The 56,079-nt window shown below is 64.5% G+C and carries 54 protein-coding genes and 2 pseudogenes (1 of these 56 only partly in view); 25 read left to right on the forward strand and 31 right to left on the reverse strand.

Annotated elements, in window-relative coordinates:
- From IVA82_RS34045 to ndk, 4 genes and pseudogenes are all read right to left on the reverse strand, one after another.
- A pseudogene (locus tag IVA82_RS34045) lies at positions 1–229 on the reverse strand (IS110 family transposase); the annotation flags it as partial.
- Positions 230–307: 78 nt separating this feature from the next.
- A pseudogene (locus IVA82_RS34050) lies at positions 308–469 on the reverse strand (Plug domain-containing protein); the annotation flags it as partial.
- Positions 470–938: 469 nt separating this feature from the next.
- Positions 939–1,799: a TerC family protein gene (locus tag IVA82_RS34055; protein WP_247383865.1), complete on the reverse strand. Its 861-nt coding sequence runs from the start codon at positions 1,797–1,799 to the stop codon at positions 939–941.
- Positions 1,800–1,843: 44 nt separating this feature from the next.
- Positions 1,844–2,266, reverse strand: a complete 423-nt coding sequence (ndk, locus tag IVA82_RS34060; RefSeq protein ID WP_148743022.1) for a nucleoside-diphosphate kinase — start codon at positions 2,264–2,266, stop codon at positions 1,844–1,846.
- A gap of 310 nt (positions 2,267–2,576) precedes the next feature.
- Here ndk and IVA82_RS34065 point away from each other — a divergent pair, with 310 nt between their 5' ends.
- The 3 genes from IVA82_RS34065 (at position 2,577) to IVA82_RS34075 (ending at position 5,150) form a co-directional block, all read left to right on the forward strand.
- On the forward strand, positions 2,577–2,831 hold the full coding sequence (locus IVA82_RS34065) for a sulfur globule protein precursor (protein ID WP_247383866.1): 255 nt from the start codon (positions 2,577–2,579) through the stop codon (positions 2,829–2,831).
- A 222-nt stretch (positions 2,832–3,053) separates the two neighbouring features.
- Positions 3,054–3,233 (forward strand): hypothetical protein, encoded by a 180-nt coding sequence (locus IVA82_RS34070; RefSeq protein ID WP_247383867.1) that lies wholly within the window; start codon positions 3,054–3,056, stop codon positions 3,231–3,233.
- A gap of 54 nt (positions 3,234–3,287) precedes the next feature.
- Positions 3,288–5,150: an ABC-F family ATP-binding cassette domain-containing protein gene (locus IVA82_RS34075; RefSeq protein ID WP_247383868.1), complete on the forward strand. Its 1,863-nt coding sequence runs from the start codon at positions 3,288–3,290 to the stop codon at positions 5,148–5,150.
- A 202-nt stretch (positions 5,151–5,352) separates the two neighbouring features.
- Here IVA82_RS34075 and IVA82_RS34080 read toward each other — a convergent pair whose 3' ends face one another.
- From IVA82_RS34080 to IVA82_RS34090, 3 genes are all read right to left on the reverse strand, one after another.
- Positions 5,353–5,844: a hypothetical protein gene (locus tag IVA82_RS34080; protein WP_187436235.1), complete on the reverse strand. Its 492-nt coding sequence runs from the start codon at positions 5,842–5,844 to the stop codon at positions 5,353–5,355.
- 166 nt (positions 5,845–6,010) lie between these two features.
- The gene (locus tag IVA82_RS34085) at positions 6,011–6,463 is read right to left on the reverse strand and encodes a DNA polymerase III subunit chi (RefSeq protein WP_247383869.1); all 453 of its coding nucleotides are present in this window, start codon (positions 6,461–6,463) and stop codon (positions 6,011–6,013) included.
- A 6-nt stretch (positions 6,464–6,469) separates the two neighbouring features.
- Positions 6,470–7,969, reverse strand: coding sequence for a leucyl aminopeptidase (locus IVA82_RS34090; RefSeq protein WP_247493728.1), 1,500 nt, complete (start codon positions 7,967–7,969; stop codon positions 6,470–6,472).
- Between the two features lie 344 nt (positions 7,970–8,313).
- Here IVA82_RS34090 and lptF point away from each other — a divergent pair, with 344 nt between their 5' ends.
- The 7 genes from lptF (at position 8,314) to IVA82_RS34125 (ending at position 17,109) form a co-directional block, all read left to right on the forward strand.
- Positions 8,314–9,483 (forward strand): LPS export ABC transporter permease LptF, encoded by a 1,170-nt coding sequence (lptF, locus tag IVA82_RS34095; protein ID WP_247383871.1) that lies wholly within the window; start codon positions 8,314–8,316, stop codon positions 9,481–9,483.
- Positions 9,480–10,577, forward strand: a complete 1,098-nt coding sequence (lptG, locus tag IVA82_RS34100) for an LPS export ABC transporter permease LptG (protein WP_247383872.1) — start codon at positions 9,480–9,482, stop codon at positions 10,575–10,577. Before lptF ends, lptG begins: the two co-directional genes overlap by 4 nt.
- A complete protein-coding gene (locus IVA82_RS34105) occupies positions 10,577–13,066 on the forward strand; it encodes an LPS-assembly protein LptD (protein WP_247383874.1) in 2,490 nt (829 codons plus the stop codon). Before lptG ends, IVA82_RS34105 begins: the two co-directional genes overlap by 1 nt.
- Before the next feature lie 68 nt (positions 13,067–13,134).
- Positions 13,135–14,061, forward strand: a complete 927-nt coding sequence (locus IVA82_RS34110) for a SurA N-terminal domain-containing protein (RefSeq protein ID WP_247383875.1) — start codon at positions 13,135–13,137, stop codon at positions 14,059–14,061.
- Positions 14,061–15,098, forward strand: coding sequence for a 4-hydroxythreonine-4-phosphate dehydrogenase PdxA (pdxA, locus tag IVA82_RS34115; protein WP_247383876.1), 1,038 nt, complete (start codon positions 14,061–14,063; stop codon positions 15,096–15,098). The genes IVA82_RS34110 and pdxA overlap by 1 nt, the downstream gene beginning before the upstream one ends.
- Positions 15,098–15,955 carry a 16S rRNA (adenine(1518)-N(6)/adenine(1519)-N(6))-dimethyltransferase RsmA gene (gene rsmA, locus IVA82_RS34120; RefSeq protein ID WP_247383877.1) on the forward strand — a complete coding sequence of 286 codons (858 nt, stop codon included), beginning with the start codon at positions 15,098–15,100 and terminating at the stop codon, positions 15,953–15,955. Before pdxA ends, rsmA begins: the two co-directional genes overlap by 1 nt.
- 95 nt (positions 15,956–16,050) lie before the next feature.
- Positions 16,051–17,109 carry an alcohol dehydrogenase gene (locus IVA82_RS34125; RefSeq protein ID WP_247383878.1) on the forward strand — a complete coding sequence of 353 codons (1,059 nt, stop codon included), beginning with the start codon at positions 16,051–16,053 and terminating at the stop codon, positions 17,107–17,109.
- A 201-nt stretch (positions 17,110–17,310) separates the two neighbouring features.
- Here the strand turns inward: IVA82_RS34125 and IVA82_RS34130 are convergent, their stop codons facing one another.
- From IVA82_RS34130 to IVA82_RS34145, 4 genes are read right to left on the reverse strand one after another with little or no spacing between them, the layout of a single operon-like run.
- Positions 17,311–18,270 (reverse strand): alpha/beta hydrolase, encoded by a 960-nt coding sequence (locus tag IVA82_RS34130; protein ID WP_247383879.1) that lies wholly within the window; start codon positions 18,268–18,270, stop codon positions 17,311–17,313.
- Positions 18,271–18,291: 21 nt separating this feature from the next.
- Positions 18,292–18,741, reverse strand: a complete 450-nt coding sequence (locus tag IVA82_RS34135; RefSeq protein ID WP_247383880.1) for a nuclear transport factor 2 family protein — start codon at positions 18,739–18,741, stop codon at positions 18,292–18,294.
- Between the two features lie 54 nt (positions 18,742–18,795).
- Positions 18,796–20,244: an MFS transporter gene (locus IVA82_RS34140; protein ID WP_247383881.1), complete on the reverse strand. Its 1,449-nt coding sequence runs from the start codon at positions 20,242–20,244 to the stop codon at positions 18,796–18,798.
- 51 nt (positions 20,245–20,295) lie between these two features.
- Positions 20,296–20,832 carry a TetR/AcrR family transcriptional regulator gene (locus IVA82_RS34145; RefSeq protein WP_247493729.1) on the reverse strand — a complete coding sequence of 179 codons (537 nt, stop codon included), beginning with the start codon at positions 20,830–20,832 and terminating at the stop codon, positions 20,296–20,298.
- Positions 20,833–21,232: 400 nt separating this feature from the next.
- Between IVA82_RS34145 and IVA82_RS34150 the strand changes: the two genes are divergently transcribed.
- A complete protein-coding gene (locus IVA82_RS34150; RefSeq protein ID WP_247383883.1) occupies positions 21,233–22,444 on the forward strand; it encodes a hypothetical protein in 1,212 nt (403 codons plus the stop codon).
- On the opposite strand, the gene gmk is transcribed toward IVA82_RS34150, so the two are convergent.
- The 9 genes from gmk to IVA82_RS34195 form a co-directional block, all read right to left on the reverse strand.
- A complete protein-coding gene (gene gmk / locus IVA82_RS34155; RefSeq protein ID WP_247383884.1) occupies positions 22,377–23,033 on the reverse strand; it encodes a guanylate kinase in 657 nt (218 codons plus the stop codon). The genes IVA82_RS34150 and gmk overlap by 68 nt on opposite strands.
- A gap of 3 nt (positions 23,034–23,036) precedes the next feature.
- Positions 23,037–23,924, reverse strand: a complete 888-nt coding sequence (locus tag IVA82_RS34160; protein WP_247383885.1) for a YicC/YloC family endoribonuclease — start codon at positions 23,922–23,924, stop codon at positions 23,037–23,039.
- 112 nt (positions 23,925–24,036) lie between these two features.
- On the reverse strand, positions 24,037–25,311 hold the full coding sequence (mltG, locus tag IVA82_RS34165; protein WP_247383886.1) for an endolytic transglycosylase MltG: 1,275 nt from the start codon (positions 25,309–25,311) through the stop codon (positions 24,037–24,039).
- Between the two features lie 125 nt (positions 25,312–25,436).
- Complete coding sequence (fabF, locus tag IVA82_RS34170; protein ID WP_247383887.1) at positions 25,437–26,702, reverse strand: beta-ketoacyl-ACP synthase II; 1,266 nt, start codon at positions 26,700–26,702, stop codon at positions 25,437–25,439.
- Between the two features lie 107 nt (positions 26,703–26,809).
- Entirely contained in the window at positions 26,810–27,049 is a 240-nt protein-coding gene (locus IVA82_RS34175) for an acyl carrier protein (protein ID WP_008130699.1), read from the reverse strand.
- A 312-nt stretch (positions 27,050–27,361) separates the two neighbouring features.
- Entirely contained in the window at positions 27,362–28,099 is a 738-nt protein-coding gene (gene fabG, locus IVA82_RS34180) for a 3-oxoacyl-[acyl-carrier-protein] reductase (RefSeq protein WP_247383888.1), read from the reverse strand.
- A 69-nt stretch (positions 28,100–28,168) separates the two neighbouring features.
- On the reverse strand, positions 28,169–29,128 hold the full coding sequence (gene fabD / locus IVA82_RS34185) for an ACP S-malonyltransferase (RefSeq protein ID WP_247383889.1): 960 nt from the start codon (positions 29,126–29,128) through the stop codon (positions 28,169–28,171).
- A gap of 172 nt (positions 29,129–29,300) precedes the next feature.
- Complete coding sequence (locus tag IVA82_RS34190) at positions 29,301–30,326, reverse strand: fatty acid desaturase family protein (protein WP_247383890.1); 1,026 nt, start codon at positions 30,324–30,326, stop codon at positions 29,301–29,303.
- A gap of 3 nt (positions 30,327–30,329) precedes the next feature.
- A complete protein-coding gene (locus IVA82_RS34195; RefSeq protein WP_247383891.1) occupies positions 30,330–31,037 on the reverse strand; it encodes a TetR/AcrR family transcriptional regulator C-terminal domain-containing protein in 708 nt (235 codons plus the stop codon).
- A 332-nt stretch (positions 31,038–31,369) separates the two neighbouring features.
- Between IVA82_RS34195 and rpsF the strand changes: the two genes are divergently transcribed.
- The 4 genes from rpsF to rplI all read left to right on the forward strand — a co-directional run bounded on the left by rpsF (position 31,370) and on the right by rplI (position 33,841).
- Complete coding sequence (gene rpsF / locus IVA82_RS34200; RefSeq protein WP_148743051.1) at positions 31,370–31,840, forward strand: 30S ribosomal protein S6; 471 nt, start codon at positions 31,370–31,372, stop codon at positions 31,838–31,840.
- 5 nt (positions 31,841–31,845) lie between these two features.
- On the forward strand, positions 31,846–32,085 hold the full coding sequence (rpsR, locus tag IVA82_RS34205; RefSeq protein WP_007592020.1) for a 30S ribosomal protein S18: 240 nt from the start codon (positions 31,846–31,848) through the stop codon (positions 32,083–32,085).
- Between the two features lie 127 nt (positions 32,086–32,212).
- Entirely contained in the window at positions 32,213–33,187 is a 975-nt protein-coding gene (locus IVA82_RS34210; RefSeq protein WP_247383893.1) for a hypothetical protein, read from the forward strand.
- Positions 33,188–33,235: 48 nt separating this feature from the next.
- Positions 33,236–33,841 (forward strand): 50S ribosomal protein L9, encoded by a 606-nt coding sequence (gene rplI / locus IVA82_RS34215; protein ID WP_247383895.1) that lies wholly within the window; start codon positions 33,236–33,238, stop codon positions 33,839–33,841.
- A gap of 36 nt (positions 33,842–33,877) precedes the next feature.
- Here rplI and IVA82_RS34220 read toward each other — a convergent pair whose 3' ends face one another.
- The 3 genes from IVA82_RS34220 to IVA82_RS34230 form a co-directional block, all read right to left on the reverse strand.
- A complete protein-coding gene (locus IVA82_RS34220) occupies positions 33,878–34,345 on the reverse strand; it encodes a PaaI family thioesterase (RefSeq protein ID WP_247383896.1) in 468 nt (155 codons plus the stop codon).
- An 11-nt stretch (positions 34,346–34,356) separates the two neighbouring features.
- A complete protein-coding gene (locus IVA82_RS34225; protein WP_247383898.1) occupies positions 34,357–34,950 on the reverse strand; it encodes a TetR/AcrR family transcriptional regulator in 594 nt (197 codons plus the stop codon).
- Positions 34,951–35,050: 100 nt separating this feature from the next.
- A complete protein-coding gene (locus IVA82_RS34230) occupies positions 35,051–36,055 on the reverse strand; it encodes a hypothetical protein (protein ID WP_247383899.1) in 1,005 nt (334 codons plus the stop codon).
- A 273-nt stretch (positions 36,056–36,328) separates the two neighbouring features.
- Here IVA82_RS34230 and IVA82_RS34235 point away from each other — a divergent pair, with 273 nt between their 5' ends.
- The gene (locus IVA82_RS34235) at positions 36,329–37,579 is read left to right on the forward strand and encodes a cyclopropane-fatty-acyl-phospholipid synthase family protein (RefSeq protein WP_247383901.1); all 1,251 of its coding nucleotides are present in this window, start codon (positions 36,329–36,331) and stop codon (positions 37,577–37,579) included.
- 12 nt (positions 37,580–37,591) lie between these two features.
- Here IVA82_RS34235 and IVA82_RS34240 read toward each other — a convergent pair whose 3' ends face one another.
- Complete coding sequence (locus IVA82_RS34240) at positions 37,592–37,798, reverse strand: transcriptional regulator (RefSeq protein WP_247383902.1); 207 nt, start codon at positions 37,796–37,798, stop codon at positions 37,592–37,594.
- 554 nt (positions 37,799–38,352) lie between these two features.
- Here IVA82_RS34240 and IVA82_RS34245 point away from each other — a divergent pair.
- Both IVA82_RS34245 and alr read left to right on the forward strand, forming a co-directional pair.
- Complete coding sequence (locus IVA82_RS34245) at positions 38,353–39,855, forward strand: replicative DNA helicase (RefSeq protein WP_247383903.1); 1,503 nt, start codon at positions 38,353–38,355, stop codon at positions 39,853–39,855.
- 51 nt (positions 39,856–39,906) lie between these two features.
- Positions 39,907–41,181, forward strand: coding sequence for an alanine racemase (alr, locus tag IVA82_RS34250; RefSeq protein ID WP_247383904.1), 1,275 nt, complete (start codon positions 39,907–39,909; stop codon positions 41,179–41,181).
- 11 nt (positions 41,182–41,192) lie between these two features.
- Here the strand turns inward: alr and IVA82_RS34255 are convergent, their stop codons facing one another.
- The gene (locus IVA82_RS34255) at positions 41,193–41,411 is read right to left on the reverse strand and encodes a hypothetical protein (RefSeq protein ID WP_247383905.1); all 219 of its coding nucleotides are present in this window, start codon (positions 41,409–41,411) and stop codon (positions 41,193–41,195) included.
- 41 nt (positions 41,412–41,452) lie between these two features.
- Between IVA82_RS34255 and IVA82_RS34260 the strand changes: the two genes are divergently transcribed.
- The gene (locus IVA82_RS34260) at positions 41,453–42,223 is read left to right on the forward strand and encodes an exodeoxyribonuclease III (RefSeq protein ID WP_247383907.1); all 771 of its coding nucleotides are present in this window, start codon (positions 41,453–41,455) and stop codon (positions 42,221–42,223) included.
- A 6-nt stretch (positions 42,224–42,229) separates the two neighbouring features.
- Here IVA82_RS34260 and IVA82_RS34265 read toward each other — a convergent pair whose 3' ends face one another.
- On the reverse strand, positions 42,230–42,598 hold the full coding sequence (locus tag IVA82_RS34265) for a GFA family protein (RefSeq protein WP_247383909.1): 369 nt from the start codon (positions 42,596–42,598) through the stop codon (positions 42,230–42,232).
- Between the two features lie 264 nt (positions 42,599–42,862).
- On the opposite strand from IVA82_RS34265, the gene IVA82_RS34270 reads away from it, so the two are divergent.
- Positions 42,863–43,588 carry a sulfite exporter TauE/SafE family protein gene (locus tag IVA82_RS34270; protein ID WP_247383911.1) on the forward strand — a complete coding sequence of 242 codons (726 nt, stop codon included), beginning with the start codon at positions 42,863–42,865 and terminating at the stop codon, positions 43,586–43,588.
- A 6-nt stretch (positions 43,589–43,594) separates the two neighbouring features.
- On the opposite strand, the gene IVA82_RS34275 is transcribed toward IVA82_RS34270, so the two are convergent.
- Together IVA82_RS34275 and IVA82_RS34280 are read right to left on the reverse strand one after the other, a co-directional pair.
- Positions 43,595–45,667, reverse strand: a complete 2,073-nt coding sequence (locus IVA82_RS34275) for a bifunctional diguanylate cyclase/phosphodiesterase (protein WP_247383912.1) — start codon at positions 45,665–45,667, stop codon at positions 43,595–43,597.
- 16 nt (positions 45,668–45,683) lie between these two features.
- Positions 45,684–46,841 (reverse strand): ABC transporter substrate-binding protein, encoded by a 1,158-nt coding sequence (locus IVA82_RS34280; protein ID WP_247383913.1) that lies wholly within the window; start codon positions 46,839–46,841, stop codon positions 45,684–45,686.
- Between the two features lie 200 nt (positions 46,842–47,041).
- On the opposite strand from IVA82_RS34280, the gene radA reads away from it, so the two are divergent.
- The 5 genes from radA to IVA82_RS34305 all read left to right on the forward strand — a co-directional run bounded on the left by radA (position 47,042) and on the right by IVA82_RS34305 (position 53,302).
- The gene (gene radA / locus IVA82_RS34285) at positions 47,042–48,487 is read left to right on the forward strand and encodes a DNA repair protein RadA (protein WP_247383914.1); all 1,446 of its coding nucleotides are present in this window, start codon (positions 47,042–47,044) and stop codon (positions 48,485–48,487) included.
- Positions 48,488–48,654: 167 nt separating this feature from the next.
- Positions 48,655–49,284: a CvpA family protein gene (locus tag IVA82_RS34290; protein WP_247383973.1), complete on the forward strand. Its 630-nt coding sequence runs from the start codon at positions 48,655–48,657 to the stop codon at positions 49,282–49,284.
- A 29-nt stretch (positions 49,285–49,313) separates the two neighbouring features.
- Positions 49,314–50,837, forward strand: coding sequence for an amidophosphoribosyltransferase (gene purF / locus IVA82_RS34295; protein WP_247383915.1), 1,524 nt, complete (start codon positions 49,314–49,316; stop codon positions 50,835–50,837).
- A 159-nt stretch (positions 50,838–50,996) separates the two neighbouring features.
- Positions 50,997–51,737: an SDR family NAD(P)-dependent oxidoreductase gene (locus tag IVA82_RS34300; protein WP_247383916.1), complete on the forward strand. Its 741-nt coding sequence runs from the start codon at positions 50,997–50,999 to the stop codon at positions 51,735–51,737.
- 338 nt (positions 51,738–52,075) lie between these two features.
- Positions 52,076–53,302, forward strand: coding sequence for an ABC transporter substrate-binding protein (locus IVA82_RS34305; RefSeq protein ID WP_247383917.1), 1,227 nt, complete (start codon positions 52,076–52,078; stop codon positions 53,300–53,302).
- A 58-nt stretch (positions 53,303–53,360) separates the two neighbouring features.
- Here the strand turns inward: IVA82_RS34305 and IVA82_RS34310 are convergent, their stop codons facing one another.
- The 3 genes in view from IVA82_RS34310 to IVA82_RS34320 are tightly spaced (at most 51 nt apart) and all read right to left on the reverse strand, a layout consistent with a single transcriptional unit that may run on beyond the window.
- A complete protein-coding gene (locus IVA82_RS34310) occupies positions 53,361–54,617 on the reverse strand; it encodes a TCR/Tet family MFS transporter (protein WP_247383918.1) in 1,257 nt (418 codons plus the stop codon).
- Positions 54,614–55,996, reverse strand: a complete 1,383-nt coding sequence (der, locus tag IVA82_RS34315) for a ribosome biogenesis GTPase Der (protein WP_247383920.1) — start codon at positions 55,994–55,996, stop codon at positions 54,614–54,616. Before der ends, IVA82_RS34310 begins: the two co-directional genes overlap by 4 nt.
- A gap of 51 nt (positions 55,997–56,047) precedes the next feature.
- On the reverse strand, positions 56,048–56,079 hold the 3' end of the coding sequence (locus tag IVA82_RS34320) for a hypothetical protein (protein ID WP_247383921.1). The gene runs 508 nt beyond the window's last position; the window shows 32 of its 540 coding nt (coding positions 509–540); its start codon lies off the right edge, out of view; its stop codon occupies positions 56,048–56,050.

The raw sequence follows: 56,079 nt of genomic DNA on the forward strand, positions 1-56,079 counted from the left end.
CATCGTGACCAAGCGATGCGAGTTTGCGGCTCAGGTGATGTGCGCCGACGCAGGCTTCCATGCCGATCAGGCAAGGCGGTATATTGGCGAGCCGCGCTTCCACTTGGCCACGCGACCACTTTTGCCGCAGCACGATGGCGCCGCGCGCATCGTGGCCCACGACGTGGAACGAGTTCTTGCCGATATCGATGCCGATCACGGCCATCGCGGTATTGGGTGTCTGAGACATGGCGTGCTCCTTGTCTGTGGCGCCCCTTGCCAGCTTCGCTTGCTGGCGGGGCAGGAGCACGGCCGGACCATCCCATTAACGGACCGAAGGGTCGTTGCTGACAACGTCGGCTACCGTGGTGGCCTGTTGATCTTCAATCTTCTTCGCCGTGTAACTGGTCATGTTGAACGGCGTATCCATGAAATCCTTGTTGCCCAGCAGGCCGATCTGGCCTCCACGGGCGACCTGCCCGCCTGCGTAGGACGGCGGCAGGGCACCCGGCTTCGGAGCAGCAGGGACCGCCTCCGCCTGCAACTTGGCCCGCTCGCTTGCGGGCAAACTTTCACGGCCCGCCCTTCGGCCTGGATTGGAACGCAGGCTTGCACGCTGCTTCGGCACGTCTGCGGTGACGGTCACCGCCGGCAACGTTGTTCCCCGCTCGGTCGCAGGCACAGCACTTTGCGCGCTGGCGCGGTAAACATGGCCGTCGCTGAACAAGGCAATGGACGCCACGGAGGCCGCGAAAGCTGTAGGTCTGGCGAACCTCGGGCGCGATTTGACGGCGGCGGCAGCAACAGCAATAGGACGGCAATTGGCTCGCGATGGCATCTCTGAGCAGCTTCCGGTTTGCAGCAATAAGTACAGACACGGCCGCTACCGCAACCTTGTGGGAATGACGCTGGACCTTCCCGCCGGGAAGAGGCCGGCGAAACTGGTCATGCCCCGGAGATTACTCCGCCGAGACCTTGGCGTGCCGCTCGGAGGAATCGAGCGCCGCCTGGCCCAGGCTCCGGCGGCGCCAGATGGTGCCGACCACGAGCACGACGACCACACCGAGTGCCGCGCAGAGATATTCGCCGCCTCCGCCGCCATGGGTGAATTGCGGCGGAATGCGCAAGGCGGCGAGTATCGAATCCAGCGATGCGCCGAGCGGGCCGTCGAACAGCGTGTGCAGCTTCGGCGCGATGCCGGGATCGGTCGCGATCACTTCGCCCGAGATCCAGCCGAGCAGCGCCGCGCCGGCCCATACCAGAACCGGCAATTTCGAGAGCAACGCCATGATCAGCGCCGCGCCGGCGACGATCAGCGGAACGCTGATGGCAAGTCCGAGGATCAGCAGCGGCACGCTGCCATTGGCGGCGGCGGCCACGGCAATGACGTTGTCGAGGCTCATGATGATGTCGGCGATGACGACGATCTGCACGGCGTGCCACAGATGCGAGGCCGACTCGACGTCGTCCTCGCCCTCCTCTTCGGGCACGAGCAGCTTTGCCGCGATCACGATCAGCGCGAGGCCGCCGACCAGCTTGAGGTACGGCAGCCCCATCAGGCTGGCGACGATGCCGGTGAAGATGATCCGCAGCAGCACCGCGGCGCCGGCGCCGAGCACCATGCCCCACAGCCGGTGTCGCGGCTTCAGGCCGCGACAGGCGAGCGCGATCACCAGCGCATTATCGCCGGAGAGCAGGACGTTGATCCAGATGATCTTGCCGACCGCGATCCAGAAGGTCGGTTCGGCCATCTCATTGCGAAACTGGGTGAAGAATGCCCCGATCGTAGCGGGATCGAAGATCTGCCAAAGCCAGTTCACAATGCGTCCTTTCGCCCCGCCGCCTTAGCTTATCGGCTGTTGTATCAGCCGACGATCTCGTTGCCCGAGAAGAATTGCGCGATCTCGATCGCAGCCGTCTCCGGCGCGTCCGAGCCATGCGCGGAGTTCTCGCCGATCGACTTTGCGTAGAGCTTGCGGATGGTGCCGTCGGCCGCCTTGGACGGATCGGTCGCACCCATTGCTTCGCGATACCGGGCAACGGCGTTCTCGCCTTCCAGCACCTGGACGACGACCGGACCCGAGGTCATGAATTCGACGAGCTCGCCGAAGAACGGGCGTTCCTTGTGGACGGCATAGAAGGTCTCGGCCTGCTCCTTGGTCATGCGGATGCGCTTCTGCGCGACGATGCGCAGGCCCGCTTTTTCGATCACGGCGTTCACCGCGCCGGTCAGGTTACGCGCGGTCGCATCGGGCTTGATAATCGAGAAAGTGCGTTCGATGGCCATGATCTTGTCCCTTGAGGAGAAAGCGGTGGTTCGGAGTTGCCGGGCTTATATCGGCGCCGTTGCCGAACGGCAAGCGACCGCCGGAACGCCCTCACGGGCGCTTCGCCGCAGGGCCAAGGTCCAAGATTTCACCCGGGATTACACCAATTTCACCCAGATGAACCCAATCTGAACCCATCATCAGGGTTTGGTTCAGCCGCGCCGGCATAAGGTGTCGCCTATCGAAACGAAAGCTGATCACGAGGCAAACCGTTTCGGCGGCCTTTCCATCGACGCGCAGGCCCGCGCCGACAGTTCTGAGGAGATCACCATGTTGAGGAAACTTTCGCTTGCCGCAGTTGCCGCGGTCGCGCTGGGTGCCGCGCTGGCACCGACCTCTGCCTCCGCTCACTGGCATGGCGGCTGGGGCTGGCACGGCGGCGGCTGGCATCACGGCCACGGCTGGGGTGGACCGCGCTTCTATGCCGGTGGCCCCGTCTCCTACGGCTATGGCGGCTGCTACGTGCGCCGGCTGATCCCGACCCCCTGGGGACCCCGCTGGCGGCTGATCAACCGCTGCTACTGAGAGCGACAGCACCTTCCAAAGGGTACCTACCGTCCCCCAGGTACCTTCCAAGAGAAGCCCCGGCGTGCCCCCGCCGGGGCTTTGCGTTGGGGCGGCCCTTGGCCTTCACGACGAAATTAATACAATTTTTACTAGAATGTCCGGCAGCCCGCTGCGGGCGAAACAATTTTACGGTCAGAGACTTGGTACTGTGTCGTTATTGTGAAGCATGGAACCCCGCTGATGACTAGCCTCTTCGCCGATGACATCGAACAGATCGACCGGCGCACCAGCCGCTGGATTCGCGATGCCGTGGGCGAGCGGCTCCAGCAATGCCTTCGCCCCGAGTCCCGGCTCCCGACGCATCTCGAACAGCTGATGAGCGAACTGAAGAAGCGCGACCCCGAGGACGACTCGCACTAACGGGCAGACGCAAAAACGGGTTGCGTTCGCGGCGCCTTGCGGTGACAAGGCCGCATGCTTTCCGTCACCGACCTTTCGGTCCGCCTCGCCGGACGCCTCCTGATCGACCAGAGTTCCGTGCAGATCACGCCCGGTTCACGGGTCGGCATGGTCGGACGCAACGGCACCGGCAAGTCGACGCTGTTCAAGATCATCCGCGGCGAGCTGGCGGCCGAACACGGCTCCGTCACGCTGCCGCCGCGCTGGCGTGTCGGCAGCCTCGCCCAGGAAGCGCCGAACGGCCCCGACAGCCTGATCTCGGTCGTGCTCAAGGCCGATCTCGAACGCGACGCGTTGCTGCGTGAAGCCGAAAGCGCGATCGATCCGCACCGGATCGCCGAGATCCAGACCCGGCTCGTCGACATCGACGCTCATTCGGCACCAAGCCGGGCCGCCGCGATTCTCTCAGGCCTCGGTTTTTCCGCGGCCGATCAGGTTCGCCCCTGTGCCGAATTTTCCGGCGGCTGGCGGATGCGCGTGGCACTCGCTGCGACTCTGTTTGCTGCACCCGATCTGCTGCTGCTCGACGAGCCCACCAACTATCTCGACCTCGAAGGCACGCTGTGGCTCGAGGATCATCTGGCGCATTACCCGCGCACGGTGATCGTGATCAGCCACGACCGCGACCTGCTGGAGAGCTCGGTCGACCAGATCCTACACCTCGAGCGTGGCAAGCTCACGCTCTACCGCGGCTCTTACTCCTCCTTCGAGGAGCAGCGCGCCGCGCGCGAGCTGCTCGATGCCAAGCAGGTCAAGCGCCAGGAGGCGGAACGCGCGCGGCTGCAAGCCTTCGTCGATCGGTTCAAGGCCAAGGCGTCGAAGGCGCGCCAGGCGCAGTCTCGCGTGAAGATGCTGGAGCGGCTGAAGCCGATCACGGCGCTGGTCACCGAGGATGTGCGCGAGATCAGCTTTCCCGCTCCCGAGAAGATCCTGTCGCCGCCGATCATCGCCGTCGACAACGCCTCGGTCGGCTACGATCCCAATACGCCAGTGCTGGGCCGCGTCACCTTGCGCATCGACAATGATGACCGCATCGCGCTCCTCGGCGCCAACGGCAACGGCAAGTCGACGCTGGTCAAGCTGCTTGCCGGGCGCCTTGCGCCGTTCTCCGGCAGAGTGACGCGCGCCGACAAGCTGTCGATCGCCTATTTCGCGCAGCACCAGCTCGACGAGTTGAACGAGGACGGCTCGGCCTATGACCATGTGCGCAAGCTGATGGGCGATGCGCCCGAGGCCAAGGTGCGCGCCCGCGCCGGCGCGATCGGTTTTTCCGGCAAGGCGGCCGACACCAAGGTGGGCAAACTGTCGGGCGGCGAGAAGGCGCGGCTCCTGCTGGGACTTGCGACCTTCTTCGGCCCCAACATGATCATCCTTGACGAGCCGACCAACCATCTCGACATCGACAGCCGTGCCGCGCTCGCCGAGGCCATCAACGAATTTCCCGGCGCGGTCATCATGGTCTCGCACGACCGCTATCTGATCGAGGCCTGCGCCGACCGGCTCTGGATAGTCGCCGATCGCACCGTGACGAACTACGACGGCGACCTCGACGAATATCGCCGCCTGGTGCTGTCGTCGCGCAACGCGGAAGCCTCCCCGCGCGAGCGCAGCACCGCGAGCGAAAAGCCGCAGCGTCAAAGATCAGACAACCGCGGGTCATTGAAGAAGCGCATCGCGGAAGCCGAGGCCGAGATCGCCCGCGTCAGCGAGATCATCGCCAAAATCGACACTGCGCTGACCCTCCCCGACATGTTCACCCGCGACCCCAAGCAAGCCGCGCAATTGTCGAAAGCACGTGTGAATGCGTCGGACGCGCTGGCGCGCGCCGAGGAGCAATGGCTCGAGGCGAGTGCGCAGTTTGACGAAGCGGCTGGTTAACAAACGGGCAGGCATTTGCCTCGCCTCACCTTCGCTTCGGCGGGAGTGGGCACCTCCACCCATTTGGCGGGCGAGTTTTTTCAAACCATGGCGGGCATCGAGATTCAGCATGTGCCGTACCGCGACAGCACGGCGCTGTTGAGCGATCTCATTGCCGGCCGCATCAATCGCGCCGATCCAGTGACCGGCGCCGCTCGGAGCCTTAAGTTGCAGCTTTCTTCTTCGCCTTCGGCTTGGCCGCCTTCGGCATCACGGGCGGCTCCGGCGTGCCCTCGATCGATGACAGACGGCCGGCGGTGAACGTGTAAATGCCGGCACGCGGGCCGGTCGTCCAGGTCACCACGGCGACACGCCGGCCTGCAGCATCGTTGGAGAGGTTGACGTTCGAGGGCGCACCAATGCCGCGCACCACGTCGCATTCGGTATGGCCGAGTGCGACGGTGCCGCCGGACGGAGCCGGCGGAGTCGTCGACGCGTTGGCATCAGCCGGCCCGGGAGGCGCCATACCGGGACAGGCGCCGTCGGCGCTGACCAGATCGTCGGCCTTAACCGGCGTGTCGGGGGTCAGCGGCGGCGATTCGATCGAGATGTTCTTGATGAACAGGCGGCCGGGCTTCTGAAACCATTCGGCATCCTTGGACAACAGGTCGGGGGCGCTCGAGCAGCCCGCGATCAGCGGTGCTACGGCAGCCAACGCAAATATGAGCGACCTGGGAAGCTTTTGATGTCGCACGATAAACCAAATTCCCCGCGTGAAGGACCAGCCCTAAGCAATTGTCCCAACATCACTTTGCGGCATCAAGGTGACCGAAGCCAACCTGACCCGAAAAGTGCAAATTATCATTAATTGCGAACGGCGGCTAATTCCGCCGCTGCCACCGGCCGCGCTCGTCGGCCTGCCAATAGGTGACATCAAATCCTCGCGCCTTGCAATCCGTCCAGGCGCTTCGGGCCAGAGCCAGCGCGTCCGGATCGTCGCCATTGAACAGCAGCACCATGCGCGCGTAGCTCTGACAGTCCTGCGGCATTGCGGCGTTGTCGATCAGGAAGCGGACCTGGGCGCCGTTTGGATTGTGCTCCTCGAACGCCAGCACGATCGGCTGCTCGGCGGCATCGTTCACGCGCCATGTCGCGTGCGGCAGGAAGGAATCGTCGCGGTAGGTCCATAGATGCGCATCGAGCGCATCGGCGCGCTCGGGCGAGGTCGACTGCACCACGACGCGCCAGCCGCGCTCCAGCGATTTCTCCAGGAGCGGCGGCAAGACGTTCTCCGCCGTCATGTTTTGCAGATGATAGAACAGCACTTCAGTCATTTTGGGTCATTTGCGCTCGTAATGATCTGCCACCAGACGGTCCAAAAGCCGCACGCCATAGCCGCTTCCCCAGCTCTGGTTGATGTCGGTCTTCGGCGCGCCCATCGCGGTGCCGGCGATGTCGAGATGCGCCCAGGGCGTGCCGTCGACGAAACGCTGGAGGAACTGTGCCGCGGTGATCGAGCCGCCATGGCGGCCGCCGGTGTTCTTCATGTCGGCGAATTGTGAATCGATCAGCTTGTCGTATTCGGGGCCGAGCGGCATGCGCCAGACCTTCTCGCCGCTCTCGAGTCCGGCCGTCAGCAGACGTTCGGCAAGCTCGTCATTGTTGGAGAACATGCCGGCATGGTCGGTGCCGAGCGCCACAAGGATCGCACCGGTCAACGTCGCCAGGTCCACCATGAATTTCGGCTTGGTTTTCTTGGCGACGTACCAGAGCACATCGGCAAGCACCAGGCGGCCTTCCGCGTCGGTGTTGATGATCTCGATGGTCTGGCCCGACATCGAGGTGACGATGTCACCCGGACGCTGCGCTTTGCCGTCGGGCATGTTCTCGACGAGGCCGATGGCGCCGACGACGTTGACCTTGGCCTTGCGCGCCGCGAGCGCATGCATCAGGCCGACGACACAGGCAGCTCCCCCCATGTCGCCCTTCATGTCCTCCATGCTGCCGGCCGGCTTGATCGAAATGCCGCCGGTGTCGAAACAGACGCCCTTGCCGACGAAGGCAACCGGCGCCTCGCCCTTCTTAGCCCCGTCCCAGCGCATGATCACGGTGCGGCTCGGCCGCGCCGAGCCCTGGCCGACGCCGAGCAGCGCGCCCATACCGAGCTTGTCCATCGCCTTGACGTCGAGCACCTCGACCTTGACGCCGAGCTTGCGGAGCTGGCTGGCGCGGCGCGCGAATTCTTCGGGATACAGCACGTTCGGCGGCTCGTTGACGAGGTCGCGCGCAATGATCACGCCGTCCACGATCGCACCGGCCGAGGCAAACGCCTTCTTCGCCGCGGCGACGTCGCCGACCGCAAACGAGACGTCGGCGCGAGAGCCCTCCTCCTCGCCGTCCTTCTTCTTGGTCTTGTAGCGGTCGAACTTGTAGGCGCGCAGCCGCAGGCCCGAGGCGATCGCGACCGCCGGCTCGCTCGCCAACGCGCCATCGGGCAGTTCCGCCATGATGGTCATGGCAGCGGTTCCGGAGCCAAGCTTGCTCGCCGCTACGCCGCCGAATTTTAGAAAGTCGTTCGCCTTCAGGCTTGCGGCCTTGCCGGCGCCAATCACGATCAGACGGGTGGCCTTCACCCCTTCCGGCGCCAGGATGTCCAGGACGGCGCCGCTTTTGCCTTTGAAGGCGGCGGCGGTGGCTGCCCGCTTCACGACTTCGTTGGCACCGCCCAACGACTTGGCCGTCGCCGGGCCGACCTTCAGATTGTCGTCGCAGAACACGACCATGATGCCAAGGGGGGCGGCAGACAACGGGACAAAGCCGACCTTAACGGCATCGGACATGGGGTAACTCCTCAAAAACATGGGGCTTTTTACCGTTCGGCAGGTCAGCCCAAGGGCCGGGACCTCAACGGCGATTCAGCAGACTTTGAGCACTATGGGCCACCGGGCCGGCAGATGCCAAGCATCCCCCGTGGCCGCCAGGCAACAACGAGGGAAATATTAACCATATATTGAGGGTGCCATGGGCCAGCCATTTTGTTGACGGATCAAAGGGATGGTAGTGAGAAAGTAAGCCGGCGGACGAGATGGCTGCGCGACCCTGGGGATCCCCTTCCGGGATGGGTCGGACAGCCGGAAATTCCCGTGACTGCATTGGGGTTTTGGTGGGGATCGTGCGGTAGCGCATGGGGTCGATCGACAGGTATATCTTCCGCACGACGCTGGCGTCGTTTGCGCTGGTCCTGGTCAGCCTCACCGGCGTGATCTGGATTACGCAGGCGTTGCGCGGCATCGACCTGATGACGAGCCAGGGTCAGACCATCCTCACCTTCCTCGGCATCACCAGCCTCGTTATCCCGGCGCTGGTCCTGATCATCTCGCCGATCGCGCTGATGATCGCGATCTCGCACACGCTGAACAAGCTGGCGACCGATTCCGAGATCATCGTGATGAATGCCGCTGGCTTCTCGCCGTTCCGGCTGTTCTATCCGTTCTTCTACGCCACCTGCGTGGTGGCGCTACTGGTCGCCTTCATCGCCGCCTATCTCGCCCCCGACGGCATGCGGCGGATCAAGCAGTGGGACGCCGAAATCACCGCCGACGTTCTCACCAACATCCTGCAGCCCGGCCGCTTCGCCCAGCTCGACAAGAACCTGACGATCCGGATCCGCGAGCGCCAGCCCGGCGGCATCCTCGCCGGCATCTTCATCGACGATCGCCGCGATCCGAACGAGCGCGTCTCCATTGTCGCCGAGCATGGCGAGGTCGTGAAGAACGACAACGGATCGTTCCTGGTACTGAAGGACGGCAATCTCCAGCGATTCGAGGTCGGCAAGCGCGATCCTGCGCTGGTGGCGTTCGGCCGCTACGGCTTCGACATGTCGAAATTCTCGAGCCAGGGCCACGACGTCACCCTCGGCATCCGCGAGCGCTATCTCTGGGAACTGTTTGCACCGCCCGAGGACGACCCGGTCTACAAAGCGGTCCCCGGGCAGTTCCGTTCCGAGCTGCATGACCGCATCATGGCGCCGCTCTATCCGTTCGCCTTTGCGGCGCTGACCTTCGCCTTCCTCGGCGCGCCGCGCACCACGCGCCAGAGCCGCAATTTCTCGATCGGCGGCTCGGTGATCGCGGTGTTCGGCCTGCGCATGGCGGGCTTCGCCTGCTCGGTGATGGCCGTGAAATCGCCGTTCGCGGCACTCGTCCAATACGCGATGCTGGCGACCGCGATCGGCGCCGGCATCTGGCTGATCGTCGGCGGCATCGTGGTCGAACCACCCGCCCGTCTCATGGAGGCCATCAACAGGTCGAACGCGCGCATCGCGCGGCTATTCGGGCGGCCGGCCACCGCATGAGCATGCTCACCAACACGCTCGGGCGCTATTTCGCCGGCCGCTTCGTCGTCGCCGCGCTCGGCGTGTTCGCGAGCATTTTCCTGCTGCTGGTGCTGGTCGATTACATCGAGATGGTGCGCAAGACGTCCGGCCTCGCGTCGGCCTCCGCGATTATGGTGGCCGAGACCTCGCTGTTCCGCGTGCCACAACTGCTGGAGAAGCTGACGCCGTTCTGCATGCTGATCGGCGCCATGACCTGCTATCTCGCCCTCTCCCGCCGGCTCGAGCTCGTGGTCGCGCGCGCCGCCGGCATCTCCGCGTGGCAGTTCATCTCGCCCGCGCTCGGCAGCGCGCTCCTGATCGGGGTGATCGCTACCGTCGCCTACAATCCGATGTCGGCGAATTTGCGCGAGCTCTCCAAGCGCATGGAGGCCGAGCTGTTTGGCTCGGCTCCCGGCGGCGGCATTCAGGACGCCTCGGGCTTCTGGCTCAATCAGGTCACCGATGACGGCCAGGTCATCATCAACGCCGCGCGCAGCGAGCAGCAGGGCGTCCGGCTGACCGGGCTGACCCTGTTCCGATTCGATACGGATTGGCATTTCAAGGAGCGGATCGAGGCACGCGAGGCGGCGCTGGAGGACGGCCATTGGCTGTTCAGGACCGTGCGGCGCTTCACACTGGACTCGCCGCCGGTCGACCAGGCGCGGCTGGAGATTCCGACGACGTTGACCGAGGCACAGGTCCGCAACAGCTTTTCCACACCCGAGACTGTGTCCTTTTGGCAACTACCGAGCTACATCCGCTCCTCCGAGAGCTCGGGCTTCGCGACAGCCGGATATCGACTCCAGTATCACAAGCTTCTGGCGCAGCCGTTTTTGCTCGCAGCGATGGTGATGCTGGCGGCATCCGTGTCGTTGCGCTTCTTCCGGATGGGCGGCGTACAGAAGATGGTTTTGAGTGGCGTGGGCGCAGGCTTTCTGCTCTACGTTCTGTCGAAAGTGACTGAAGACTTGAGCAAGGCTGAATTGATGCATCCGATCGCTGCGGCGTGGTTGCCCGCAGTGGTGGGCGGCCTCACCGGCTTTTTGGCCTTGCTGTATCAGGAGGACGGATAGTGACGGCCGTCCGCCAAGGACCCGTGTCTCGTTTGACGCGGCGCACTGTGGTGCGCGCGAACGGGTGCGGCTTGTCCATCCGCAGGCTCCTGCTTGCTCTCGCCGCCGCGGCATCGCTCGGCGGTCTGATCGGCGTTGCCGCCGTGACGCCGGCTGGCGCGCAGAGCTTCACCTACAATCCGCTGCCGCCGCGTCCGAAGCCGCCGAAGGTCGCCAACGACAACCAGATGCTGGTGCAGGCGACCGAGGTCGACTACGACTACAACAACTCGCGCGTCTCCGCGGTCGGTAACGTCCAGCTGTTCTACAACGGCACCAGCGTCGAGGCCGACAGGGTCATCTACGACCAGAAGACCAAGCGCCTGCATGCCGAAGGCAACATCCGCATGACGGATGCCGACGGCAAGATCACCTATGCCGAGATCATGGATCTCTCCGACGACTACCGCGACGGTTTCGTCGATTCGCTGCGCGTGGACACCGCCGACCAGACCCGCATGGCCGCGAGCCGCGCCGACCGTTCCAGCGGCAACTACACGGTGTTCGAGAATGGCGTCTACACGGCCTGCGCGCCGTGCAGGGACGATCCGAAGAAGCCGCCGCTGTGGCAGGTCAAGGGTGCGCGCATCATCCACGACCAGCAGGAAAAGATGCTGTACTTCGAGACCGCCCAGCTCGAATTCTTCGGCGTGCCGCTGGCCTATATGCCCTACTTCTCGACGCCCGACCCGACCGTGAAGCGCAAGACCGGTTTCCTGATGCCGGGCTTCAGCTCGTACTCGGCGTTCGGTTACGGCCTCGAAGTCCCATTTTACTGGGCGATCGCGCCCGATATGGACGCGACCTTCAGCCCGCGTGTCACGTCCAAGCAGGGCGTGCTGCTGCAGGCCGAGTTCCGCCAGCGCCTGATGGACGGCGCCTATCAGATCCGCGTTTACGGCATCGACCAGCTTGACCCCAGCAAGTTCGCCGGTCTGCCGGGCGAGCGCCAGTTCCGTGGCGGCGTCGAAACCAAGGGCCAGTTCGCACTCAACGACAAATGGGTCTGGGGCTGGGACGGCGTCCTGCTCTCCGACTATTATTTCATGTCGGACTACCGCTTGTCGGCCTACCGCGATCCGCTCGGATCGTTCCTGAGCCTGCCGACGGATGCGCTGTCGCAGCTTTATCTGACCGGCGTCGGCAATCGCAGCTTCTTCGACGCGCGTACGATGTATTGGCTGAGCTTCTCGGGCAACCAGAGCCAGGTGCCGGTCGTCTACCCCGTGATCGACTATTCGAACGTCCTCAACTATCCGGTGTTCGGCGGCGAGTTCAGCTACAAGACCAATTTCGTGAACCTGTCGCGTGACAGCGCGGCGTTCGATCCGACCACGACGCTCGCCAACACCAACAGCCTGTGCACGACGGCGTCGGCCGACCCGCTTGCGCGCACGCCTTCGCAGTGCCTGCTGCGCGGCTTCCCGGGCACCTACACCCGCCTGAGCGCGGAAGCGCAGTGGCGCAAGTCCTTCACCGATCCGTTCGGCGAGATATGGACGCCGTTCGCGATTCTGCGCGCCGACGCCATCAACTCCTCGGTCTCCAACCAGCCGGGCGTGTCGAACTACCTGCCCGTCGGCGACACCCAGGCGTTCCGCCTGATGCCGACCGTCGGTCTCGAATACCGCTATCCCTTCATCAACATTCAGCCCTGGGGCTCGACCACCATCGAGCCGATCGCGCAGATCATCATCCGGCCGAACGAGACCTATGCCGGCAAGCTTCCGAATGAGGATGCGCAGAGCATGGTGTTCGACACCTCGAACCTGTTCAGCGTCGACAAGTTCTCCGGTTACGACCGGGTCGAGGGCGGCGGCCGCGCCAATGTCGGTGTGCAGGCCACCACGCAGTTCGACAGGGGCGGTGCCGTCAAGGTGCTGTTCGGCCAGTCCTACCAGCTGTTCGGCATGAACTCCTATGCGGTTCAGGACGCCATCAATACCGGTCTTGCGTCCGGCCTCGACAAGCCGCGTTCCGACTACGTCGCGAGCGCCAGCTACTCGCCCAACAGCACCTATACGTTCAGCGTCCGCTCCCGCATGGACGAGCAGACCTCAAACGTCCAGCGCTTCGAGGCGGAAGGCCGCGCCAACTTCAATCGCTGGTCGGTCAGCATGATGTACGGCAATTACGCGGCGCAGCCGGAGCTTGGTTACCTGACTCGCCGCGAGGGCATCCTGACGTCGGGCTCGCTGAAGGTCGCGACCAATTGGGTGGTGACGGGATCGGCGCGCTGGGACCTCGAGGCCAACAAGATCAACCAGTATGTGCTCGGTGCCGGCTATGTCGACGATTGCTTCGTGCTGGCGGCGAACTATGTAACTTCGTATAGCTATTCCGCGGGCTCGACTCCGCCCGTCCTGAGCCACGCGTTCATGTTCCAGATCGGGCTGCGAACGCTGGCGACCACGTCGGCGAACAGCAGTTCCGCCAGCGGTATCCAGTGAACGGTTTGAAGTGACGGCCGCGTATTCCCGATCGCAGGTTCACCGCGGCTGACATGCGAGCGACAACCATGACGAATCCATTACCTGTCCTGCGCCTCCTCCTCGTCTTCGCTGCCTTGATTCTGATCGGCACGCCGGCGCGGGCGCAGAACATCGTCGTCATGGTCAACGGCGATCCCATCACCGATTTCGACATCGATCAGCGCTCCAAGCTCGACCAGTTGACGACGCAGAAGACTCCGAGCCGGCAGGACGTCATCAACGAGCTGATCAACGACAAGATCAAGATCAAGGAAGGCAAGAAATACGGCGTCGATCCTGGTGTCGCCGATATCGACCAATCCTACGCCGGAATGGCGCAGCGCCTGCGCCTGACGCCGGAGCAGCTCACCAAGTCACTCGAGAGCAAGGGCCTCCGCCCCGATACCCTGAAAAGCCGCATGAAGTCCGAGATGGTTTGGACCAGCCTCGTGCGCGGCCGCTACAAGGAGCGCCTCCAGGTCGGCGAGCGTGACGTCGCCGCGGCTGTGGAGGCCGAGACCGGACAGAAGCTCCAGATCGAAGGCACCGAATACAAGATGCAGCCGATCGTGCTGATCATGCCGCGCGGATCGTCCCCGGCCTTCCTGGAGACGCGCCAGAAGGAGGCCGAGACCTATCGCTCGCGCATTGCGAGCTGCGAGGAAGCCAATTCGCTGTTCCGCTCGACGCCGAACGCCACCATCCGCGAAGCCGTCACCAAGACCAGCGCGGAGCTGCCCGACGCCCTGCGCAAGGTGCTGGACGACACCCCGATCGGCCATCTGACCGCGCCCGAGGTGACCAAGGCGGGCATCGAGATGGTCGTGCTCTGTTCGCGCAAGCCGACCATGATCGACACGCCGAAGAAGCGCGAGGTGCGCGAGAAGATGTACACCGAGAAATACGAGAAGACCCAAAAGGCCTATCTCGACGAGATCCGCAAGGCGGCGATGATCGAATATCGCAACCGCTGATGGCCAAGCCCTTCGCAGAGCCTTCCGTAGAGCCTTCCGCAAAGCCCCTCGCCCTGACCCTGGGAGAGCCCGCCGGCATCGGCCCCGACATCACGATCGCAGCCTGGCTCAGGCGCCGCGAATTGAACCTGCCCGCCTTCTATCTTCTCGGCGACAAGCGCACGATCGCGCGGCGCGCCAAGGCGCTCGGCGCCGGCATCAGCATTGCCGAGGTGAGCGCGCACGAGGCTGCGGCCGCCTTCGCCGACGCCCTGCCCGTGGTTGCGACCGGCGAGATCGCGACGGCCGAACCCGGCAAGCCCGACGCCTCGAGCGCGCCGGCCGCGCTCGCCTCGATCCGCCAGGCGGTCGCCGATGTCCGTGACGGGCGCGCCGGCGCCGTCGTCACCAATCCGATCGCCAAGAGCGTGCTCTATCGCGCAGGCTTCCGCCATCCCGGCCACACCGAATTCCTCGCCGAGCTTGCCGCGCAAGACGGCCGTGCGCCGCAGCCGGTGATGATGCTGTGGTCGCCGCGACTCGCCGTGGTGCCGGTGACCATCCACGTCTCGCTGCGCGAGGCGCTGAGCCAGCTCACGAGCGATCTGATTGTCTCGACCGTGCACATCGTCGCCACCGAGCTGAAATCCCGCTTCGGCATCGCCCGGCCGCGGATCGCGGTCTCCGGCCTCAATCCGCATGCCGGCGAGGACGGCTCGCTCGGGCACGAGGAGCAGACCATCATCGCGCCGGCGCTCAAGGCACTGCGCAACGACGGCATCGAGGCCAGGGGACCTTTGCCGGCCGATACGATGTTCCACGAAGCCGCGCGAAACACCTATGACTGCGCGGTCTGCATGTATCACGATCAGGCCCTGATCCCCATCAAGACGGTCGCCTTCGACGACGCGGTCAACGTCACGCTCGGCCTGCCCTTCATCCGCACCTCGCCCGACCACGGCACCGCGTTCGACATTGCAGGCAGCGGCAAGGCGAGCCCCGCCAGCCTGATCGCGGCGCTCCAGCTTGCGAGCCGCATGGCGGCGACAACAAGCTGATGAGCGCGATCGACGACCTCCCGCCGCTTCGCGAGGTCATTCGCCAGCACGCGTTGTCGGCCCGCAAATCGCTGGGCCAGAACTTCCTGCTCGATCTCAACCTTACCGCGCGCATCGCGCGCGCGGCGGCGCCGCTGGATGATTCAACCATCGTCGAGATCGGCCCCGGCCCGGGCGGGCTGACGCGCGCCCTGCTCGCGCTCGGCGCCAGGCGGGTCATCGCGATCGAACATGACGAGCGCGCGATCCCCGCTTTGCAGGATATTTCCGCGCGCTATCCCGGCCGGCTCGAGATCGTGCACGGCGATGCCATGACCTTCGACCCGCGCCCGCTGCTGGACGGCGGCAAGGCCAAGATCGTCGCCAACCTGCCCTACAACATCGCGACCCAGCTCCTGATCGGTTGGCTCACGGCTGAGCCCTGGCCGCCCTGGTACGAGATGATGGTCTTGATGTTTCAGCGCGAGGTCGCCGAGCGCATCGTGGCGCGCGAGACCGACGAGGCCTATGGCCGTCTCGGCGTGCTCGCCAACTGGCGCGCCGAGACGAAAATCCTGTTCGACATCGCGCCGTCCGCCTTCGTGCCGCCGCCGAAGGTCACCTCCTCCGTGGTGCGCCTGGTGCCGCGCGCAAACCCGCTTGCCTGCGATCGCCGCATGCTCGAACAGGTCGCGGCCGCCGCCTTCGGGCAGCGCCGCAAGATGCTGCGGCAGAGCCTGAAATCGCTTCAAGCGGATCCGGCCCGACTTGCAGCGGCAGCCGGCGTCGATGCGACGCGGCGCGCGGAGACCATTCCCATCTCCGGCTTTGTTGCCATGGCACGTGAATTGGCGGATATACGAAGCGAAGAAGCATGATCCGGAAAAGTGTGAAGCGGTTCTCCGAAAGAGATCATGCTCAAACAATGAGCCAAAGCGCATAGCGCTTTAGAGGAAATTTCGGAGGAAGAAATATGGCGTTGATGCGTCGCCAGTCCCTGGTCAAGTTCGATGCGCCGCTGTGCGAGACCATCATCGACACGCCCAAGCCGCAAGGCGCAGAAGTGCTGGTGCGCATCGAGCGCTGCGGCCTCTGCCATTCCGACCTGCATATCCAGGACGGCTATGCCGATCTCGGCGGCGGCAAGAAGCTCGACACCACGCGCGGCATGACGCTGCCCTTCACGCTCGGCCACGAGATCGCGGGCGTCGTCGACGAAGTCGGCCCCGATGTGCCGCATAGCCTCGTCGGTGCCAAGAAAGCGGTGTTTCCCTGGATCGGCTGCGGTCAGTGCCGTGACTGCAAGAATGGCGACGAGAATCTCTGCGCCAAGCAGCGTTTCCTCGGCGTTTCCATCGACGGCGGTTTCGCCAGCCACGTACTGGTGCCCGATGCGAAATATCTGCTCGACTACGATCCCCTGCCCGTCAACCAGGCCGCGACCTTGATGTGCTCCGGCGTGACGGCTTACGGCGCGCTCAAGCGTCTGGTCGATCGTCCGCGCCAGCGCAACCTGCTGCTGATCGGCCTCGGCGGCGTCGGCATGATGGGCCTGTCGTTCGCACAAGCCATGTTCAAGCAGCCGATCACGGTCGCCGATCTCAGCCCGGCCGCGCGCGACACCGCCCTGAAGAACGGCGCAGCCAATGCCTACGACCCGGCCGAGCCCGACGTGATCAAGCGCATTCTCAAGGAGACCGAAGGCGGTTTTGACGAGATCGTCGATTTCGCCGGTAACGAGAAGTCGATGGCATTTGCAGTCGCGGTCGCCGCGCGCGGCGGCAAGATCGTGGTGTCCGGCCTGATGGGCGGCCAGTTCACGCTGCCGATGGTGCAATGGGTCTACAAGCGCATGACCATCGAAGGCTTCATGGTCGGCACGCTCACCGAGGCTCAAGAACTGATGGCGCTCGCCCGCGCCGGCAAGATCAAGCCGACGCCGATGCGCGAAGAGCCGATGGGCGACGTCCAGAAATGGATCGACGAGCTGCGCGCCGGCAAGGTGGTCGGCCGCATCGTGCTCAAGAACTGACCCGCAGGAAAATCAAGACAGGCTTGGCGGAGGGCCTTGCTGCATTTGGTCGATCTTCTCCATCGGCATGGGATGGAAAGCCTCTCGCCTAAGGTGGCCTCAGCCACGCCGGAGATCGCTGAACGCGCACGTGCCGGCACTGTTGAAAGCTGTGAATCCTCAAGAGTGTCCTCGTGGCTCTGCGACGTGGTGCGCTCGTAATTATTGGTTATGTCCAAGAAACTCGATCAGTCCGGCGGCAAAGGCGTGCGGGTTCTCCTCGGCGATCCAGTGCCCGGCGCCGGCGACCGGAAGCACCGTTGTCGCGCTGGCGACTTCCTCGATCATCCCTCGCACCAACGGCGCGGTGGGACTGGTCTCTCCAACCGCGATAAGAACCGGAATCGTCAGCTTTCCATTGGCCGCAATGAAGTCGCGGTTATCTTTGGTATCCTGATCGAACGCCCGATAAAGTTCGAACGCCGCGCGCATCGCGCCGGGCATCGTGTATGCCGTGAGATAAGCCTGAAAGTCGGCATCGGTAATGGCGGCCGGATTGGACATCCGGAAATTGAAGAACCACTGCAGGTATTCGCGCTCTTTGCCAGAGACCAGAAATTCGGGAAGATCCCGAACGTTGTGGAAGGAGAACTGCCAGTTCCGCGGGTTGGCACGTAACTGATCGAAGATGGCCGTTCCCGGCAGCGGCGCGTCGACGGCGACCAGATGAGTGACGTCGTCGCGATAGGACTGGGCATAGGCATACGCCACCATGAGACCGAAATCGTGCCCTACCAGCGCGACCGGCTCCGCAAGCTGGAGATGCTCATGGAGCAGCCGATGGATGTCGCTCGCCATGGCGCGCTTGTCGTAGCCCGAAAGCGGCTTCGAAGAATGGCCGGCGCCGCGATAGTCGGGAGCTACAACCCGAAAGCCAGCATCGACAAGTTGCGGTATCGTGTGGCGCCAGGCCCACCAGGTCTGGGGAAAGCCGTGCAGCAGGACAACGGTGCGAGGCCCACTGCCGGCGACGACATAATGAAGGCTGACGCCCGGTTCGATGTCGGCAGTTGCATGCTTTAGCGACGCCTCGATCTGTTCTCCGTCCGCTTTGCTTCGAACAAGCAATTGTTCCACGGTATATCGCCTTTGATTGTCTGTTTTTCGGAGGCCTGCTGCCACGCGAACTCCGTGAGAGCCGGGTTAGAACATGCCGTTGGTGTTCGCGGACGTCTCGGTGAGCGGCTGGCGGACATCCCAGTGCTCGACGATCTTGCCGTGCGCGAGACGAAAAATATCGACGATCGCCAAGCCCAGTTCGTCGGGCGTGCGCCTGGCGTGAACGTGGAGGATCACAAAATCGCCATCGGCGAAGACGCGCTTGATCTCGCCGCGAAGTTCAGGAAATTGCGCCTTGAGATCCTGCAGGAACGACCGGAAACCATCGATGTCGTCCTTGACCATGGGATTGTGCTGAATGTATTGCGGCCCGAAATGTACCGCCGCTTCATCGAAATCGGACCGGTTCAATGCGGTTTCGTAGAATGCCAGCACCGTTCGCTTATTGCTCTCGCGGTTGTCTTCCGCAGCTTGGCCCGGCACCGCGCCGGCTGCGGCCGGCGTTGCTCCGATGGTTCGTCGATCGATCACCATGTTTGATTTCTCCTGCTGAATGCCAACGCGGCATCTTTGTCGCTTCAAGTGGGATCAAGCGGTTTCGATTGGCTGCTTCAGATCGCTCGCAGCGGAAGCGGCGACCACGGCGGAGGCTTTGGAGTCGGTCCGGGCGGCGCTCGGCAAGCTCCACGACAGGATTGCCGCTATCGTCGATAATGCTGCGGTCAACAGCAGGACTGAGGAATAGCCGGCGCCCATGGCCTTTGCGGTCGCGAGATTTCCGAAGCCGCTGAACACGGCGACCGCGGCCGCCGCGCCGCACGCCCATCCCAACTGTCTCATCGTGTTGTAGACGCCCGACGCCTTGCCCATGTCGGCGGGACTGACGGCGCCGAGCACGGCGCTCTGCACCGCAGGCATCGCTATCGAGATTCCGACCCCGGCCAGGACGAGCGGCGCGACCCACGCGCTGTAGGGATAAGCTCCGCTCGAGAGCAGCGACATCCACACCAGCGCGGCGCTTTGCAGAATGAGGCCCGCCATCGCCGGGGCCCTTTCTCCGAGGCGGCCCGCCACAGCGCCGCCAAGCGGCGCGACGGCGAACAGCGATACGGTCCAGGGCATCATTCGCCAGCCGGCACCCGAGGCACTCGCCTGTTCGGCGATCTCGAAATACTGCGCCATGAAAATCAGAGTGCCCATCATGCTCATGAACATCAGCAGGCACACCGCATTGCCGGCCCGGAATTGGCCCGATCCAAGCAAGCGGCTCGGCACCAGCGCGTGGGGAATGTTGCGCTGCGAGGCGAAGAACAAAAGACCCGCCGCCGCTCCGATTGCGAACGCCGCTACCACCGCCGGACTCGACCAGCCGGACCCGTTGCCTTGCGACAGGCCCCAGACCAGCGCCGTCATCGCCGCCGTCAGCAGCGCGACACCGCGCCAATCGATCTGAGAGGTGATGCGGTCGACGTTATCGATGCGCCATCTCGCCAGAAATGCGGTCGCGGCGCAGAGCGGCACATTGATCCAGAACACCCAGCGCCAACCGAGGCTATCGACCAGGAGGCCGCCGATCACGGGCCCGGACAGCACGGCAAGGCCGGTAAGACTGCTGAACAGTCCCATCGCGCGCGGCCGCTGAGCCGGTGTCACAGCCGTCCCGAGCAGCGTCATGGCTACTGGTACGAGCAAGGCGGACGCGGCGCCCTGCAAGGTGCGCGCAGCGATCAGCCAGCCGATCGTTGGCGCTGCCGCGCAGCCGACCGACGCGAGGGCGAACAGTCCGAGCGCGCAAACGAACATGGACCGGCGCCCGAAACGATCGCCCAGTGCGGCGCCGGCCATCAGCAGTGCGGCAAAGCTCAAACTATAGGCTGTCATCGTCCAATGCAGAGCCGACAAGGGCGCTGAAAGACTGAGACGGATCGCATCCAGCGCGGTCGTGACCACCATGCCGTCCATGACGGCGATGAATGATGCGCCCGCGGTCAGCGCGAGCACCCAGCGCTGCTTGGCAGTGAAGCTATCGGTCGTCATGGCGTTCCCCGTTATTACGGACCATATAGTCCATATTGAAGCAAAAAATTTTTATTCCAGCGCCTTGAGGATGATAGGCAGGGTTTTCTTTCGCCAATCCGCCGCGAGATTAGCTCGCGCGAGCATCTGCAGGCCGTAACCGTTCGCCACCAGAAACGTCGCGAGCGCGCGCGCATCGCCGTCCGCGGCAAATTCGCCCGCCGCCTGCCCGCGTGCAATGGCGTCGCGAAAAGCCTCCTCGAGCAGTTCGACACCGCGGCGAACCCGCATCCTGACGAGTTGGTCGTGCGCCGCCAGTTCAACCGCGCAAACCTGAAGGAAGCAAGTCTTCGAGACCGGCTGAAAGCCAAGAATCTTGTCAAAGTGCCGCACGATCGCCGCGCGCGGAGATCCGCGCCGCAGGTCTTCGATGTTGGCCTGCAGCACGGTCTCGATGTAGCGGTCGAGCGCCGCCAGCAGCATGTCATGCTTGCTGCCGAACGCGCCGTAAAAGCTGCTCTTGCTCAGCCCCACCTCGCCAAGCATTCCGTCCAACGAAGTTGCCTCATAGCCGTCGCGCCAAAATAGCCCAAGCGCGCCGTCCAGCACCTGCTCGTAGTCGAATTCCCTCAGTCGCGCCATTTTTATGGACCAGTTAGTCCGAAATCTATTAGAGGTCCGGATGGCGGGAGTCAAGCTCCTGCCGGCAACTGTTCAGCGGTATTGCGAATTTGACCGTCGGGATTCGGGCTGCGTATTCTGCCGCGCAATGGATTCCGGGCTCGCGCTTGCGCGCTCCCCGAAATGACGTGCGGAGGTCGAGGTGGCCTTGCCGCGAGGCGTCGGGCAAAAACACAGCGCGCCAAAAAGCCTTATTTCGCGACGGAACGAATGCGCCGCAGGCCCGATTCAGGCCACATCCTCTCCGGATTTGCGGCTCATTGCCACCCAACTCTTTGACGATAAAGGGCAAGTAACGAGTAGCGTCATGCGTCACCGGGAGACCAGGATGGGCAACCGAACCGCGAAGTTCATATCGACACTTGTCGCCAGCATCGTTGCTGGCGCGCCGCTGGCCGCCGTCTCGCAGAACGCGCCGAGCGCATCGAGCGCTGCAAACGCCGCGAGCGACTGCCTCGCTTCGCCCAAGGGCACCGCGCCGCAGGGACAGCATTGGCACTATCGCCTCGATCGCAGCACCAAGCGGCAATGCTGGTACCTGCGCGCCGAAAGCGGCAAGGACACCGATAAGGCCACCGCACAGATCGCGCAGAACTCGACGGAAACACCCGACGCGAATAATTCAGCAGCGACGCAGCCGCATTCAGTGCAGAACGCGCGCGCCGAATATTTGGCGCCGCAGAGCGCACCGAGCGCGCCCGCTCAGGCCGCGGCGATCGCACCGGCGGCTGCGCCTCCATCTCCGAGCGCCAATGACAGCAATGCGCAACAGCCTGCCGTCGCTGCGCGTTGGCCGGACGCCTCCGCCTTGCCCGCGCCGCAACCGGTGGCCCCACCCGCAACGGCCGCTGCCCAGCCGAGCGCGAAGCCGGCAAAATCCGCTGCTCCGGTGGCGCCCGCCGCGGGCGATGCGTCCGCCGACAAGCCGACCGGCTCGCTCCAGACGCTCCTGCTCGTCGTCGGCGGCGCGCTGGCGCTCGCAGGCCTGCTCGCCAGCGTCGTCTACCGCTTCGCCGGCGGCCGCGGCCGCGTCCAGGCGGGAGACCGCCGCGTGAACTGGGACGATTGGGAGGCGCAGGATCAGCGCGGCAGCCGCGCACCCTGGCTCAAGGCGACGCCGCGCACGCAGCCGCGTCCGGTGGATTTCGACGCCATGCGTCCTCAACCCTGTCCCCAGGCTGCAACACTCGCAGCGTTCGCCGACGAGATCGGTATGGTCGTGGCGGCGCACCAACCGTCCGCCCGCCCCTCCTCCCCTGCCAAAGCAGCAGAACCAGACGAGGCCGAGATCGAGTCATTCGACGGGGAGTTCGAAATCGAGGCATCGGCGCCTCAGCTCGCGGCCAACGATCCCCATGACGAAGAGCCGGCCGATCACTCTGAAAATTCGCGCGATGAGGATGCTGTCGACATCGACGTCATCACGACCATGCTGGAACGGCTGGCGAAGCAAGGGCCGCGGCTGTCGCGGCCTACGCCTGAAGCTGGCTTTGCAGACTTCGCACGAAGCCCACGAGGCCAGTCCGCCGCTCGCGCTTGAGGCGCTCGGCCTTCAGGATCGACTGCACTTCGGCGAAGGCTTCGTCGACATCGTGGTTGATAACGATGTAGTCGTACTCGGCCCAGTGACTCATCTCATGGCTGGCGCGGCTCATGCGGTTGCGGATCACCTCATCGGAATCCTGCGCGCGCGAATGCAGACGCTTCTCGAGGTCGGCCGCCGAGGGCGGCAGGATGAAGACGCGAACCACGTCGACGCTCGCTTTCTGGTGCAGTTGCTGCGTGCCCTGCCAGTCGATGTCGAAAAGCACGTCCTGTCCGGCCGACAGTGCAGCCTCCACCGGAGCACGCGGCGTCCCGTATAGATTGTCAAACACGGTGGCCCATTCGAGCAGTTCGCCCTGCTCCACCATTGTCTCGAACCTGGGCTTGCTGACGAAGAAATAGTCGCGCCCCTCGACCTCTCCCGGCCGCTTCTGACGCGTGGTCGCCGACACTGACATCTTCAGGCCGGGCTCCCGCTTGAGCAACATCCGCGACAGCGTCGTCTTGCCCGCGCCCGACGGCGAGGACAGCACGAACATCAGCCCGCGCCGCTCGACACCGTCAGTACCATGCCCCGTCGTCATCGATCACTCCAGGTTCTGGACCTGCTCGCGGAACTGCTCGACCACGTTCTTCATCGCGAGCCCCGTATTGGTCAGCTCGATATCGTTGGACTTCGAGCAACAGGTGTTGACCTCGCGGTGAAACTCCTGCGCCAGGAAGTCGAGCTTGCGCCCGACCGGGCCGCCCTTGCCGATCAGCTCGCGTGCCTGGGCGATATGGGAGGCGATCCGATCGAGCTCCTCGCGGATGTCGGCCCTGGTCGCGATCAGGATTGCTTCCTGCATCAGGCGGTCGGAATCGAAACGGTCCGACGTATCGAGCAATGTCGCGATCTGCTCGGCGAGTCTGGCCTTGATCGTCTCCGGCTTGCGTCCGGGTGCGGCCTCAGCCTTTCTCGCCAGTTGCTCGACCTCGTCGACCCTCTGGGTCAGGATCTGCCCGAGCGAGGTGCCCTCGCGCCTGCGCATCTCGACGAGCTCGGCGAGCGCCTTGTCGAAGGCATCCGCTGCGGCGAGGCGCGCGGCCTTGTCCTCGTCCTCGTCGCCCTCGGGCTCGGCGACCTCGATCACGCCCTTGATGGCGAGCAGGCCGTCGACACTCGGCGCGACCGCATCGACCTTGCCGGCGATCACCGCGGCGGCCTTCAGGACGGCATTGAGTACGTCCTCGTTGACGCGGACCGAGGCGGCCGCGTTGGTGCGCTTGACGGTGAGATTGGCATAGACGGTGCCGCGCGACAGCACCTCGCCGGCGCGCTTCTTGGCGTGGGCTTCGAGCTCGTCGAACCCCTGCGGCAACCGCACCCGCAGGTCCAAGCCCTTGGCGTTGACCGACTTCAATTCCCATTCGAACGTATACGGCCCGCTAGCGCCGTGGCTTCGGGCAAAGCCGGTCATGGACGACAGCGCCATCGGGTCAGTTTCTCCGGACAGATGAGATTCGCGAGGCCATCAGGGCACGCGAATCTTAAGACTTTTTTGCAGGAAAGTGGAATCCGCTAGAGACCGCGTGTCAGAGCGGCCGCTAGCGTTGGACCACCGGCGGCGAAGGCTGCACCGCGCCCTGCCGGGCAGGAGGCGGACCAGCCGGACGGGGCGCCGGCGGCTTTTTCTGCTGATTGGGCCGCGCCGGCGTGGTCGCGGTCGGCGTATCGGCGGCGGCGGGCGCGGCTGCGGCGGGGGGCTGCGCATCGTCGGCCGGCTCGACCGTGTCGTTCTGGATCTGCTTCTCCATCGCGCGCAGCTTGGCGACGTTCTTCTGGTGCGCGTCGTAGGTCTCGGTGAAGGCGTGCCCGCCGGTACCGTCGGCGACGAAATAGAGATCGCGGGTGCGGGCCGGATTGGCGGTCGCCTCCAGCGAGGCGCGGCCGGGATTGGAGATCGGACCCGGCGGCAATCCTTCGATCACATAGGTGTTGTAGGGCGAGGGCTGCGTGATCTCGCTCCGCTTGATCGGGCGGCCGAGCGTGCCCTTACCGCCGACGATGCCGTAGATGATCGTGGGATCGGACTGCAGCTTGATCCTCTGCTTCAGGCGATTGACGAACACGGCGGCGACACGGCTGCGCTCATCCGGCTTGCCGGTCTCCTTCTCGACGATCGAGGCCAGCGTCACCAGTTGCTCCGGAGTCTTGACCGGAATGTCCTGGCTGCGACGCTCCCAGATCTCGGCCAGCACGCGCTTATGCGCCTGCTGCATGCGCTGGACCACCTGCTCGCGCGGGGTCCCGCGCGGGAACTTGTAGGTCTCCGGCAGCAGCGTGCCCTCGCGCGGCAGCTCGCGCACGCTGCCGGTGAAGATGTCGTTGTCGGAAAGGCGCGCCATGATCTGCTCGGAGGTCAGGCCTTCCGGAATTGTGACGGCATGCTGCACCACCTTGCCCTCGACGATTGTGGCGATGACGTCGCGCAGAGATGCGTTCTTCTGGAACGAATATTCGCCGGGCTTCAGGTCCGAACTCGCCTTCAGCGCTGCCACGCTGGCGATGAACACCCACGGATTGACGTCGGTCACGCCTTCCCGGTTCAGGGTTTCGGCGATGTCGCGCTTGCCCGCGCGCTGGGGAATGTTGACGATCTTGTCTTCATTGAGCGGACCTGCGGCCTCAAGCACCTGCCGGCCGTAATAATACACGCCGCCCGCACCGATCATCGCGATCAGCAGCAGTGTGATGATCGCGTTGCCGACGATCACGAAGGGATTGCGCGCCCGGTCCGATCGCTTTGGCGGCGGCGGGACCTGCTCGGGCTCGAGCGCTGCCCGCGGACTCCGGGGCGAAATGGGCGGCCTTTCACTCATCGAAGCAACCTGAATCCTGCCGGTTCAAATGCGGCCCGACAATCGTTTGTCCAGCCAAATGCACGCGCCCACATGTATGACTATCGCCGAATGCGGCAAATCGGTGGATTCGGTTCAAGCGCAAGCTAACTGGCCAAGCGGCGGAAGATCACCGACGCGTTGGTACCGCCAAAACCAAAGGAATTCGACAATACGACATTAACCTCACGCTTCTTCGCCGTGTGCGGTACGAGATCGATCGCAGTTTCGACCGAGGGATTGTCCAGATTGATGGTCGGCGGGACAACATTATCGCGAATCGCGAGGATGGCGAAGATCGCCTCGATCGCACCGGCCGCGCCAAGAAGATGACCGGTCGATGATTTGGTCGAGGACATCGCGACCCTGGAAGCGGCATTGCCGAGCAGCCGTTCGACCGCACCGAGCTCGATCTCGTCACCGAGCGGCGTCGAGGTGCCATGCGCGTTGATGTAGTCGAGATCGGACGGCGAGAGGCCGGCGCGCTTCAGCGCGGCCACCATGCTGCGGAAGCCGCCGTCGCCGTCGGGCGAAGGCGAGGTAATGTGATAGGCATCGCCGGACAGGCCGTAGCCGATCACCTCGGCATAGATCTTCGCGCCACGACGCCGGGCATGCTCGAGTTCTTCCAGGACCAGGACGCCGGCGCCCTCGCCCATCACGAAGCCGTCGCGCTCCTTGTCGTAGGGACGCGAGGCCTTCTCGGGCGTTTCGTTGAAGCCGGTCGACAGCGCGCGCGCGGCGTTGAAGCCGGCAATACCGATGCGGCCGATTGGCGATTCCGCGCCGCCGGCGACCATGACGTCGGCATCGCCCAGCGCAATCAGGCGCGCGGCGTCGCCGATCGCATGCGCGCCGGTCGAGCAGGCCGTGACCACCGAATGGTTCGGCCCCTTCAGCCCGTGTTTGATCGAGACATAGCCGGAGGCGAGATTGATCAGGCGGCCCGGAATGAAGAACGGCGACACCCGGCGCGGCCCGCGTTCCTTCAACAGGACCGCAGTATCGGCGATGCCGTTCAGGCCACCGATGCCGGAACCGATCATGGTACCGGTCGCGCATTTGTCCTCTTCGGTCTCGGGATGCCAGTTGGCATCGTCAAGCGCCTGGCCGGCAGCGGCCATGCCGAAAATGATGAAGTCGTCGACCTTGCGCTGGTCCTTCGGCTCCATCCAGATATCGGGATTGAAGCTGTCATTCGAACCGTTGCCGCGCACTACGGTGCAGGCGATCCTGGTCTGAAGATCGGAGACGTCGAAGCTCTCGATCTTGCGCGCCCCGCTTTCACCGTCAAGGATGCGCTTCCAGGTCGGCTCGACGCCACAGCCGAGTGGCGACACCATGCCGAGGCCCGTGACGACAACCCGCCTCATATCCGAAAACTCCGCTTCGAAAGATTCACGGCCGATAACAAGAAACCGGCTGACCGCCGGTAGGCGGCCCGTCCGGTTTCAATGTTGTCCCCGCGAAATTAAAGAGCTTAGCTCTTTGCGTTCTTCTCGAGAAACTTCGTGGCGTCGCCGACGGTGAGAATCGTTTCCGCGGCGTCGTCCGGAATCTCGCAACCGAATTCCTCTTCGAACGCCATCACCAGTTCGACGGTGTCCAGACTGTCGGCGCCGAGGTCGTCGATGAAGCTCGCAGCGTCGACAACCTTCTCGGGTTCAACACCAAGGTGTTCGACCACGATCTTCTTAACCCGTTCGCCAATGTCACTCATTGCTTTAACCTCGTGTTGTTCCCTGTAGACCCGACCCCCCGGGACGATACGAGCCGTCGTGGTCGTTTATTGCCTTCGCTTACGAACTTTGATTGACCCCATACTAACCGAAGCGGGGCCCGGCGAACGACGGCCAAGGCTCCGCATCGCCAATATACAGGGTTTCAAAAACCTGCAATGGCGTTCTTTGCCCATCCGTTGAAGGTCCGGTTATCATACTTCAATTGCCTTGACTACAAGCCTCATTTTCCTTCGGAAACGGCCGTTTGCCGCATCCCGCACCGCCCCCTTGCCGGGCGCGGAGCGAGGCCTTTAGATCATGGCCATGCCGCCATTGACGTGGATTGTCTGGCCGGTGACGTAGGCTGCTTCGTTCGAACTCAGGTAAACGGCGGCCGCCGCGATGTCCTCGGGAGTGCCGAGTCGGGCCGCCGGAACCTTGGTCAGTATTGTTTCGCGCTGCTTGTCGTTGAGCGCATCCGTCATCGGCGTCTTGATGAAGCCGGGCGCGATGCAGTTCGCGGTGACGCCGCGCTTGGCGTATTCGGCGCCGAGCGTCTTGATCATGCCGATCAAGCCAGCCTTCGACGCAGTGTAGTTGCCCTGCCCCGGATTGCCGGTGACGCCGACCACCGAGGTAATGGCGATGATGCGGCCGAAGCGCTTGCGCATCATCAATTTCGTGGCAGCGCGTGCCAGGCGGAAGGTCGAGGTCAGATTGACGTTGATGACCTCCTCCCAGTCCTCGTCGCGCAGCTGGACGAACAGATTATCGCGCGTGATGCCGGCGTTGGCGACCAGGATGTCGACTTGCCCCATCGCCGCTTCCGCGGCAGGCACCAGCGCCTCGACCTCGTCGGCCTTGGACAGATTGCACGGCAAGACATGGGTGCGCTCGCCGAGCTTGCCCGCAAGCTCATCCAACACTTCTTTCCGCGTTCCCGAAATAGCAACCGTGGCGCCCTGCGCGTGCAGCGCCTGCGCAATCGCGCCGCCGATGCCGCCGGTCGCACCGGTGACGAGCGCCTTCCTGCCAGTCAGATCGAACATCAATAACTCCCTCAAAGCACGATCCGGAAAAGTGTGCAGCGGATTTCCGGAAAGATCGTGCGCAAACTTTTAGGCCTGCTTCGCAGCGGCCAATGCATCCTTGGCGGCGGCGATGTCGTTCGGCCCGCCGACGGCGACACCGACGGCACCGTCCGCGATGCGCTTGACGAGACCGGTCAGCACCTTGCCCGCGCCGATCTCGAAGAAACGGGTGACGCCCTGCCTCGCCATATAGGCGACCGACTCGCGCCAGCGCACCGTGCCGGTGACCTGCTCCACCAGGCGGCGGCGGATGTCGTCGGGATCGGTAATGGCGCTCGCCAGCACGTTTGATACCAGCGGCGCCGCCGGCGCCTTGATCGTGACCTTGGACAGCGCCTCCGCCATGGCGTCCGCAGCGGGCTGCATCAGTTTGCAATGGAACGGCGCGGACACCGGCAGCAACATCGCCCGCTTGGCGCCCTTGGCCTTGGCGAGCTCGACGGCGCGATCGACCGCCGCCTTGTCGCCAGAGACCACCACCTGCCCGCCGCCATTGTCATTGGCGGCCTGGCAGACCTGGCCCTGTGCCGCCTCGTTGGCGACCTCCACGGCCGCTTCGTAGTCGAGGCCGAGCAGCGCGGCCATCGCGCCAATGCCGACGGGCACGGCCTTCTGCATTGCGAGACCGCGGGTGCGAAGGAGGCGCGCGGTGTCGGAAATGGTCAGGCTGCCAGCCGCAGCCAACGCCGAATATTCACCGAGCGAGTGGCCTGCGACAAAGGCTGCGTCCCGTCCCACGGAAAAACCGGCTTCCGCCTCCAGCACGCGCAGGGTCGCCACGGACACTGCCATCAGCGCCGGCTGGGCGTTTTCGGTGAGCTGGAGGGTTTCGGCCGGACCATCCCAGATGGTCGACGTCAGCTTCTCCCCCAGCGCCGAATCGACCTCGTCGAACACGGCGCGCGCCATTGGGAAGGCATCTGCCAGAGCCTTGCCCATGCCAGTGGCCTGGGAACCCTGCCCCGGAAACGTGAATGCTGCCGTCATCGGCGCTCCCTGCTTGTCGAGCATGATGCCCGCGCGAGCCGGCAGCCGACTACGCGCGGCCTAGGCTATGGTTCCGGATCATGCCTCAAAGGGGGCCGTAGACACTGTCCGGGGCGGCGATGTCAAGCCAAGATGGGGAACCTGGACCAGCATTCAACCGGGATGCGGCCTCTCAAAACCCGCCCGCCTTCTGATCCGCACCGACCTTGGCACCCGCCCGCGCACGGCGGGCGCTGCTTGCCAATTGTCCCGGCCGGTCGTCGCGGTTCGGCTTTGCGGTCGCGAGCCGCAGCACCGCGGCGTAACTCGGCTGCACCTCCATGCGGCCGACGTGCTGGCTCTCGCTCAGCAGACGGTGGACTTTCGGCAAATTGTAGCAGGGGACGTAGAACAACAGATGATGCTCGAGGTGATAGTTCACGTAGTAAGGCGCGATGAACAGGCGCTCGAGAAAATTGGCGTGGGTGGTGCGGGTGTTGCGCAGGGGATCGCTGCTGTCGGGGACGACGGCATGTTCGGCGATGTTGCGGATGCGGGTGATGACCATCATCCAGGTCAGAAGCGGCACCAGCCATAGCAGCGGATAGGCCCACCACACACCGGCCGCCGTCAGCGCGGCGAACAGGGTGGCGTTGAAGATGCATTGGGGTCCGAGCTTCTCCCAAAAATGCGCGGCACGCTGCTGCCACGGCCAGTCCTTCGGCCCGAGTGCGTTGAGCAGTTGCGCCTTGCGCTGCTGATAGCCGGTCTGCCCGGTGATGTCGCGGATGAACTTGCGGCGGTAGCTCAGCTTCGTGATCGGGAACGGCGCCGACAGCACGAGGTCGGGATCGTCCTCCTGCTGGGTTCGCGCGTGATGCTGCAGATGATAGCGCCGGTAGGCGCTTGTCTCCGCGAAGATCGGATAGGCGCAGAACCACTGGCTCAGCGTCAGGTTGGTGCTCTCGTCGGCCGACAGGCATCCATGCGCGCCGTCATGCATGAGGATGGCGAGCCCGAGCTGACGCGATCCGACGATGCCGACCGCGAGCAGATAGGTCAGCGGATTGGGCCACCATGCGACCAGCGCCATCGCGCCGATGATCAACCCCCAGGCATGGGCGATCAGCGCAAGACCTTTCCACGTGACGCGCTGACGTACGTCGATGAGCTGATCCTCGGTCAGGAAGTCGCGAGCACGCATGCGAAGCGCGGTCATGGCCTAATTCTCCTCATCCGAAGTGGTTGACGGATCGCGGTCGTCGACGAGGCGCAGGCGCGCGGCCTCGCCCGTGGATCTCGCCTGCTCGCCGAGCACGCGCAGCATCTCGCCACAGAGTTCTTCAGGCGAGCGGCCCATGGCGCAGCCTTCGAGGATGATGCCGACGGCGATGGCCCAGAATCTGCGCGAACTCTCATCGGGTGCACGCAGGGAACGCCAGCCGTGGCGCGCGACCTGGCTCGCATAGGCGCGTGTGCCCTCGGCGTGCAGGCGTTCGATGGTGCGCTCGACCAGCGGCGCCAGATCCTGGCGCCGCCGTGTCAGCGTCAGCGCCTCGGCGAAGAAGGCGATCGAATCGCTCGCCGTCACCGTCTCGGCGAGCGCGTGCGTATACTCCTGCGGCGAACGCGCCTTCAGCGCCGCCTGCTCGGTCGCGCGTGCCAGGTACAGCAGATCGCGGCAGGCGCATTCGACGAACAGCGCCTCTTTGGTACGGAAATAATAGGTGATCTGGCTCGGGAATGCGTTGGCGGCAGTCGCGATGTCGGCGATCGAGGTGCCGGACACCCCCCGTTCCTTGAACAGAGGGCTCGCCGCGTCGAGCAGTAGCGAACGCATTTTTCGGCCGGCGGACCGCGTCGCCCGCGCCGCATGCTTGGGATCGCTTGCCGTTGTCTCAAATGGCGCCTGAATCGACCTTTTCGCCATGGTAGTCCTCCATCGATTTCTTTGTATGATATACAAACAAATAAATCAAGCCGCTTGGGCTGTCGAAGACGTCCCCCCGTGACCATTTGGGCTGAAACCTGGTCCCGCAACCTTGCCAAGCCGGCCAAAAGACGTATAAAGCGCGTCATCCGCAGACCCCGGCCGGGAGCTGAACGGACGGTCTCAGCAAATCATTCGTGATTTTGATGTGGCAGGGCCAGTCGGCCCGTCGTCCCGTGTTTCCGCCTTCTGAGCTTAATCCCAGAGTCCTTTCCGAAGGTCTCTTAAGGGCTTGACGCCGGGCGATGCGCCAACATGAGGAAAGGACGTCCATGCCTCTTTATGAGCATGTTTTTCTCGCGCGACAGGACGCGAGCACGCAGCAGGTCGAAGAGCTGACCGCACAGATGACCGGCATTGTCGAAGGTCTCGGCGGCAAGATCACCAAGACCGAGAATTGGGGCGTACGCTCCCTCACCTACCGCATGAGCAAGAACCGCAAGGCGCATTTCGTGCTGCTCAACATCGACGCGCCGTCCGCGGCGATCGCCGAGGTCGAGCGCCAGGAGCGCATCAGCGAAGACGTGATCCGCTATCTCAGCGTCCGCGTCGAGGAGCTCGAGGAAGGCCCGTCGGCGATGATGCGCAAGGCCGACCGCGATCGCGAGCGTGACGACCGCGGCGGCGGCTTCCGCGGCGAGCGTGAAGGCGGCTTCCGTGGCGACCGCGAAGGCGGTTTCCGCGGTGACCGCGGTCCGCGCCGTCCGCGCGACGAAGCTGAAACCACGACGGATGCGGAGTAAGATCAATGGCTGAAGCTGGTGCACGCCGTCCGTTTTTCCGTCGCCGCAAGAGTTGCCCGTTCACGGGCGCGAATGCGCCGAAGATCGACTACAAGGACTCCAAGCTGTTGATGCGTTACGTCTCCGAGCGCGGCAAGATCGTGCCGAGCCGCATCACCGCGGTGTCCGCGAAGAAGCAGCGTGAGCTCGCCCGCGCCATCAAGCGCGCGCGGTTCCTGGGTCTGCTGCCCTACGTCATTCGCTAAGACCAATGCGATCGGCGGCGATACGCCGCCGATCGTCAATTTCTGAACTCATAAGGCTTCCGGGTCGTCCGGTCGCCGATGGTTGGGGCGAGACGCCTCTAACCGCTCGGAAGGAGCGGGACAGCTGATGATGGCCTTTGGACTGATAGCCCTGATCGCCGGCGCCGCGTCGGCCCTGATGTTCGCCTCGATCGTTTCGGGCGCGCTGATCTCGCTCGTCCTGTTCTATCTCGCACCGCTGCCGCTGATGGTGGCCTCGATCGGCTGGGGACCGCTTTGCGCGAGCCTGGGTGGGATCGCGGCTGCGCTCGGCCTCGGCGCCCTGTTTGGCCTGCCCTACTGCATTGCCTTCGCCGTCACCGTCGCGCTGCCGGCCTGGTGGCTCGGCCATCTGGTGTTGCTTGGCCGGCACGTGGCCAGCGCCACACCTCCCGCCACCGAGCCGCCGGCCGCGCCCGAGATGGAGTGGTATCCGGTCGGACGCATCCTGCTGTGGATCGCAGGCTTCGCCACGTTGACGACGATCGCAGCGCTGCTCACGCTTGGCACCGATGCCGACAGCATCCTTGGCACGCTGCGCCGCGGCCTGATGCGCGTCCTAAGCACCACCGATCCGCAGGCCGCAAGCGAGGCCGGCCCGTTCGTCGACGCGTTGGTCCGCATCGCGCCGGCCGGCGCCACCATCGTCGCCATGATGACGCTCACCCTCAATCTCTGGCTCTCGGCCAAGGTCACGGCAACGTCGGGCCGGCTGCGCCGCCCCTGGCCGGACATGATGACGGCCGAACTGCCGCCGATGACGCTCGCGGCGCTCTGCGTCGCACTCGCCTTCTGCTTCACCGGCGGGCTGCTCGCGATCATCGCGCAGATCGCGACGGCGGCGCTGATGATGGCTTACGCGCTGACCGGCTTCGCCGTGCTGCATACGCTTACGCTCGCGCTGAAGAGCCGCACTTTCTGGCTCGGCTCGACCTACGCCGTCGTGGTCGTATTCGGCTGGCCGGTCATCGCGATGGTGATCCTGGGCTTGGCGGATGCCGTGTTTGGCTTTCGCGAACGCTTTCTGCGTAACCGGCAGCCGCCGCCGCTGCCAACCTCTTAAGTCCAACCCCGAAAACTGAAACTCAGAGCACTTCAAAGGAGAACGAATATGGAAGTCATTTTGCTGGAACGTGTCAACAAGCTTGGCCACATGGGCGAAGTCGTGAAGGTTCGCGACGGCTATGCCCGCAATTTCCTGCTCAAGCGCGGCAAGGCCCTGCGCGCCACCGCCGATAACCGCGCCAAGTACGACGGCATGAAAGCCGAGCTCGAGGCTCGCAACCTCCAGAGCAAAGGCGAGGCGTCTAAGGTCGCCGAGAAGATCCAGGGCAAGAACATCATCGTGATCCGTCAGGCCTCGGAAGCCGGCCAGCTGTTCGGGTCGGTCACGGTGCGCGACGTGGTCACGGCCTTCGAAGCCGACGGCGTCGCGCTGGAGCGCCCGCAGGTGCAGCTCGACGCGCCGATCAAATCCATCGGCAAGCACGCCATCATCGTCGCCGTTCACCCCGAAGTCGAGGTTGAGGTCACCGTAACGGTTGCGCGCAGCCAGGACGAGGCCGAGCGCATCAACCGCGGCGAGGACATCTCGACCCGCAATGAAGATCGCGATGCTGCCGCCGAAGCGATCGCCGCCGCCGGCGAATTCTTCGATCCGGAAGCCCAGCAGGAAGGCGTCGAGCCGGCGCCCGCTGCGGAAGAGACTGAGAAATAGGCCTCGCGTCCATGCGCGAAATGAAGCCCGGCCGTTTCAAGCGGCCGGGCTTTTCGTTTTGGCGGCAACGTCCTCGTTCAGCATCGCGATCGAGGCGAGCGCCGTTGCGGTATGCTTCTCGATGCCGTCGCTGATGCCGAATACGTCGGCAGCGACCACCGAGACCTGACGGCCCGGCTTGATCACCCTCGCCCGACAGATCAGCTTTTCTCCGACCGCCGGCGACAACAGGTTCAGCTTGTACTCCGCCGTTAGCGCCGGCTGGCCGCGCAAGGTCGCCGCCGCGATCGTCGTGGCATTGTCGACCAGGAACGCGGTGACGCCGCCATGGAAGAAACCGTGCTGCTGCAGCAGCTCCGGCCGGCGCTTCACGGCAATCGTGCAGGCACCGCGCGACAGTTCGGACAGCTCGGCACCGACCAGGTTCATAAAACCCTGCCGACCGACATTGGCGTGGATGCGCTCGGCGACGGCTGCGAATTCGGGGTCGGCTTCGCTGTTCATAACGCAACTCCCTATTTGTTGATGCGTTCGGGCGGCCGCAGCGCACGGATGGCGCAAGCGATCAACGTGTCGGCCTCGCTGCGTGGATCGGCGCGATCGCGTCCTGAGAGGAACGCGCGGCAGAAGATCTGCGCCGGGCCTATGAGTTGGCTGATAAACATCACCGGCGCCATGGGCAGCAGGTCGCCGCGCTCGACCAGCGGCCGACGCCAACGCTCGATGCCTTCGGCAAGGCGCGCATTCTGCGCGCGCTGGGCGTCGCGGACGTCCTCGCTCCATTCGCTACGCGCGATTTCGAACAGATAGCGCGCCTCGCGCCGGCTGGTGACGACCCAATCGAGATGGGCACGGATCAGGCGATCGATCCCTTGCCCCGCATCGGGCGTGGGATCGAGCGCAGCCAGCATCGCGGCATGATAGTGCTGCAGCACCTGCAGGAACAACGCGCCCGCCAGCTCCTTCTTCGACCCGAAGGCATGAAAGAAGCTGCCGTTGGAGGCGCGCGCCCGAGCGCGGATCGCCGCTACCGTCGCGCCTTCGAAGCCGACGCGATCGAACACCGCAAGCCCTGCCGCCAATAGTCCGTCACGTACGTCAGCCGACATCGGCATCTCCTAGAGCACCACTCTAGAGCAACACTCCACTATCGGTCAAGACGATGCGGAGGCCGCCACGATGCGACCTCATAACCGGTCAGAAGATCTGCTAGCGCGAAATCGGGGGAACCGGGGGGCCGGAGGACTCAGCCGGCGCCGGGGCTGCAGCAGTTGCAGGCGGTGGCGGCTCCGGCGGCTCGGCCGCCGGTTCAGCGCTGCTGCTGGTGGCAGGCTCGGCTGGCTTGGAAGCGGCCGCCTCCGCGGGTTTGGGCGCAGCCGGCTCGGCCTGTTTCGCGGCAGCCGATGGCGGAGCCGGCGTCACGGCCGGAACCGGGTCCGGCCGCAGCGCTGGAGCCTCGCTGCCGCTCGGTTCGAGCTTGGCGCTTTCCGGCTTCACCTCGGCCGGTTTCTCGGCCGCCTTGGCGCTGTCCGGCTTGGACTCGTCATGGCCGGAATCGACCTTCGCGGTTTCAGGCTTGGGCTCAACATTTTTGTCGCCCGACGGCGCAGCTGTAGCGGTACCCGTCTTCGGCGCTTCTTCGGTCTCCGGCTTGCTGCGCTTGCTCAGCCGTTTGGCCTTGCGGCCTTCTGGCGATTGTTCGTTGGTGGCCTGGCCTTCTGGCTTGGCGCCATCCTTTGCGCCCTCCTCGCTCGGCCGCGCCACGCGCTTCTGGCGACCTTCGGGCGCCAGAGCTGCACCCTCGCCCTCCGGCTTGGCGGCCTCCTGGGACCGCGAGCGACGGCCCTGATGTTCAGGAGACTGTGCCGGATTGGTTGCAGCTTCCTTCTCCTTGGCGGCGTCCTTTTTGTCCTTGCCGTCCTTGGCCTGGTAACGCGTGTCGGTGGCGCCGTTGGAGACGAGGTAGGAGGCGAGCACTCCGGCCATGTCGGAGCTGGTCGTGTAGTGCTGACGCAGGAAACCGGGCAGCGAACCCGGCGCTACCGTCTTCAACAGCCCCCTGGGGCTCTTGTGGCAAGCATTGCAGGTCTGCGCGAAAAGCTGGGATGGAGCCTTGCCGGCCTCGAGGTTCGTCGCCTGCGCAAGAACGGCATCGGCCGCGCCGAAGCCAATCAGAAGCAATACCGTTGCGAGGCTGAGCGCTCGGCTCGACATTCCCATTATCTCCATGAAATCCGAGGGGTGCAGCCGGCATCGGGTGCGGCGGGTCACCTTTTAGCGGATTGAGCCGCGAATGGAAGCAGGCTCATCGCGCAAGCATGTGATTACCCATTTTCGAATATCGGCTTTGAACACAACGCAGTGGCGGGAAAACGCACAGTGCGTAGATTTAGATGCAAACGCATAGGAACCGACCGGGCGCCTTGGCGTCAGATCTGAAGGCCGGATCAGTCGCATCTTTCGGGTTCGCTCGAGAGGAAGGAGTCCATGGACCGTTTGTTGCTTAAATGCCTGTCTCAATTCATCCGCCGCGGATCGATGACGGTGACCTGCGCGAGCGGTTGGAAGTTCACCATCGGCGACGGTTCCGGAGAGCCGGTGGAAGTCCGCTTCGCCACTGCGGATGCGCAACGCAAGATCCTCGTCAATCCCGAACTTGGGCTTGGCGAAGCCTACATGGACGGCGAGTTCGTCGTCGAGCGCGGCACCATAGCTGATGCCCTCGCAATCCTGCTCGATCAACCCGACCTATTGCCGCAGTGGGCAAAGCCCTGGTGGCACCTTCGCTATCTGACGCGGCACCTGAAGCAATTCAATCCGCGCTCGCGCTCCCGCAGAAATGTTGCGCACCACTACGACCTCGACGGCCGGCTCTATTCGCTCTTCCTCGACGCCGACAAGCAATATAGCTGCGCCTATTTCGAGACGCCGGTGACCTCGCTTGACGACGCACAACTCGCCAAGAAGCGCCACATCGCCGCAAAGCTCCTCGTAAGACCCGGCCACCGTGTGCTCGATATCGGCTCGGGCTGGGGCGGCCTCGGCCTCTATCTCGCCGAGATTACGGGCGGCGACGTCACTGGCGTCACGCTGTCGACCGAGCAGCTGCAGGTCGCCAATGCGCGAGCCGCCGAAAAGGGGCTGGCCGGATCGGCCAAATTCCTGCTCCAGGATTATCGCGACGTCGACGGACGGTTCGACCGCATCGTCTCGGTCGGGATGTTCGAACATGTCGGCGCCAGCTTCTACGACGCCTTCTTCAAGCGCTGCGCCGAACTCCTGGCCGAGGACGGCGTCATGCTGCTGCACTCGATCGGCCGCTCACAGGGGCCGGATTCGACCAATCCCTGGATCGCAAAATACATCTTCCCTGGCGGCTACATCCCCGCGCTGTCGGAGGTGCTCCCGGCGATCGAGCGTGCGGGGCTGCTGATCTGCGACATCGAGATCCTGCGACTGCATTATGCCGAGACGCTGAAGGCCTGGCGGGATCGGTTCATGGCGCGGCGCGAGGAGGCTGTGCAGCTCTACGACGAGCGTTTCGCGCTGATGTGGGAGTTCTACCTTGCGGCCAGCGAGATGACGTTTCGCAAGCAGGGCATGATGAACTTCCAGATCCAGCTCGCCAGGCGCCAGGGCGTGGTCCCGATGACGCGCGGCTACATTGAGCGTGAAGAAACCCGGCTGCGCGCCATTGAGGGCGACGCCAAGCCCAGACTGAAACTGGCGGGTGAATAGATCCTACAGGTCCTAATGACGCAGGCGCGAGACCGGAAAAAGCTTGGAGGCGGCGGGGACGGCCAGATGCGCCTGCAGCTGCGCGAGGGTTTCGGTTCCGACGGGCTCGCGCCGGATTTCGGGCCGCGCGGCCTGCTCCATGGCGGCGATCAGCCCCGACAGCCAACGCCGGCTGCCCGCCTCGCTACGCCAAATCTGGCGCTGCCGTTCTGGCCGCATCGCCTTACCTCGTCTCGCCTGACGGCGGGTGTCCGGGAACAACCCTCTGCCCGCCTGGCCGTTCCGGTCGCAAACCCCGAAAGAATCCGGAGAGATGTGATCTGTTTCACATAAGTCTGGTCGGCCCTGGCTTAGACTGACGCCATGAGCAAAGAGACCCAAACCTCATTCGACGTGCAGGACGGCCTCCGCACCGATTACGCGCTGATCGCCACAGGCGTCGGCGCGGCTCTGATTGCGCTGGTCTATCTCCTGCTGGTCTGAACCCGAGCCGCAAACCACCCGCGCGCCCGAGTTGCGCGCGCTTCTGGTAGGTCGACGCGCCGACACGTAAGGTTCACTTGATCCGGATTTTTCCGTGGCGGCGCGGCGGCCAGTGCAGCCCCGGCGAATTCCACGAAAATCCGTCAAGCGCCGCGCATGCTGCGACCACTAGTCATCCACCATTTTAACTGAGCGGTTGATAGCGGTGAGCTTTCGCTTCCGCTTCCGCCGCGGTCGGCGCTTTATCGCCGCCCCGCATCCGCCCAAAAAATTGTTAAGCACGTCTGACCATGGCCCTGACTGATTCGAACGTCCTCAAACTCGCGCCCGATGCCGGAACTCCGGCCTACCGGAGCGCGCCGCATAATATCGAGGCGGAACAGAGCCTCTTGGGCGCGATCCTGGTCAACAACGACGCCTTCTACCGCGTCTCCGACTTCCTGGAGCCGAAACACTATTTCGAGCCGCTGCACCAGACGATCTTCGAGACCGCCAGCAGCCTGATCCGGATGGGCAAGATTGCGACACCCGTCACGCTGAAGACCTTCCTGCCTGCCGATACCGACGTCGGCGGCATGACCATCGGGCAGTATCTGGCGCGGCTGGCCGCCGAAGCGACCACGATCATCAACGCCCAGGACTACGGCCGCACCATCTACGACCTGGCGCTACGGCGCGACCTGATCGGCATCGGCGAGGACATGGTCAATGTCGCCTATGACGCCCCCGTCGACTTCGCGCCGCGGGCGCAGATCGAGGACGCCGAGCGCCGCCTCTACGAGCTTGCCGAGTCCGGCCGCTATGACGGCGGCTTCCAGAAGTTCTCGCAGGCCCTGACGGTCGCGGTCGATCTTGCGGCGAAAGCATTCCAGCGCGACGGCAAGCTGTCCGGCATTTCGACGGGGTTGCGCGACCTCGACACCAAGATGGGCGGCTTGCAGCACTCCGACCTCATCATCGTGGCGGGCCGTCCCGGCATGGGCAAGACCTCGCTTGCGACCAATATCGCCTACAATGTCGCTCAGGCCTATGTCCCGGAACTCCAGGCGGACGGCACCATGAAGGCCGCCAATGGCGGCGTCGTCGGTTTCTTCTCCTGCGAAATGTCGGCTGATCAGCTTGCCACCCGTATTTTGGCCGAAAGGAGCGGCATCCCGTCCTCCCACATCCGCCGGGGCGGCATTTCGGATGTCGAATTCGAGAAAATCCGCGAAGTTTCGGTCGAGCTGCAGTCGCTGCCCTTCTATGTCGACGAGACCGGCGGCCTGTCGATCGCGCAGCTCATGGCGCGGGCGCGCCGGCTGAAGCGGCAAAAGGGTCTTGACCTCATCGTGATCGACTACATCCAGCTGCTGTCCGGCTCGGGCAAGCGGAGCGAAAATCGCGTGCAGGAAATCACGGAGATCACGACCAGCCTGAAAGCGCTGGCCAAGGAGCTCAGCGTCCCCATCATCGCGCTGTCGCAGCTCTCGCGTCAGGTCGAATCCCGCGAAGACAAGCGGCCACAGCTCTCGGACCTGCGTGAATCCGGCTCCATCGAGCAGGACGCCGACGTCGTGCTGTTCGTGTACCGCGAAGAGTACTACCTGGCCATGAAGCAGCCGAACCTTGGCACCGAAGAGCATCACAAGTGGCAGATGGAGATGGATCGTGCGCTAGGTAAGGCCGAAGTCATCATCGGCAAACAGCGTCACGGTCCGACCGGCACTGTTCCATTACAATTCGATTCTATGGTCACCCGTTTCGGCGATCTCGCCGAGGGGAGCCAGGTGCCTGATCGCAGCGACTACTAAGTTCCTTGGGTTGTACAGCGCCTGCCTCTTGCGTAAAACGGCGTCATGACAATGGCGTCCGAACCGAAAATGACCCTGCAAACCGGCCTTCTCTCTGCGGAGGCCAATCAGGCTGCCGCGCTCGCTGCCTTCGGCGGCGTGCTCACCGTCGATCTTGACGCCATCATCGCCAACTGGCGCAAGCTTGAGAAGACGGCAGTGCCTGCCGAATGCGCGGCGGTGATCAAGGCCAACGCCTATGGTTGCGGCACCGAGCAGGTCGCCCGCGCGCTGAGCAAGGCCGGCTGCAAGACCTTCTTTGTCGCCACCATCGAGGAGGCCCGCACGGCACGCGCAGCAGCGCCGGAGGCCGCGATCTATGTGCTCGGCGGCTATTTTCAGAACACCGGCGAGCACTACGCAAAAATCAACTGCCGCCCGGTGATCGGCGATCTCAACGAGCTCGCCGAGTGGGACGTGTTCTGCCGCCGCACCGGATGGTCCGGGGGCGCTGCGATCCACATCGACACCGGCATGAACCGGCTCGGGCTGACGCTTGCGGAAGCGCAGGCGATCATCCCCCGCATCAATGCCGGCGATCATGGCATCACGCTGGTGATGAGCCATCTGGTCTCGGCCGAGCAGCTCAACAGCCCCGTCAACGCCAAGCAGCTTGCGGCTTTCCGCGGCATCGCCAGCGAATTCTCCGGCGTACCGGCGGCCCTCGCCAATTCCTCCGGCATCTTCCTCGGTGCGCCGTTTCAGTTCGATCTGGTACGGCCCGGCGCCGCGCTCTACGGCGTCAACCCGACGCCGGAGGCCGACAATCCGATGCAGCCGGTCGTGGACCTGAAGGCGCGGATCGTGCAGGTCCGCAATGTCGAGCGTGGCGAGGGCGTCGGCTATGGCGGCACCTGGACGGCGCGGCGGCCGACCAAGCTCGCGATCATCGCGGTCGGTTATGCCGACGGCTATTTCCGCGCCGCCAGCTCCAATGACGGCACGCGCGGCGCCGAGGTGATCGTCGCGGGCAAGCGCTGCCCCGTTGCGGGCCGCGTTTCCATGGACCTGATCGCGATCGACATCACCGATCTGCCGCCGAACGCGGCACGGCGCGGCCATTTGGTGACGCTGCTCGGCGACGGCATCACCGTCGACGAGCTCGCGCATCACTTCGGCACGATCGGCTACGAGGTGCTGACCAGCCTCGGCCGCCGCTACGCCCGCATCTACAAGGGTGGCAATGTGGTGGAGCCGTTGGAGCGGCCGGTTGCCGCGCAGGCCGCCGAACAGCCATCTTCCCCGCCGGTCGAGCAGCCGGCAAGCCCGCCGCCGCTGCCGAGCTAGGAGCTCGCCGCTTACTTCTTTTTCCTGCTGTCCAGTGCCGCCTTGCAGGTCGCGCTGAGCTGATCGCGCTTGCCGTTGAGGCAGGCGAGGATGCCGCCGCCCGGTGCGAGGCCGGCGCAGAATTTGTCGTAGTCCGCCTTGCACGCGCCGCGCGGATCGGCCGATTGTGCTGAAGCAGCCGCGGAGACTGCGACGGCAAATGCGATAGCGGCGAAGTTCAACTTGGACATTGTCTCTCCGGTGTCGGAACGTGCGAGGCGATCAGCTCTACATGAAGATTGCGACATTCAACATCAACAACATCAACCGCCGCCTGCCCAATCTGCTGGCATGGATGCGCGCAGCAAAGCCCGATGTCGTCGCGCTTCAAGAGTTGAAGGCAAGTGATGGCGAATTTCCGGCGGCGGCGCTCGAGAAAGCCGGCTATGGCGCAGTGTGGCGTGGACAAAAGACATGGAACGGCGTCGCCATCCTCGCCCGTAATGCCGAGCCCGTGCTGACGCGCGATCGGTTGCCGGGAAAACCTGGCGATCACGAAGCGCGCTACATCGAGGCCGCCGTGCGCGGCATCATCGTCACCAGTATCTATCTGCCCAACGGCAACCCGCAGCCGGGGCCGAAATTCGACGATAAGCTCGACTGGTTCGCGCGTCTCAAGCGCCACGCAAAGACTTTCATCGAGCAGGATCTGCCCGTGGTGCTCGCCGGCGACTACAACGTCGCGCCGACTGCGATCGATATCTATCCGACGCGGTCGTGGGACAAGGATGCCCTGATCCAGCCAAAGAGCCGCGCGGCCTATGCCTTGCTCGTCGCGCAAGGCTGGTGCGACGCGATCCGTGACCTCAATCCGGACAAGCGAATCTACACCTTCTGGGACTACAAGCGAAACCGTTGGCCGCGCGATGCGGGCCTGCGGCTCGATCATCTCCTGCTCAGCCCTGCCCTCGTCTCGCGCCTGGCCAAAGCCGGCGTCGACAAGACGGTCCGCGGCGAGGACGGCGCCAGCGATCACGCGCCGGCGTGGGTGGTGCTGCGGTGACGGCGCTCACCACAAATTCTTGCCGTCGATCACATTCACTGGTACCGCGTCCAGATCGAAATCGTCGAACAAGCGCGCGTTGACGCCGATTTTCGGATTGTCGAAATCGGGCTTGCCGGTCGACCAGTCCGGCGATTCCGAATAGGTGCCGCAGCCGCAGCTTGCACAGAAATGATGTTTGACGGTGCGGCTGCCCCAGAGATAGGTCGCAACGTTCTCTGGCGGCGACAGCAGGCGGAACTGCGCCGGCTTGTAATAGGCCCACAGCGCGCCCCGCTTGGCGCAGAGCGAACAGGTGCAGCGCGTCACGCTCGCCGGCGCCTCCGTCACCTCGAACACCGTCTCACCGCAATGACAGCTTGCCTCAATCGGCATCACCTGCGCCCTCCACTTTTGTCAGGAGGTGGTCGTAGCCGGTGGCTGCTGCCAACATGCTGTCAGCAGCGCGCGCCGCCGCCCTGCGCGTTCAAATGCGCTGCGGCCTCCGGCCAGCCGACCATCCAAAATATGAAAAACAACCCCATGCACAGTAGACGACCGTAGTCGAATCAATGCCTTACGCATGTCCGCGAGTGCGGTTTGACTTGTCGGGCAAAACACCGGCACGATCCTATCATCGAAGACTTGCCCCCTACTCCCTTGGCCTTCCTGTTCGTTCTCACCGTCGGCCTCGTCGCCGGCACCATCTCAGGCATTGTCGGCACCGGATCGTCGATCATGCTGATGCCGGTGCTGGTCTATGCCTATGGGCCGAAGGAAGCCGTGCCGATCATGGCCGTGGCCTCCGTCATGGCGAATTTCTCGCGCATTCTTGCCTGGTGGCGCGAGGTCGATTGGCGGGCCTGCGCGGCCTATTCGGTGACGGGGATTCCGGCCGCCGTGCTCGGCGCGCGCACGCTGCTGGCGTTGCCTTCCCACGCGGTCGATCTCGCCATCGGCATCTTCCTGATCGCGATGGTGCCGGTGCGGCACTGGCTGGCGCGCCACGACCTCAAGGCCAATCTTTGGCATCTCGCAATCGGCGGCGCGATCATCGGCTATCTCACCGGCATCGTCGTTTCGACCGGCCCGCTCAGCGTTCCGCTGTTCCTTTTCTATGGCCTGAGCAAGGGCGCATTCCTCGCAACCGAGGCTGCCGCCTCGCTCGGCCTCTATTTCGCAAAGTCCGTGACCTTCGAACGTTTCGGCGCGCTGACGCAGGATGTCTTCATCAAGGGCCTGATCGCTGGCTCCTCGCTGATGGCGGGCGCTTTCATCGCAAAGCGCTTCGTGCTGCACCTGAAGCCGGAGATGTTCCGCCTGGTGATGGACGCCATCATGATCGCGGCCGGACTCTCGATGCTCTGGAACGCGACACAGCCATAGCCGCACTCAGGCGGTGAATTCGGGCGAGATCGACGGACTATCGATGAGGCGGGTCGTTTCGGTGATCGTCTCAGTCTTCCCGGACACCGCCTGCCCCGCAAGCCATTGCAGCACGGCCTCGAGCGGCTGCGGCCTATGATAGAGAAAGCCCTGCCCGAACCTGACGCCCATCTCGCGCATGGCCTGCGCCTGCTCAGCCTGTTCGATACCTTCGGCGACCAGCGTGAGCCCGAGCGTGTCCGCGAGCGATGCGATCACGCCAACGATCGCCTTGTCCTCGGCGCTTTGCGGGATCTCGCGAATGAAGGCCTTGTCGATCTTGACCTTGTCGAGCGGAAAGCGGCGAAGATGGGCGAGCGAGCTGTAGCCGGTGCCGAAATCGTCGAGCGCGATCGTGGCGCCGAGGCGCCGCAGGCGTTGCAGCGTCTCGGACGCACTGGCGATATTGTTGATCAGCGAACCCTCGGTGATCTCGAGTTCGAGCGACGAGGCCGGGACGCCGAAACGCGCGCAGGTCTCGCGCAGCTCGGCGGCGAGCGAATGGTCCGCAAGCTCGGACGGCGGCAGATTGATCGCGATCCGGATGTCCGCCTTGCCCGCGGCGGCCAACCGTTGCAGCGCGCTGCAGGCGTCGGTCAGCACGTAGCGCGTCAGCCGCGCGTTGTGGCCGCTGCGCTCGATCAGGGGCAGGAATTCGCCGGGACCGATCACACCATGCTCGGGATGGCGCCAGCGGATCAGCGCCTCCAGGCCGACGACGTCCTGGGTGTCGAGATCGACCTGGCTCTGATACCAGACCTCGAACTGCCGCCCTGAAAAGCCGGTGGGAATGGCAAGCTCGAGATCCCTGCGACGGCGGTAGTCGCGCTGGAGCACTTCGTCGAGCACGGCGACGGTGCCGGGCGCCCTGCTCTTGACATGGTAGAGCGCGATGTCGGCGAGCGCCGGCAAATGCGAAAGCTCGGGATCGTCGGCGCGGCGCACGGCAACGCCGATGCTGGCGCGTGGGGCGACCTGCTTGTCGTGCAGCCGGATCGGCTCGGAGATGGCATCCGATAATCGCTTTGCAAAGGCCTGCGCGGCATCCTCGTCGCTGACCTCGGGCCGAATAACCACGAATTCGTCGCCGCCGAGCCTTGCGACCCAATCTCCTGCTTCGACTGCGCCGCGAAGCCGTTCGGAAATGCAAACCAGGAACTTGTCGCCGGCATCATGACCGAAAGTGTCGTTGATGCCCTTGAAGTCGTCGAGATCGATGAAGCAGAACGCGACCAGGGCGTCGGATGAACCCGTATCCCGCCGCTCGACGGCCAGCCGCTCAGTCAGGGACCGGCGATTGGGCAGCCCCGTGAGCGGATCATGCGAGGCCATGTGCTCGAGCCGGTCGAGCGAGCCTGAAGTCGTGTGCTGCATGGCGTTGAAGGCGCGCGCGAGCTGGCCAAACTCGTTCGACGATCTGATGTCCGCCGGATAGGCGCGGCTGTCCTGCTTGCTGCGCTGGATCGCCGACATCATGACGGCCAGCGGCCTGCCGATGAAGATGTTGGCCGAGATCCGCATCGCAACCACGGTCGCAAACGTTCCGAGCAGGCCGACGACGAGGAGCAGCACCAGCCGGCTGCCCGTGCCCGCGTACAACGTCGCATGGGAGTAGGCGATCGCGATGCGGCCGGCTTGAACCGCCATATTGCCGTTGCTGTAATTGATCGGACGCGAGACCTCCGTGACGGCCTGCCCCGCCGGCCGTGCCGCCACGCGGGCAATCGCAACGCCGGTGTCGTCATAGACGGTCGCCGCGGCGATCGTCTCGTCATGCATGATCTCGTTGAGCACGCTGGTGACTTGCTCGTAACGCATCTTCCAGAGCGGCTCGGCAATCAGTTCGGCGCGGCTGTCGGCGATGCGGACAATGCGGGCGTCGAGCTGCCTGATCTGTGACCAGAAGCTCGAGACCTCGACACCGGCCGAAGCCAGCAACTGCACCAGCAGCAATACCGGCACGGTTGCCCAGATCATCGCGCGGACGACCGGGCGCGAGCGCGAAGGCGCCGCCTGCCCCCTGCTATCCGGATCGGTCATCCCGTCACCATCCACATCAATCACCGGCGCCATCCGGGACCGACAGCGATGAGACGAGCGCATCCACCGAGAAATCGTAGCGGCCGCATGCTCCGGCCTTCGCCCTGAAACGGGCGAAGTCGATCCGGTCGAAGGCACGCGTCTTGATGAGGTCGTCGACCGAAACGAGATTATTGCGCGTGATTGCGGACGTCTTGACCTCGACGTGAGACGAACTGGCTGCGAAATCGCAGCCATCGGCATAGTCGCGCAACAGCACGATGGACCAGCCGCCGAGCAGGAAGTGCCCACCGTCGGTCAATAGCAGACGGCCTGCCCTGATCTCGCGCAGCGCGTCTTCCGACCAGTTGAGGCCGACGACCTGAATGTCCTGGCCCGGCGCGAGGCCTGCGGCCACGATGGCCTTGAGCGCTCCCAGCGCCATCGGATCGTTCCCGGCCCATATGCCGGCGGGCCGGATCCCCTTGCGCGACGACCAGCTCAGATAATTCGCCGTCACCTGCTCGGCTTCGGATTGCGTCCAGTTAGCAAACAGCATCCGATCCACCACCACGTCAGGCGCCGCCGCCACCGCGAGCTGAAGACCGGCGTTACGGGCGATCGAGGCCGGCGTGATCTCGTCGCCGCCAATGCCGAGAATGTGGATCTTGCCGTCAGGGCTCTGCCATTTTTCGGAGCGCGCCGCGCCGATCAGCGCATTGGCCATCCGCGCACCCGCGGTTTGAAGATCGGTCGTGATATCGCCGAGCCAGGTCCTTAGCGTTTGACGCGGCGGTCCGAGGCGGGCCGCATCATCGCCGATCAGCGTGTTCGACAGCAGCAGCGTCTTGACGCCGGCAGCGTCGGCCGCCTCCAGGATCGGAACGGCAGCCGATTCCTCGTTCGACAGGATGAGGACGTCGGGCTTGTCGCTACGTGCGACCACGCCGAGCCCGAGCTCCCGCATGGTGCGGTAATTGCGTTCGCTGGTGAGCACCTCGACATGCACGCCGAGCTTACGGCCGGCGGCCTGCATGGTCTGCGCGACCATGTCCCAATAGACCTCGCCGGTTTTGCCCGGATTCACGAAGACGACGCTGAGGGGTCTTGAATCGGCCGCGCCGGCTCCGCCGACCGGCGTGAGCACGCCGCAGGCCATTCCCACAGCGAGCAATATCCGCAACACTACCGTCATTCTTTTCGTCACCCCGTATTGGTTCCGAAACTGGACCCGCGTCCGCTAACATTTGGCAAAGTCCGGTGCGGAGCGGCGGCGTAAAGCTAACAAAGGGTGTATCAGGCGTGTTGAACCGCGGTATTTGAGTGCGGTCGAATTCGCGCTCGGCCCGCCATTCCGTGCTATCAGCAAGTCCAAGCTCCTCGAATCCCTTTCCCATGGCCAAGAACACGCTTTCCTTCGTCTGCCAGAACTGCGGCGCGGCCTATAACCGCTGGCAGGGCAAGTGTGAGTCCTGTGGCGAGTGGAATACGCTTGCCGAGGAGGACACGACCGGCAGCGTGCCGGTGTCGATCCGCTCCAAGCGCAAGGGACGGACGTTTGCGCTGGAGAGCCTGTCGGGAAAGACCCAGGATGCACCTCGCCTGTCCTCGGGCATGACCGAGCTCGACCGCGTCACCGGCGGCGGTTTCGTCCGCGGCTCGGTGTTGCTGGTCGGCGGCGATCCCGGCATCGGCAAATCGACGCTGCTGACGCAGGCGACGAGCCTGATGGCGCGCGCCGGACATCGCATTGTCTACATCTCGGGCGAAGAAGCCATCGCTCAGGTGCGCCTGCGCGCCGAGCGGCTCGGGCTATCGGATGCGCCGGTGCAGCTCGCCGCCGAGACGTCGGTGGAAGACATCGTCTCGACGCTGTCGGAAGGTGCGGTCCCCCGGCTCATCGTGATCGATTCGATCCAGACGATGTGGACCGACACGGTGGAATCGGCCCCCGGCACGGTGACGCAGGTGCGCGCCTCGGCGCAGGCCCTGATCCGGTTCGCCAAGAAGACGGGCGCGGCCATCATCCTGGTCGGCCACGTCACCAAGGACGGCCAGATCGCCGGTCCCCGTGTGGTCGAGCACATGGTCGATGCGGTGCTGTCTTTCGAGGGCGAAGGCTCGCAGCAATTCCGCATCCTGCGCGCCGTGAAGAACCGTTTCGGACCGACCGACGAAATCGGCGTGTTCGAGATGACGGGCCTCGGCCTGCGCGAGGTGACCAACCCGTCGGAGCTATTCCTGTCGGAGCGCGACCTCGGCACGCCGGGTACCGCGGTGTTCGCGGGGATCGAGGGCACAAGGCCGCTCCTGGTCGAATTGCAGGCGCTGGTGGCGCCGACCTCGCTCGGTACCCCGCGCCGGGCCGTGGTCGGCTGGGACCCGAGCCGGCTCTCGATGGTGCTCGCGGTGCTGGAGGCCCATTGCGGGGTCAAGCTGTCCGGCCACGACGTCTATCTGAACGTGGCAGGTGGCCTGCGCATCCACGAGCCCGCCGCCGATCTCGCCGCCGCGGCCGCGCTGGTGTCGTCTCTGGTTAATGCGCAGTTACCGACCGATGCGGTCTATTTCGGCGAGATATCGCTCTCCGGCGTGGTCCGCCCGGTGGCGCAGACCCCGGCCCGGCTGAAGGAAGCGGCCAAACTCGGCTTCCAGCGCGCCGTGCTGCCCGAATCGGCCCGCGGCGAAGTCGGCGGCGACGCCGGGCTCTCGCTCAACGCCATCAACAGCCTGACGACCCTGGTGGCGGAAGTAGCCGCCCGTGGCTCTCGCCGGGGCGAATCGAGCGTGCCCGCGGAGAAAAATGCCACACCGGCAAGATTCCGCCGTGGAGAGGGTTAGGTGGAGGTGACGTCCCCCGCCCCCACCGCTATACAGCCGTCACAAAAGCAGCACGGGATTGCGTGGTTACGGCCTTGCCGGGAGCGCCGTCTGCCCTTCTGTTAGGGCGGCGGCCAAACACCGATTCGCCGAGCACCTTTGAGAGTACGAGCGGACCAGACCAGCCGATGCCGATTACCCTCCTCGACCTGATCCTGCTCGGTGTGATGCTGATCTCGGGCCTGCTCGCGATGGTCCGGGGCTTTATGCGCGAAATCCTGTCGATCGCGGCCTGGGGCGCGGCGGCGATCGTGACGCTGTATTCATTCTCGAAGCTGCTGCCGACCGCAAAAACCTACTTCAACAACGACACGGTCGCGAGCGTGGTGGTGGTCGCCGGTGTGTTCGTCGGTACCCTGGTCGTGGTGTCCGTGATCACGGTCCGGATCTCCGACATGATCCTAGACTCGCGGATCGGCGCGCTGGACCGCACCCTCGGCTTCCTGTTCGGGCTGGCCCGCGGGCTCTTGATCGTCGTGGTCGCCTTCCTGTTCTTCACCTGGCTGGTGCCGGACAAGCAGCGCCCGGACTGGGTCGCGGGGGCGAAATCCCGCGTGGTGCTCCAGGGAACCGGGGATTGGCTGATGGCCCTCTTGCCGGATGACCCCGAGAACACCATCTTGAAGAGATTCAAGAAAAACAAACCAGATGAAGAGCAAACTGATTCCGAGCAGCAGCCTTCGGGCAGTGGCGACGGATACAGCAAACCGGCTCGTGACAGCCTGAAAAAGCTGATCGAGAAACCTGCGGCGCGTTGATTTAGCCCCAACAGAGAGGCGCGGACGAGATGCGAAACCCTGACCAGGACGCCCAGCGTGATCTCGATCCAAAGGCCGGTTTGAGTCCAGCCGCGCTGGAGCTTCAGGACGATCTGGAGGGGGATACGCTGCGCGAGGAATGCGGCGTATTCGGCATCTATGGACACCCCGACGCCGCCGCCATCACCGCACTCGGCCTCCACGCCCTTCAGCACCGCGGCCAGGAAGCCGCCGGCATCGTCTCCTACGACGGCAGCCGGTTTCATTCCGAACGCCGCCTCGGCCTCGTCGGCGACACCTTCTCCCGCCGCGAGGTGATCGACCGCCTGCCCGGCACTGTCGCCGTCGGCCATGTCCGCTATTCCACCACCGGCGCCACCATCCTGCGCAACGTGCAGCCGCTGTTCGCCGAGCTCAATGCCGGCGGCCTCGCGGTGGCCCATAACGGCAATCTCACCAACGGCCTGACGCTGCGCCGCGAGCTCGTCAGGAACGGCGCGATGATGCAGTCGACCACCGACACCGAGGTGATCCTGCACCTGGTCGCACGCTCCAGGCGCAGCCGCTTCATCGAGCGCTATGTCGACGCGCTGCGCGAGATCGAAGGCGCCTATGCGCTGGTGTCGCTAACCAACAAAAAGCTGATCGGCGCGCGTGATCCGCGCGGCATCCGCCCCTTGGTGCTCGGCGATCTCGACGGCTACCCGATCCTGACGTCGGAGACCTGCGCGCTCGACATCATCGGTGCGCGCTTCGTCCGCGACATCGAGCCTGGCGAAGTCATCGTGTTCGACGAGAACGGCATGGACATCCACAAGCCGTTCCCGCCAATGGCGCCGCGCCCCTGCATCTTCGAATATATCTACTTCTCCCGTCCGGATTCCATCGTGCACGGCCGCTCGGTCTACGAGGTGCGCAAGGCCTTTGGCGCGCAGCTCGCGCGCGAGAGCCATGTGCCGGTCGACGTCGTCGTGCCGGTGCCGGATTCCGGCGTGCCCGCCGCGGTCGGCTACAGCCAGCATTCCGGCGTGCCGTTCGAGCTCGGCATCATCCGCAACCACTATGTCGGCCGCACCTTCATCCAGCCGACGCAGGCGATCCGCGAATCCGGCGTGCGCATGAAGCATTCGGCCAACCGCGCCGCGATCGAAGGCAAGCGCATCATCCTGATCGACGACTCGCTGGTGCGCGGCACCACTTCGAGGAAGATCGTGCGCATGATGCGCGATGCCGGCGCCAAGGAAGTGCATTTCCGTCTCGCCTCGCCGCCGATCCTCTATCCCGACTATTACGGCATCGACCTGCCCGATCGCGGCGGCCTCCTGGCCGCGACGCATTCTCTCGACGAGATGCGCGAGATCATCGGCGCCGACTCGCTCGCCTTCCTGTCGATCGACGGCATGTACCGCGCCATGGGCGAGCCAGGCCGCGACCCGGCCAATCCGAAATTCTCGGATCACTGCTTTACCGGCGCCTATCCGACCCACCTCACCGACCAGACCCAGACCGAGCCGCAGCCGCGGCAATTGTCGCTGCTGGCGGAGGCGAGCTGAGCTGTCGTCCCGGCCTGGTGCGCAATTGCGCACGGGAGCCGGGACCGATCACCACAAGCCTCAATGGTTCGAAGAAGGTGTGACAACCATCTTCCCAAGCCATAACGTCACGGCGTATGGATCCTGGCTCGCCAGGACGACGCTGGATAGAAGCTCTCGATGACAAACTCCCTCGCCAATCGCATCGCCCTCGTTACTGGCGCCTCGCGCGGTATCGGTTTTGCCACTGCCAAGGCGCTGGCCAAGGCGGGCGCGCATATCGTGGCGGTCGCGCGCACGCAGGGCGCGCTCGAGGAGCTCGATGACGAGATCCGCAAAGACGGCGGCAGCGCCACGCTGGTGCCACTCAATCTCACCGATTCCGACGGCATCGCGCGGCTCGGCGCAGGACTGCACGAACGCTACGGCAAGCTCGATATCCTCGTGGGCAATGCCGGCGTGCTCGGCCCCTCCTCGCCGGTCGGCCATATCGAGCTGAAGACCTTCAACGACGTGATAGCCGTGAACGTCTCCGCCAACTTCCAGCTCATGCGCTGCATGGAGCCGCTGCTCAAGCAGTCCGACGCCGGCCGCGCCGTGTTCATCACCTCGGGCGCCGCCAACAAGGCGACGGCCTATGTCAGCCCCTACGCCGCTTCCAAGGCCGCGCTGGAAACGCTGGCGCGCGCATGGGCGCAGGAGACCGCGAACACAAAGCTGCGCGTCAACCTGTTCAATCCCGGCCCGACCCGCACCCGCATGCGAGCAACCTTGATGCCGGGCGAGGATCCGGCGACGCTCGACACGCCCGAGCAGGTCGCCGAATTCATCGTGCCGATGTGCGCGCCCGACTGGACCGAGACCGGCAAGCTCTACGACTACAAGACCCGCAAACTGATGAGCTTCCGCTCGCCGGCCTGATCGACTGAGGGCCTCCCCACGCTCAAGCGGCAGCAGCCGCAAGCCAAAAAGGGAGATCGCCATCGCATGCCGCGCTGGCGTTCCGCGTGCGCTCGACATCTGCGACCGCACAGGTCGACACCGGGAAGCGCATCCAGAAATTCAAGCTGACGTCGGACGCGCTCAAATAGATGACGGCCGGTCCTGCCCAATAGTTAATGGCTGGATGACGCTTCGGCGCAGCATCATCCGGCTTTAGGCGCATTGCCGCGGAGCGCGGGACACGCTAGAGCCTTCAGCTGGAACAAGGCCCCTTTCAAGAGAGCCGTCCGCATGTTTGACAATGGAGGAAACCTTTTATGACGATCACGTTCGCGCGCCGCTCTGCGGCCCTTCTGGCCTGCGCCGCCTTCGCTTTTGCAACATCCGCCTACGCCCAGGACAAGACCGTCAAGATCGGCGTGCTCAACGACATGTCGAGCCTCTATGCCGACATCGGCGGCCCGAACTCCGTGGTCGCGATCAAGATGGCGGTCGAGGATTCCGGCCTGCTCAAGAAGGGCTGGAAGATCGACGTGTTGAGCGGCGACCACCAGAACAAGCCCGACGTCGGCGTCAATATCTCTCGGCAGTGGATCGACAACGAGAAGGTCGATGCGATCGCGGATACGCCGAATTCCGGCGTGGCGCTCGCGATCAGCAACCTCGTCAAGGAAAAGAATGCGGTGCTGCTGAACTCCGGCGCCGCGTCCGCCGACCTGACCGGCAAGGCCTGCACGCCGAACACGATCTCCTACACCTATGATACCTACATGCTGGCCAACGGCACCGGCAAGGCGCTGACCAAGGCCGGCGGCGACACCTGGTTCTTCCTGACCTCCGACTACGCCTTCGGCCACGCGCTGGAGCGCGACACTGCGGCCGTCGTGACGGCGAATGGCGGCAAGGTGCTTGGCGGCGTCAAGCATCCGATCAACAGCTCGGACTTTTCTTCGTTCCTGCTGCAGGCGCAATCGTCCAAGGCCAAGGTGGTCGGCCTCGCCAATGCCGGCGGCGACACCACGAACGCGATCAAGCAGGCGGCCGAATTCGGCATCGTCGCTGGCGGCCAGAAGCTGGCGGCATTGCTGCTGTTCATCAACGACGTGCATTCGCTGGGGCTAAAGACCGCGCAGGGGCTGACCTTCACCGAGTCCTTCTACTGGGACATGAACGACCAGACCCGCGCCTGGTCGAAGCGCTTCGCGGCACTGGCTAGCAAGAACGCAATGCCGTCGATGACCCAGGCCGGCAACTACGCGATGGTGCTGCACTATCTCAAGGCGATGGACGCGCTCGGCGGCAATCCGCATGACGGCGCCAAGGTCGTCGCCAAGATGAAGGAACTGCCGACCGATGACCCGCTGTTCGGCAAGGGCCCGCTGCGCGCCGACGGCCGCCGCCTCATCCCGGCCTATCTGTTCGAGGTGAAGAAGCCGGAAGAGTCGAAGGGGCCGTGGGATTACTACAAGCAGATCGCGACGATCGCGCCGGAAGACGCGGCCAAGCCGCTCAAGGACAGCGAGTGCCTGCTGGTGAAGAAGTAAGCGAATATCGTAGGGTGGGTTACGCCGAGCGACTGCGCTTCGCGCAGCGCGGGCCACCCTACCGTTCTGATCTTGTCGCAGCCAGCGTCCGCATCGCGATCACCACGCATGCAACCATCAGCACCCCCGCGAGCAGGAACGGCGCGCCGGGCAGCTGCATCGGCGCGCCATTGCCGATGAAATACGCGAACGTGAGCGTGAACAGAAACGGGCCGACGAGTTGCGACACGCTCTGCACGCTCGCGGTCGCGCCCTGCAACTGACCCTGCTGGTCGGGCGCAACCAGCCGCGTCATCAGCGATTGCGTGGCGGCACCGGAGATGCCCCACAGCGACATCACGGGAATGCCCAGCCAGAACAGCGGTCCGGTCGGCGCGCTGCCGAAGATCATGAAACCGGTCGCACCACAGCACAGGCCGAGCAGCAGCGCATTCCGCTCACCAAGCACGCGCACGATCGGGCCGATCGCAAGCCCCTGCACCACCATGGCGCAGATGCCGACCATCGCCAGCGTCAGTCCCACCGTCTTGGAATCCCAACCATAGCGATAAGTGGCATAGAGCACGAAGGTCGACGGCAGCACCACATGCGCGACCTGGGCGATGAAATTGACGACCGACAACGCGGCCAGCACGGTGTTGGAACGCAGCAGGTTCAACGCCCCGATCGGATGCGCGGTCCTCCAACTGAACGCCGCGCGCTTCTCCGGCGTCAGCGATTCTGGCAGGATCAACAGCCCGTAGAGCGCATTGGCGAAGCTTAAGGCCGCAGACGCCCAGAACGGCAGCCGCGGATCGATGTCGCCGAGCAAGCCGCCCAGCGCGGGGCCCAAGATAAAGCCGGCACCGAAGGCAGCCCCGATCCTGCCGAACACCGCCGCACGCCGCTCCGGCGGCGTGATGTCGGCGATATAGGCAAACGCGGTCGAGATGCTGGCCGAGGTGATGCCGGAGATGACACGGCCGACGAACAGCCAGACCAGCGACGGCGCGAGCGCCATCAGCACGTAATCTGCGGCGAGCCCGAAGTTCGACAGCAGCACCACCGGACGCCGTCCGAAGCGATCCGACAGCGCACCCAAGAGCGGCGAGAACACGAACTGCATCAACGCCCAGGCGGTGCCGAACAGCCCAAAAATCCGGGCCGCATGCGCGGTGTCGTTGTCGACAAAGCTCTCGATCAGCTTCGGCAGGATCGGCATGATCACGCCGAGCGCGAGCATGTCGAGCAGGATGGTGACGAAGATGAAGGCGGCCGCACCGTGCCGGATCGGCGCAGCGCCTGGCGCTATCGCCTCGCCAGCGCGTTCGCTCACGACGGCCGCTTGCGCTTGTGAGCGAAGGGATTGGCCTTCTCGCGCAAGGTGATGCGCACCGGCGTGCCCGGCAGATCGAAGGCTTCACGCAGCGAATTGGTGAGGTAGCGCAGATACGACTGCGGTACGGCATCTGCGCGGGAGCAAAACAGCACGAAGCTCGGCGGGCGCGCCTTGGTCTGCGTGATGTAGTTCAGCTTCAGCCGTCGGCCGGATACGGCGGGCGGCGGATTGGCCTGGACCGCCTCCTCGAACCAGCGGTTCAAGGCCGCGGTCGAGATGCGCCTGTTCCAGAGCGCGTAGGCGTCCTGGATCGCCTGCATCAGGCGATCGATGCCCTCGCCCATCAGGCCCGAGACGGCGACGATCGGCACGCCCTTGACCTGCGGCAGCAAATGGTCGGCATCTCGGCGCAAGCCGGAGATGGCGCCGCCACCTTTGCTCTCCATCAGGTCCCATTTGTTGGCGGCGAGCACGATCGCGCGACCCTCGCGCTCGATCAGGTCGGCGATGCGCAAATCCTGCTCCTCGAAGCGGTTTTGCGCATCCATCGTCATCACGACCACTTCGGCAAAGCGCACCGCGCGCAATGCATCGGCCACCGAGAGCTTTTCCAGCTTCTCCTCGATGCGCGAGCGCCGGCGCAGACCTGCGGTATCGAACACGCGAAATTCACGGCCCTTCCAGGAGATCTCGACCGCGATGGAATCGCGCGTGGTGCCGGCTTCCGGGCTCGTCAGCAGGCGCTCCTCGCCGAGCAGATGATTGATCAGCGTCGACTTGCCGGCATTGGGCCGGCCGACGATGGCAACCCGGATCGGGCGCGTCGCGGCCTCTTCCTCCGTCAGCGGCTCGTCGTCCTCGGCCTCATCCTCGTCGACGGGCTCCGGCATTAGCCGGGCCAGGGCGTCGTAGAGCTCGCCCATGCCCTCGCCGTGCTCGGCCGAGATCTGGATGGGATCGCCGAGGCCGAGCGCAAAGGCCTCCATCGCGCCGGCATCGCCATGCTTGCCCTCGCTCTTGTTGGCGACCAGTAGCACCGGCTTGTTGGCACGGCGGGCGAAATCGGCAAAGGCGCGGTCGTTCGGCGTCAGGCCGGCGCGCGCGTCGACCACGAAGAACAGGGCGTCGGCCTGCGCGACCGCGGTCTCGGTCTGCTCCTGCATGCGCGCAGTCAGCGAACCCTTGGCGCCCTCGTCGAGGCCGGCGGTGTCTATGATGGTGAATTCGAGGTCGCCGAGCCTGGCCCCGCCTTCGCGGCGATCGCGGGTGACGCCCGGCAAATCATCGACGAGCGCGAGCTTCTGTCCGACCAGGCGGTTGAACAGCGTCGACTTGCCGACATTGGGCCGGCCGATGATGGCAATTGTGAAGGGCATCGGTCATTCGTGCGCTGCCGGAGCCGCGTCTGTCAATGCAGTGAAAAAATATCAGCGCGAGAAACTGCCGCTCGGCAGCGGCG

It is taken from the genome of Bradyrhizobium sp. 142 (genome assembly GCF_023074015.1).
In the GTDB taxonomy this organism is placed as follows: domain Bacteria; phylum Pseudomonadota; class Alphaproteobacteria; order Rhizobiales; family Xanthobacteraceae; genus Bradyrhizobium.

What these genes read in the sequence shown, in the direction of transcription:
- ndk (WP_148743022.1), bottom strand. Translation starts at nt 2,266, where the DNA reads ATGGCCATCGAACGCACTTTCTCGATTATCAAGCCCGATGCGACCGCG.
- IVA82_RS34065 (WP_247383866.1), top strand. Translation starts at nt 2,577, where the DNA reads ATGTTGAGGAAACTTTCGCTTGCCGCAGTTGCCGCGGTCGCGCTGGGT.
- IVA82_RS34070 (WP_247383867.1), top strand. Translation starts at nt 3,054, where the DNA reads ATGACTAGCCTCTTCGCCGATGACATCGAACAGATCGACCGGCGCACC.
- IVA82_RS34075 (WP_247383868.1), top strand. Translation starts at nt 3,288, where the DNA reads ATGCTTTCCGTCACCGACCTTTCGGTCCGCCTCGCCGGACGCCTCCTG.
- IVA82_RS34085 (WP_247383869.1), bottom strand. Translation starts at nt 6,463, where the DNA reads ATGACTGAAGTGCTGTTCTATCATCTGCAAAACATGACGGCGGAGAAC.
- IVA82_RS34090 (WP_247493728.1), bottom strand. Translation starts at nt 7,969, where the DNA reads ATGTCCGATGCCGTTAAGGTCGGCTTTGTCCCGTTGTCTGCCGCCCCC.
- lptF (WP_247383871.1), top strand. Translation starts at nt 8,314, where the DNA reads ATGGGGTCGATCGACAGGTATATCTTCCGCACGACGCTGGCGTCGTTT.
- lptG (WP_247383872.1), top strand. Translation starts at nt 9,480, where the DNA reads ATGAGCATGCTCACCAACACGCTCGGGCGCTATTTCGCCGGCCGCTTC.
- IVA82_RS34110 (WP_247383875.1), top strand. Translation starts at nt 13,135, where the DNA reads ATGACGAATCCATTACCTGTCCTGCGCCTCCTCCTCGTCTTCGCTGCC.
- pdxA (WP_247383876.1), top strand. Translation starts at nt 14,061, where the DNA reads ATGGCCAAGCCCTTCGCAGAGCCTTCCGTAGAGCCTTCCGCAAAGCCC.
- rsmA (WP_247383877.1), top strand. Translation starts at nt 15,098, where the DNA reads ATGAGCGCGATCGACGACCTCCCGCCGCTTCGCGAGGTCATTCGCCAG.
- IVA82_RS34125 (WP_247383878.1), top strand. Translation starts at nt 16,051, where the DNA reads ATGGCGTTGATGCGTCGCCAGTCCCTGGTCAAGTTCGATGCGCCGCTG.
- IVA82_RS34135 (WP_247383880.1), bottom strand. Translation starts at nt 18,741, where the DNA reads ATGGTGATCGATCGACGAACCATCGGAGCAACGCCGGCCGCAGCCGGC.
- IVA82_RS34140 (WP_247383881.1), bottom strand. Translation starts at nt 20,244, where the DNA reads ATGACGACCGATAGCTTCACTGCCAAGCAGCGCTGGGTGCTCGCGCTG.
- IVA82_RS34150 (WP_247383883.1), top strand. Translation starts at nt 21,233, where the DNA reads ATGGGCAACCGAACCGCGAAGTTCATATCGACACTTGTCGCCAGCATC.
- gmk (WP_247383884.1), bottom strand. Translation starts at nt 23,033, where the DNA reads ATGACGACGGGGCATGGTACTGACGGTGTCGAGCGGCGCGGGCTGATG.
- IVA82_RS34160 (WP_247383885.1), bottom strand. Translation starts at nt 23,924, where the DNA reads ATGGCGCTGTCGTCCATGACCGGCTTTGCCCGAAGCCACGGCGCTAGC.
- mltG (WP_247383886.1), bottom strand. Translation starts at nt 25,311, where the DNA reads ATGAGTGAAAGGCCGCCCATTTCGCCCCGGAGTCCGCGGGCAGCGCTC.
- fabF (WP_247383887.1), bottom strand. Translation starts at nt 26,702, where the DNA reads ATGAGGCGGGTTGTCGTCACGGGCCTCGGCATGGTGTCGCCACTCGGC.
- IVA82_RS34175 (WP_008130699.1), bottom strand. Translation starts at nt 27,049, where the DNA reads ATGAGTGACATTGGCGAACGGGTTAAGAAGATCGTGGTCGAACACCTT.
- fabG (WP_247383888.1), bottom strand. Translation starts at nt 28,099, where the DNA reads ATGTTCGATCTGACTGGCAGGAAGGCGCTCGTCACCGGTGCGACCGGC.
- fabD (WP_247383889.1), bottom strand. Translation starts at nt 29,128, where the DNA reads ATGACGGCAGCATTCACGTTTCCGGGGCAGGGTTCCCAGGCCACTGGC.
- IVA82_RS34190 (WP_247383890.1), bottom strand. Translation starts at nt 30,326, where the DNA reads ATGACCGCGCTTCGCATGCGTGCTCGCGACTTCCTGACCGAGGATCAG.
- IVA82_RS34195 (WP_247383891.1), bottom strand. Translation starts at nt 31,037, where the DNA reads ATGGCGAAAAGGTCGATTCAGGCGCCATTTGAGACAACGGCAAGCGAT.
- rpsF (WP_148743051.1), top strand. Translation starts at nt 31,370, where the DNA reads ATGCCTCTTTATGAGCATGTTTTTCTCGCGCGACAGGACGCGAGCACG.
- rpsR (WP_007592020.1), top strand. Translation starts at nt 31,846, where the DNA reads ATGGCTGAAGCTGGTGCACGCCGTCCGTTTTTCCGTCGCCGCAAGAGT.
- IVA82_RS34210 (WP_247383893.1), top strand. Translation starts at nt 32,213, where the DNA reads ATGATGGCCTTTGGACTGATAGCCCTGATCGCCGGCGCCGCGTCGGCC.
- rplI (WP_247383895.1), top strand. Translation starts at nt 33,236, where the DNA reads ATGGAAGTCATTTTGCTGGAACGTGTCAACAAGCTTGGCCACATGGGC.
- IVA82_RS34220 (WP_247383896.1), bottom strand. Translation starts at nt 34,345, where the DNA reads ATGAACAGCGAAGCCGACCCCGAATTCGCAGCCGTCGCCGAGCGCATC.
- IVA82_RS34225 (WP_247383898.1), bottom strand. Translation starts at nt 34,950, where the DNA reads ATGTCGGCTGACGTACGTGACGGACTATTGGCGGCAGGGCTTGCGGTG.
- IVA82_RS34230 (WP_247383899.1), bottom strand. Translation starts at nt 36,055, where the DNA reads ATGTCGAGCCGAGCGCTCAGCCTCGCAACGGTATTGCTTCTGATTGGC.
- IVA82_RS34235 (WP_247383901.1), top strand. Translation starts at nt 36,329, where the DNA reads ATGGACCGTTTGTTGCTTAAATGCCTGTCTCAATTCATCCGCCGCGGA.
- IVA82_RS34240 (WP_247383902.1), bottom strand. Translation starts at nt 37,798, where the DNA reads ATGCGGCCAGAACGGCAGCGCCAGATTTGGCGTAGCGAGGCGGGCAGC.
- IVA82_RS34245 (WP_247383903.1), top strand. Translation starts at nt 38,353, where the DNA reads ATGGCCCTGACTGATTCGAACGTCCTCAAACTCGCGCCCGATGCCGGA.
- alr (WP_247383904.1), top strand. Translation starts at nt 39,907, where the DNA reads ATGGCGTCCGAACCGAAAATGACCCTGCAAACCGGCCTTCTCTCTGCG.
- IVA82_RS34255 (WP_247383905.1), bottom strand. Translation starts at nt 41,411, where the DNA reads ATGTCCAAGTTGAACTTCGCCGCTATCGCATTTGCCGTCGCAGTCTCC.
- IVA82_RS34260 (WP_247383907.1), top strand. Translation starts at nt 41,453, where the DNA reads ATGAAGATTGCGACATTCAACATCAACAACATCAACCGCCGCCTGCCC.
- IVA82_RS34265 (WP_247383909.1), bottom strand. Translation starts at nt 42,598, where the DNA reads ATGCCGATTGAGGCAAGCTGTCATTGCGGTGAGACGGTGTTCGAGGTG.
- IVA82_RS34275 (WP_247383912.1), bottom strand. Translation starts at nt 45,667, where the DNA reads ATGACCGATCCGGATAGCAGGGGGCAGGCGGCGCCTTCGCGCTCGCGC.
- IVA82_RS34280 (WP_247383913.1), bottom strand. Translation starts at nt 46,841, where the DNA reads ATGACGGTAGTGTTGCGGATATTGCTCGCTGTGGGAATGGCCTGCGGC.
- radA (WP_247383914.1), top strand. Translation starts at nt 47,042, where the DNA reads ATGGCCAAGAACACGCTTTCCTTCGTCTGCCAGAACTGCGGCGCGGCC.
- IVA82_RS34290 (WP_247383973.1), top strand. Translation starts at nt 48,655, where the DNA reads ATGCCGATTACCCTCCTCGACCTGATCCTGCTCGGTGTGATGCTGATC.
- purF (WP_247383915.1), top strand. Translation starts at nt 49,314, where the DNA reads ATGCGAAACCCTGACCAGGACGCCCAGCGTGATCTCGATCCAAAGGCC.
- IVA82_RS34300 (WP_247383916.1), top strand. Translation starts at nt 50,997, where the DNA reads ATGACAAACTCCCTCGCCAATCGCATCGCCCTCGTTACTGGCGCCTCG.
- IVA82_RS34305 (WP_247383917.1), top strand. Translation starts at nt 52,076, where the DNA reads ATGACGATCACGTTCGCGCGCCGCTCTGCGGCCCTTCTGGCCTGCGCC.
- der (WP_247383920.1), bottom strand. Translation starts at nt 55,996, where the DNA reads ATGCCCTTCACAATTGCCATCATCGGCCGGCCCAATGTCGGCAAGTCG.